This window comes from Salegentibacter sp. UBA1130 (assembly GCF_002311535.1).
Lineage (GTDB): Bacteria > Bacteroidota > Bacteroidia > Flavobacteriales > Flavobacteriaceae > Salegentibacter > Salegentibacter agarivorans.
This window is the reverse complement of sequence record NZ_DCAP01000022.1, coordinates 115,344-173,014: the sequence shown is the minus strand read 5'-3', so window position 1 is coordinate 173,014 and position 57,671 is coordinate 115,344. Positions and strand designations below refer to the sequence as shown.

Below are 57,671 nucleotides of genomic sequence, written 5' to 3'. Positions count from 1 at the left end.
TTCAGGATTCAGCTGAAACATATAAAACCGACGATTTTACCGAAAATGGATTTGTTTTTGCTCCCTTTGAAAATACTAAAAACGCAATTTTAATCCCTTCAGAAAATGCCGAAATAATTACTACAGAATATTCGGCTGAAAGCTCTGAAGAAGTAGAAAAGGAAAATCAGGAATTTCCCCCTGCTTATACCAATTCCAAAGCCAGAATTAAACACGAAGAATTGGTTGAAAACGGAATTGAAGCCATAAAAAAAGGAGAATTGAAAAAGGTGGTTTTGTCACGTAAGGAAGACGTGCAAACCCAACTTAAAGCGATAGAGATTTTTAAGAATTTGCTTAAAAAATATAAAACTGCTTTTGTGTATTTCTGGTTTCATCCTCAAACCGGGATTTGGTTAGGTGCCACGCCAGAAACTCTTTTAAACGTAGAACGTGAAAAATTCAAAACTATGGCTCTGGCCGGAACCCAGGCCTTTGAAGGAACTTCATCTGTAAACTGGGAAGAAAAGGAAATTGAGGAACAACAAATTGTTACCGATTCGATTTTGGAAAATCTGGAAAATAAAGTTTCCGGGAGTATTCATAAATCTGAGCCCTATACTTCCAAAGCTGGGAATTTGCTGCATTTACAGACCGATATTACAGGAATGTTAGATCCTGAAAAATCCAGTCTTAAAAGCTTGATTTTTGCTTTACACCCAACTCCGGCTGTATGCGGACTTCCGAAGAAAAAAGCCCAACAATTTATTTTAGAGCATGAAGCTTATAATCGCGAATTTTATTCAGGTTTTTTGGGAGAATTGAATATGAAAAAGGAGGTAAAGCGAAATAACAATCGTAGAAATCAGGAAAATCAAGCTTATGGAAGCATCCTGAAACAAACTTCCCTTTTTGTGAATTTACGTTGTATGAAATTGGAAGCCGGAAAAGCCAGGTTATTTATTGGTGGTGGGATTACCAAAGATTCCAGTCCTGCAGATGAATGGCAGGAAACCGTAAATAAATCGCATACCATAAAATCTGTACTTGTTAAATAAGGTCAAAACCTGCTCCCAAAATGTTTTTGAAATTGTAATTTTGGGTGAAATTAAATTGCCTGTCGTCATTCTGAACTTGTTTCAGAATCTAGGTTTTTAATTAGCTTAGAACCTGAAACAAGTTCAGGTTGACCTTATATCAAAATTATAGACTTCAAAGGTTTTTAAAACCTGTGAAGTTTGGGATTCAACTCTACAAAATAAACTTTGTGAAATACTCCAAAATACCAGTTGCCAGATCTATTGTAGCCCTTTGTGTGGCTAAAAATATAAATCACGTGGTGATTTCTCCAGGTTCAAGAAATGCGCCTCTAACCATAGGTTTTACGCACCATTCCGACATTAGACCTTACAGCATCGTAGATGAACGCTGTGCGGCTTTTTATGCGTTAGGAATGGCGCAGCAATTACAAAAACCGGTGGCGCTGGTTTGTACCTCTGGCTCTGCATTGTTAAATTATTATCCGGCGATTGCCGAAGCTTTTTATAGTGACATCCCTTTGGTGATTATTTCTGCAGATAGGCCTATTGAACGTATAGATATTGGCGACGGACAAACAATTAGGCAGAAAAATGTATTTGAAAACCATATTTTATATTCGGCTAATTTACATTCAGAATTAGTTTTAGATTCTGAAGCAACCGATAAAAAGCTTCAGCAAAAACAATTTGAATCGCAGAAACATAATGAGCGGGAAGTCAATTTGGCGCTAAATAAAGCGATAGAAGAGAAGGGGCCGGTTCATATAAATGTTCCTTTTTATGAGCCTTTGTACGATTTGGTAGAAAATGTTGAGGTAAATCCTATCCAGATTTTGCCAGAAATTAAAGAACGAACCTATACCGAAAGTCAATTAGGCGGTTATGCCGAACTTTGGAACAAAGCAAAGCGAAAAATGGTGATCGTTGGCGTTGCACAGCCCAATATTGTTGAACAGCAATATTTGGAAAAACTGGCCAAAGACGATTCGGTTATTGTATTGACGGAAACTACCTCCAATTTAAATCATCCCGAATTTTTTACTAGAATTGATACTCTTATTGGTCCTATTGAGAAAGATGAAAACAGGGAAGAATTATTTAAAACGCTTCAGCCGGAAATTTTACTCACTTTTGGCGGAATGATTGTTTCCAAAAAGATCAAAGCATTTTTAAGAAATTACCAGCCCCAGCAACACTGGCATATTGATCCTAAAAAAGCATACAACACTTTTTTCTGTTTAAACAAACATTTTGAAACCACTGTAAATTCATTTTTCACACATTTCTTTCCCCTTACTGAAAAATCCGAAAGTGATTATGGAAAATTCTGGAAAGAGGTAAAAAGCAGGAGACAGGTTCGGCACCAGGAGTATATGAACGAGATTGTGTATTCAGATCTAAAAGCGATGCAGAAAATTATTCCCAGCGTACCAGAGAATTATATTGTACACCTGGGGAATAGTTCAACCATTCGCTATGCACAATTGTTTAAATGGAAAGAAAGCTTGCGTATTTTTTGTAATCGCGGTACTAGCGGGATAGACGGGAGTATTTCTACTGCAGTTGGCGCGGCATGTTTAAAAAGGGAGCCCACGCTAATGATTGTAGGTGATTTAAGTTTTTTCTATGATAGCAATGCACTTTGGAATAATTATATTCCTAAGAATTTCAGGATAATAATTTTAAATAATAACGGTGGTGGTATTTTCAGGATCCTACCTGGAAATAAGCACACCGAGAATTTTGAGACTTATTTTGAAACCACACATCAGCTTCAGGCAAAATCCTTAAGTGAAATGTATGGATTTGAATACTGTTCTGCTAAAACTTCCGAAGAAATAAATGAGCAATTGAAAGGTTTTTTTAGCGATTCGAGTCAACCTAAAATCTTGGAAATTTTTACCCCAAGAAAGATTAACGATGAAGTGCTGCTGGAATACTTCAGTTTTATGAAATCTTAAGAATTTAAATTCGTAAAAAAACACTCATTTAAGTAACTTGGTGGGAAATAATCAAAAAATTCTTAATTATGAGTACAAAAACCGATGAAAAAGTAGGTAAATACATTCAGGATGTAAAAGACAAAACTGGCGAAGAACCCGATGTTGATTTGCTTAGAAAAGTAACCGAATCCTGCGGCCCCAGTATTTTTAGAAGCGACGCGGAAACCGTTTCCAGTTCTTCAGAATCTGAAATGGAAACCGTAAAACGCAACTTCCTAATTAAAAAATTAGGACTTAAAGATGACGAAAAACTGGATGTAGGTTTAAATGCCGTAATGGAAAAATATGGTAAATCTAATAGAAATAAATATCGCGCGGTAGTCTATTATTTACTTACAAAATACTTTAAAAAAGAAAGTGTTTTTAAATAAAATGATGGGTTTAAATATTTTAAAAATCCGTTTTTCGAGGGTGAAAGACGGATTTTCCTGTTTTATAGAAAAGGCGTAAAATATAAAGTATATTTGCACTTCAAAATATAGATTATGCTTAGAATTGGCGAAAATCACACGCTTAATATTGTTAGAGAAACCGAACCCGGACTTTTCTTAACAGATACTGAAGGAAATGAAGTTTTGCTTCCAAATAAATATATCCCCGAAACTTTTGAAATAGGGGATGAAATTGAGGTTTTTATTTACCTGGATCACGAAGAAAGACCGGTTGCAACCACTTTAGAACCCCTGGTAAAACTAGATGAATTTGCATTTCTAAAATGTGTAGAGGTAACCGAATTTGGAGCTTTTCTAGATTGGGGATTGGAGAAACATCTATTTGTTCCGTTTAAAGAGCAGGCTTACCCAATGAAAAAAGGTGGCCGCTATCTTATTTTTTGCTATTTAGACGAAGAAACAGATCGTTTGGTTGCTTCAAGCAAGGTTCATGCTTTTTTAGATAATTCTGAACTTACCATAGAGCCTTTTGAAGAGGTAGATCTTATAATTAGTAATAAAAGTGATTTAGGCTATAATGTAATTATCAATCAGTTGCATTTAGGTTTGATCTATCACGACGATGTTTTTCAGGAAATAAACGTGGGTGATGAAATGCGCGGATTTATCACTAAAACCCGTCCCGATGGGAAAATTGATGTGAGTTTACAAAGGCCCGGTTACCGGAGTATTGAACCAAATGCCGAGCTTATTCTCGATAAATTAAAGAAAACCGAAGGTTATTTGAACCTTACCGATAAATCTTCTCCTGAAGCTATTCACAGTCAGTTAGGCATTAGCAAAAAGAGTTTCAAGCGTGCTGCCGGAAATCTTTATAAGCAAAGAAAAATTGATATTAAAGACGACGGAATTTATCTGAAAGAAGATTAGTAAAAGTAGCGTCCCCGGGGCGAATAATATTGGGAACCGTAATACATTCTTCGCTGGGTTTGCCTGTGAAGTGCATTTTGATAAATTCGCTGGTTCTGATAATAAGGATTAGAGTTTAAAGCATCATTATATACCTCGTCATTATCCCTAAGCCTGTAATTGTTTGAAATTTCGAAAGCTTTCTTCTTTTGATTTGTTGTAGGTAACGGCGAACCGATATCTACAGTGCGTTTTTTCATATTACGTTGGCTTTCAAGAATCCCAACCATATCTACGCTAGCGCGTTTTCCATCATCTACATTTATAAATTCGCCGCTTGGAAGATCAAAATCTCCTTTAAAGAATTGCTGTCCAAAACTAAGGTCGCTCCAGGAAGGCTCTATACTGTAATTGCTAATTTCAAAATCGGCAACATCCCAGTATTCCTGGGCAGAAACCGAAGTTATGCAGAATAAAAACAGACTTAGAAATAGAAAGCGAAATTTCATTTTTAGGGCTTTTGTCTTTAATATAGCAAAAACAATGCAAATCTATTTGCAACGCAAATATATTAAGATAAATTGAAAAGCTTATTTTTGAATAAAATAAAGACCTATGAGTGAAATCAACTGGAAAACTGTAAAAGAATACGAAGATATAACTTATAAAAAATCGGGTGGCGTGGCGCGAATAGCCTTTAACCGACCTGATGTTCGCAATGCTTTCAGGCCAAAAACAACCTCAGAACTTTTAGATGCCTTTCATAATGCACACGAAGATACTGAAATTGGCTGCGTTTTACTTTCGGCCGAAGGTCCTTCTACTAAAGATGGAAAATGGGCGTTTTGTAGCGGTGGAGATCAAAAAGCACGTGGGCACCAGGGTTACGTAGGTGAAGACGGTTATCATAGATTGAATATTTTGGAAGTTCAACGTCTAATACGGTTTATGCCAAAGGCTGTAATTTGTGTAGTTCCTGGCTGGGCAGTAGGAGGTGGGCATAGTTTGCACGTAGTTTGCGATTTAACTCTTGCCAGCAAAGAACACGCTATTTTTAAACAAACCGATGCCGATGTAACGAGTTTTGATGCCGGTTATGGTTCAGCTTATTTGGCAAAAATGGTAGGGCAGAAGAAGGCACGGGAAATCTTTTTCCTCGGAAGAAATTATTCGGCACAGGAAGCTTACGAAATGGGGATGGTGAATGCGGTTATTCCGCACGATGAGTTGGAAGATACTGCTTACGAATGGGCGCAGGAAATTATGGCAAAATCACCAACTTCCATTAAAATGTTGAAATTCGCCATGAATATGACCGATGACGGAATGGTGGGCCAGCAGGTTTTTGCAGGAGAAGTTACCAGACTTGCCTATATGACAGATGAAGCTAAAGAAGGTCGTGATGCTTTTCTGGAAAAAAGAAAACCAAATTTTGACAAAAAATGGATCCCGTAGCCAAGGACTTTAGTAACGAACAAATAGATTTAGCTTCCCTGCCCCAATATGAGCAGGTAGCTTTTTCTTCAGTTTCGTCTAAATATCTTATAAAAATGAATATTCAGACGGGCATTTTTATGCTCGTTCTGACTATTGCACTGGGAGTGTTTTGGTTTTTTCAGCTAAATTATGCTCAGTCGGGGATTATTTTTGGCTTTGTATTAGTCGCTTTTATATTTAGATTTTGGAATAATTATAAATTGCTTCAGAGTTTGGGATATGCGATTAGGGAAAAAGACATTATTTATAAAAGAGGGTTTGTTTTTAGTAAAATCACCGTAATTCCATTTAACCGAGTGCAGCACGCATCGATTTCACGAGGAATTTGGGATAAGCTTTTAGGAATTTCCAGCCTTAATATTTTTACTGCAGGTGGAGGCGCAAGCGATATTTCTATTCCCGGTTTAGAACCCGAAATGGCTGTGCAATTAAAAGAAGCTATTGCGGTTAAGATTTCTAATGATGAATCCTGAAGCCTACAGCAATCCCCAGCGCCAATCTATAGCCGGTATTCTTCTTATTTTTATTTCCAGCATTTATAAATTATTTAGATCTTTCTGGGCGGTGGTCGCGTATTTGTTGGTTAGTGGCCCCAGTAGAACGACTTTAATTTATATTGGTCTTGCATTGCTTTTAATTGGGTTCTTAGCCCTTATCTATAGCTACCTGTACTATCGCAAATTTATTTTTTATATAGATTATAAGCGGGAGGAATTTGTATTAGAAAAAGGGATTTTTTCTACCGAAAATACTGCGATTCCTTTTGATAAAATTCAGCAGGTTTATTTTAAACGTTCTATTCTTCAACGAATAATCAAGGTTTACAGCCTGGTAATAGAAACTGCCGGGAGTAATCTTAAAGAAGTTGAAATAAAAGCTGTTTCTGAAGAGGATGCCAATAAAATTTCAAAAATCTTATTAAAAGCGAAAGCTGAAAAAACCGAGGAGACTTCATTAGAAGAAGAATCTGAAAAAACAGAGGAAAATAAAGAGGTTTTTTGGACTCATAAAGTAGGATTTCTCACGCTCCTTAAAATTGGGATTAGTACTAATTATTTACGCGGGCTTTCGTTAGTGTTTGCCTTTGTAATGACTATTTATAATAGGGTAAATACCTATTTTAAAGATCAGGTAGAAGATGTAGAGGTTTATTTTGATCAGTTTTCCGGGGTTTTACAATCTATCGGTTTTTTAGCGATCCTTTTTGTGTTGCTTTTACTTTTAAGTATTAGTATTACGATTATTGAAGTTTTTATCAAATATTATGGTTTGACTATTCAGCAGAATAGGGATAAAATGGAGGTGGAGATGGGGTTGAAAACCAATACCAAGGTTTCCCTGCAACCGAGACGGCTTCAGTTAATGCGAATTAAAACAAACCCGGTCCAGGAGCGTTTAAATCTTTATGAGGCCCAAATTTCTTTATCAAGTAGTGAAAATGAACTACAGAAGAATAAAATAAAGATTCCGGGTCTTGGAAAAGAAATTGTAGAAAAAATAAAATATTTTTTATATCCAGAATCTTCTAAATCTAGTTTCAGCACAACCTTTAGACCAGATAAATTATTATTATTCAGAAAAATTTCCCTGGCAATGTTACCGGTAGTTCTTTTTCTTGCCTTCTGGTATTTTTTAGACTTTATAAACCTAAAATTAGGTGCTGTTTTAGCAATAGCGGGAGTATATACTATCGCAGCTTTAACTTTACAAATACTCGCTTTTAGAGCCCGTAAACTTATAATCACCGAAGAATTTCTACAGAAGAAAACCGGCTTTTGGAACAAAACCGAAGAAACCCTGGAATTATTTAAGATTCAATCTATAAGTGTAAAGCAGCCTATTTGGTACCGCAGAAAGAACCTGGTAAATGTAGTTTTTCATACCGCAGGTGGTGATCTTAAGTTTTATGCGGTGAATATTGGTATAATTCAATACGTAAATTATGTATTATATAAGGCAGAGGTTAGTTCGAAACACTGGATGTGAGAAGGTAAAAAGTGATAAAAATCCTTTTTTTTATAAAACTTTACGCAACCTTTAGCACATTTTTGCATCTTTTATGAAGACATTCAATAAATACTGTATGAAAATCTCAAATTTTTTCCTTTTTTTCCTAGTGCTTTTTTCTTGTTCTGAGAATGAAAATAATAATAGTGCAATTACTGGTGAGAGCGGGGTTAGTTATAATGAAAGTAAGAAGGTGTGGAGTGAGCTCAAGAATATTAACGGAAATTCTTATAGTTATACAATTAGTTTTATTTCCTGGAGCGGATTTGGTAACCGAACAATCATATCGGTAAAAGATGGTATTATTAGTAAAAGGGAATATCTTTATTATGAACAGACATATAGCGACGAGGGTGAAATGGTAGAAGTGGAAATTAAATCTTATACAGAAACCGGTGAGGAAATTGGTAGTAATTCTGAAGGTTTTGATCCTTTGCTCATAGATGAATTATATCAAACCTGTCTATCTGATTATTTAAATATTAATAAAGCAGATAATGAGATTTATTTTAATACAGATGAAGCCGGAATAATCTCCAATTGTGGTTTTGTTGAAACAGGCTGTGTAGATGATTGTTTTAGGGGCTTTAGAATCAGTGAATTTAATTGGCTGTAAATTTCCAGAACCCCTACTAACTGAAATATCAGAAAATCAAAAATCCCCAATCTAATTTTAGACTGGGGATTCTCATTTAAACAATTAACAAGATTTATCGTATCGCCGGATATTCCTCGGGGTTTACTTCATTAAAAATCGAATAAACCTTTTCAAAAATATCTTCTGCTGAAGGTTTACTAAAATAATCACCATCAGTCCCGTAAGCCGGGCGGTGTTCCTTAGCGGTTAGGGTTTGCGGTTTACTGTCCAGGTATCTCCAGGCGTTTTGTTCATTTAAAACCTTATCTAAAATAAATGCTGAAGCTCCTCCCGGAACATCCTCGTCTATAACTAGAAGTCGGTTGGTTTTTTCTACACTTTTTACAATGTCGTGATCTAAATCAAAAGGTAGTAGAGACTGTGCATCTATTACTTCTGCATTAATTCCATATTCGCTTAATTCTTCAGCAGTTTGGCAAACTATTCTTAAAGTAGAACCATAAGAAATTAAAGTGATATCACTACCTTCTCTTACCGTTTCAACCTTACCAATTGGTGTTCTAAGATCGGGTAAGTTACTCGGTTTTTTCTCTTTTAAACGGTAACCGTTTAAACATTCTACTAATAATGCAGGGGTATCCTGTTCCAGTAAAGTATTATAAAAACCTGCAGCCTTAGTCATATTTCTCGGTACTAAAACATACATACCGCGTACCAGGTTTAAAATTCCACCCATTTGTGAACCACTGTGCCAAATTCCTTCTAAACGGTGACCACGAGTTCTTATAATTAGTGGAGCTTTTTGTTTTCCTTTAGTACGGTATTGTAAGGTTGCCAAATCATCACTCATTCCCTGTAAGGCGTACATCACGTAGTCCAGGTATTGAATTTCGGCAATTGGTCTAAGACCTCTCATTGCCATTCCTATGCCCTGGCCAAGAATAGTGGCTTCGCGAATACCAACATCGGCTACCCGTAGTTTTCCATATTTTTTTTGAAGACCTTCCAGTCCCTGGTTTACATCGCCAATTTCACCCGCATCTTCACCAAAAATTAATGTTTCAGGAATATTACCAAAAATCTGGTCGAAGTTATCTCTTAAAATAATTCTTCCATCAACTTCAGCTGAATCCTCATCATATTCCGGTAAAACTTCAGAAAGAACTCCTTTATTTTCGATATATAAATGACTGTTATAATCATTCGCCATATCTTTCTCAAAATCTGTGAACCAATCCAGTAATTGGGATTTTTCTTCTGAATTTTCTTTTCTAACAGCTCTTAAAGTTTTTCTTGCAACAACTGCAAGAACTTTTTTAAGCGGTTCTTTATTTGAGTTAAGATCTTTTGCCAGTTTAACTACACTCTCTTTTTCTTCGGTATTCTTTGCCAGTTTAGATAGTACCGCGAGTAACTCTTTTTGCTTTTCTTTTGTAGGCTGTAAATAGTTGTTCCAGGCTTTTTTCTTGCCTTCTCTTACTTTGCGCTTAATTTCTTTCTCAATATTTTGCAGCTCTTCATCTGTGCTAATATTGTTTTCAAGAATCCATTCTCTAAACTTTACATTACAGTCGTATTCACGTTCCCAGGAAAGGCGTTGTTCATTTTTGTAACGCTCGTGAGAACCAGAGGTAGAATGCCCTTGCGGCTGTGTAAGTTCTACCACGTGAATAAGTACCGGGCAATGTTCTTTTCTGGCTATTTTTTCGGCTTTTTCGTAGGCTTCAATTAGCGCTACATAATCCCAGCCATTCACTACGATTATTTCGTAGCCTTTTTCATCTTCATTTCTTTGGAAACCTTTTACGATTTCAGATATGTTTTCTTTTGTAGTTTGATGTTTCGCGTGTACCGAAATTCCATATTCGTCGTCCCATACGCTTAAAACCATAGGCACCTGCATAACGCCGGCAGCGTTTAGGGTTTCCCAAAAATGACCTTCACTGGTACTGGCGTTTCCAATAGTACCCCAGGCAATTTCATTTCCATTTTCTGAAAATTTTTCAGATGGAATACCTGCTACGTTTCTATATATTTTAGAAGCCTGTGCGAGTCCCAAAAGTCTTGGCATTTGACCGGCGGTAGGAGAAATATCTGCACTGGAGTTTTTTTGTTCCATCAGGTTTTTCCAGCTACCGTCTTCATTAAGGCTGTGAGTGGTAAAGTGTCCTCCCATTTGTCTTCCGCCAGACATTGGTTCATTCTCCAGGTTAGAATCGGCATACAAACCGGAAAAGAATTGTTCTATGCTAAATTGATTAATGGCCATCATAAAAGTTTGATCACGATAGTAACCAGACCTAAAATCACCATTTTTAAAAGCCTTTGCCATTGCAAGCTGTGGCACTTCTTTTCCATCGCCAAAGATCCCGAATTTAGCCTTTCCGGTAAGCACTTCACGTCTTCCCAGGAGGCTGCATTCCCGGCTGGTAACGGCAATGTTGTAATCTGCCAGCACCTCGGCCTTGAAATCTTCAAATGAAATTGAATCTTTAGTTTTTGTTTCGCTTTGCATGAACGTAATTTATGAATAATAACAAATGTAACGAAAACTTAGATTGTACACAATTCATTAAAATCAAAATATTTTAAGAAAAGTATATTTTAAAGGATTTTTATTGTATTTACTCAAATGAAATATCAGTTTTAATAGTAAATACTGATTAATATGTAATTGAATTGAAGAATGCTAAGAATTACCTAAGCATTTAAATATTTGTTAATACCAGCGACGGGTAAATAACCTAATTAATGTATTTATATCTAAGGAAACAATAAATCTTATTTTCTGATCGTAATTTTCCTGGGCTACTTCCCAGCCTAAATTGGAATAAACAGGAAAGAAAACTTCAAAATAATCGTCTACTAAACTTAAGCGTACCCCAGAGTCGTATAAAAACCGCGCATTTTGGTGCTGATTTTTAACCAAACCTACATCGCCATATATAAAAAACCATTTGTATAGGTTAGTACTGGCATTTAAAGTAGTTAGCCATTGGTTGGCATATTCAGGCTGTAATTGAGATTTGAACCCGCCTTCTGCCACTATAATTTGCTGACTGAATAGACCGGAGCCCTGGCTTCTTCCGTAGTAATTATAATCAAAAAGATAATCTGTAGGGCGATCTAAGGCAAAACTAAAATAATCGGTTTCCATATTATCGCTATACAAAAATGTACCGGTAAATAAGCGAAGATTTATTTGCCGATTATTTCTAAATAGTTTTCGATATTCCAGGCTCATAGAAATTTTACTGAATTTTTCAGCCAGTTGAAAATCAAAAGAAGCACTGTAGTAATCTACTAAATGAGGCTTACTGTACCTGTAATTAATATTAAAAACATTGTAATTGGGTTCGTCTAAAGTTTTATCAGGATCGCTATCCCGCCTTACATTTACATTTCTAATTAGCAGATTTTGACGCTCATTATCCCGTAAATATTTATCTCTAAAAGAAAAACTTAAAAATGGAGTATATTTTTCATAGAAGAGATCGTAGCCATATGAATAGCGCGTGCCTCCAATACCGTAAGAAATTTTGTAGAGTTCCTTATTTTCAAACTGGTGGGTATTGCTAAAAGAGGCCGATCCAACTATGGTTTCACTATTAAAACCATATTTAGGTGAAATATTAAAATTGAAGGTTTTAGAAAGTACTGTTTTATTATACAATTTGGGCCCAATAGAAATACCATCGTAGAGGTTATAATTAAATTCTGGCATAAAAAACAACTGGTTATACCGGGGGTCTTCTATATCCTGAAGTAATCTAAACTGAAGCGGTTTATTAAAGAGTTTAGTCACCGCTTTATAATTATCCCGTTGATTGAATTCCGGAATATTTTGTTCGTAATTTAATGCGAGCCTGTCTACACCCTGCCTTGGGATTTCAACTGTTTTGGTTTTATCTATATTATCTACCCATTTTTTAAAGATTACTTCTCCATCTTTTAAACCATATAAAGAAATAGGAAAATTGGTATTTCTTTTATTTTTAATGGTTACCCGCAGCGAATCTTTTGTTTTATTTAGTCTTTGAATGGTAAAATCTATTTTTTTATTGGAGTCTACATAATCCTGGAAAAACCACGAAATATCTTTTGTTGCATGGCTTTTTAAGCTCTCCTCAAAATCTTTTGCAGTACTGGGACGCATATTATTTTCCTGGTAGAAATCTTTAACAGCTTCTTTTATTTTATCATTTTCCAGGTAATCTTCAAGATATTTTAAGCCCACTCCTGCTTTATAGGCATTAGCAATATTTTTATTGAATTTAACCAGGGAATCCTGCGCGGTTCTAAGCGGTTGGTCTAAATTCATTCTTGCCATATTCATATAAAGAAACTGGTACTGGTCGTTAAATTCCAAGTCTGCTGCGTGAAACCATCGTATACCAATAATATTACTTAGGTTTCCTAAAAGTTTCATATTAGGATAATACTCATTTACATAATCTATCATTAAAGAAACCAGGATGGCATCATGAACCCATTGTTCTTTCCGCGGATTAATGTGCACCGAATTTTTTAGCAAATAATTAGTAATGGTTTTAAACTGCTTAATATCGTATTGAAAACCATCTGGAAAAGGACGAATAAAGCCAGGTAATTGGTTTAAACCATAAATAGGACTTATTAAATAATCGTCCCGTGTTACAAAAATGTTTTGATGAGGATATTCCCCAAGTCTTTTGTTATAGTATTTTAAAATACGATCTAATAAAATTCTTTTTATTTCAGGCTGAAGTTCATCATCATCTACATTTGTAAATATTTCGTGATCTTCGGTTCTAATAGACTCAAAAATGAAAGAGTTGGTTAGGTATAATTTAGTGTCTAATTGATCTTTCCCTGAAAGTTTTACGGTTTTTGAGCCATTACTCGTACTAACACCTTCAAAATCCAGCGCCGAGCCTACATAGTATTTAGGTGGAGTGGTAAGGGTAATTTCAACATCATGCATTGCATTATATTGATCGCCTAAATCTTTATGGCTGTAAACTTCCCAATTTCCGTTTTTGTAAACGCCAGGAGTAATATACCAATACCGGAGTTTATAATTATTATTTGAATCTACCCCGTAACGAGTAAATTTATCTATAGGAATCTTTACCTGGTAATCTAAATTAATGGTGATACTATTACCGGGTAGTAAAGGTTTATAAAGTTTAACTCTAATAAGGTCCTGGGCCAGGTATGGGCGTTCCCAAATTAAGGCTTCATCTTCGGTATTGCTGAGTTTATTAATATAGGTAGTACCTCGCTCTTCATTTTTAGCAAACCTGAAGCGTCTCGCAAATTCTTCGGCAAAACGTTTTGCAAGGGGAGTGTCTTTTGCACTAAAGGCATTTGCCCAATCGTTAAGATAAATTTGGGTAAGAGTATCGTTACTGGAGTTAGTATACACCAATTCCTGCTCTATGGTAAAAGTATGTGTACTATCGTTTAAGTGAGCTTGTAATGAGATGGAGTTTTGTGCAAAACCCCATCCAATTCCCACAAAAAAAAATAAATAAAACAGATAAAATCTCAATGGGAATATATTTAACGTAACACAGAATTCGAGCTAAATATAATCAAAGTTTTTTTCCCTTCTTAAGATTTGATTAAAAGTTAGGGCTAAGATTATATTCCCCGTAGAATTCGTTTAGAATTTCAATAACTTCATCTTCGGTATCTACAACCTGAACAAGATCCATATCTGGAGCGCTAATGTTTTGAAAGGTATCTAAAAGTGTTTTTTGAACCCAGTCTACAAGACCTCCCCAAAAATCCCTTCCTACTAAAATAATAGGGAATTTATCTATTTTATGGGTTTGAATAAGGGTGATGGCTTCAAAAAGTTCGTCTAAAGTTCCAAAACCGCCCGGCATAACTACAAATCCCTGTGAATATTTTACAAACATTACTTTTCTAACAAAAAAGTAATCAAAATCCAGGCTTTTATCATTATCAATATATGGGTTGTCGTGTTGCTCGAAAGGTAAATCTATATTTAATCCTACAGAAGTTCCGCCTCCAAGATGAGCACCTTTATTACCGGCTTCCATAATTCCCGGGCCACCACCTGTAATTACGCCGTAGCCGTTTTCAACGATTTTTTTTGATATTTTTTCAGCTAGTTTATAATACTTTTGATCTGGTTTGGTTCTGGCTGAACCAAAAATTGAAACACAGGGACCAATTTGACTTAGCTTTTCGTAGCCATTTACAAATTCGCCCATTATTTTAAATATGGCCCATGAATCGTTTGTTTTAATTTCGTTCCAGGCTTTATTTTTAAGATTTTTATTCATATTATAATTAATATAGTTAGTGTAATTCTTTTTTAAGGAAACCGGCAGTATAACTCTTTTTTGATTTGGCCACTTCTTCTGGGGTGCCTTTAGCGATAACTTTTCCGCCATTTTTTCCGCCTTCGGGACCAATATCAATTATATAATCGGCCATTTTTATTACATCCATATTATGTTCTATAATAAGTACGGTGTTTCCTTTATTTGTTAATTCGTTTAAAACATCCATTAATACCCGAATATCTTCGAAGTGCAAACCGGTGGTTGGCTCGTCTAAAATATAAAAAGTATTTCCCGTATCACGTTTTGAAAGTTCTGTAGCAAGTTTAATTCGCTGGGCCTCCCCTCCAGATAGCGTGGTACTTTGTTGGCCAAGCGTGATATACCCTAAACCAACATCTTTTATGGTTTTTAATTTTCTATATATTTTGGGAATTGGTTCGAAGAAAGTGGTTGCATCATTGATGGTCATTTCTAAAACATCAGCAATCGACTTTCCCTTGTACCTAATTTCCAGAGTTTCTCGATTGAAGCGTTTTCCCTGGCAGGTTTCACATTCTACGTAAACGTCCGGAAGGAAATTCATTTCAATAACACGTAATCCACCACCTCTACAAGTTTCGCATCTGCCGCCTTTTACGTTAAAGCTAAATCTTCCGGGTTTATAACCACGAATTAGCGACTCGGGGGTTTTTGCAAAAAGACTCCTAATTTCTGAAAATACGCCAGTATACGTAGCTGGGTTAGATCTTGGAGTTCTACCAATTGGTGTCTGGTTAATATCAATTACTTTATCGGCATTATCAAGACCTTTAATGCTTTTATATGGTTTTGGTTCTTTTACGCCATTAAAATAATGGGCATTCATAATAGGATAAAGCGTCTCGTTGATAAGCGTAGATTTTCCACTTCCCGAAACTCCCGTAACCGCAATCATTTGCCCTAAAGGAATTTTAATAGAAACATTTTTAAGGTTGTTTCCGGTTGCTCCTTTTAGTTCTATATGCTTTCCATTTCCCTTTCTTCTTTCTTTAGGAACTGAAATTTCTTTGGTTCCGTTTAGATAGGAAGCAGTAAGCGTATCGTGTTTTAATAATTCTGAAGGCGGGCCTTCACTTATAATTTCACCACCGTGTTTTCCGGCTCTGGGCCCAATATCAATCACATAATCGGCGCGTTCTATCATATCTTTATCGTGTTCTACCACAATCACAGAATTGCCAATATCCCTTAGAGAAATAAGTGAATTAATAAGTTTTTCGTTATCACGCTGATGTAAACCAATACTAGGTTCATCTAAAATATAAAGAACACCTACTAATTGGGAACCAATTTGTGTAGCCAGTCTAATTCTTTGTGCTTCTCCGCCAGAAAGCGATTTAGAACCGCGGTTAAGGGAAAGATAGGTAAGCCCAACGTCTACCAGAAAACCAATTCTCGTTCTAATTTCTTTAATAACTTCAGCAGCAATTTTGTTTTGTTTTTCGCTTAGCTTTTTCTCTAACCCAACAAACCATTTAGCCAAATCTTCAATATCCATTAAAGAAAGTTCGGCTATATTTTTATCGTTAATTCTAAAATAAAGCGATTCTTTTTTGAGTCGGCTGCCTTCACAAACGGGACATTCAACTTTATCCATATATTCTTTGGCCCAGCGTCTTAAAGAAGTAGAATCGTTATTATTAAAAGTAGTTTCAATAAAAGTTGCTACGCCTTCAAAATTAATCTTAAACTCCCGGTTTACACCAAGGCTTTTAGATTCTTTGGTAAAAGTCTCTTTGCCCCCGTAAAGTATAAACTTCATTGCGGCATCTGGTATTTTAGAAACAGGATCTGTAAGTTTAAAGTCCCAGCGCTCAGCAATTAATTCCAGCTGAGAAAAAACCCAGTTCTTTTTTTGCGGACCGTGAGGAGCCAGTGCTCCATTTTTGATCGACTTAGAATTATCTGGAATAATTTTATCAATATTCACCTGGTATAAAGTGCCAATCCCGTTACAGCTTGGGCAGGCACCTTTAGGCGAATTAAAGGAAAAAGTATTGGGCTCAGGATTAGGATAAGAAATTCCCGTTGTGGGGCACATTAAATTCCTGCTAAAATACCGAACATTTTCAGTTTCCTGGTCTAAAATAATTAGCGTATCACTACCATGATACATCGCGGTTTTTATACTTTCGTCCAGGCGCTTTTGTGCATCGGTCTTATCATCAATTTTTAAGCGATCTATTACAATCTCTATATCGTGGGTTTTGTACCGGTCCAGTTTCATTCCTTTTACCAGGTCCCTAACTTCACCATTTACCCTTGCTTTAAGAAATCCCTGCTTGGCTATTTGCTCAAATAATTCACGGTAATGCCCTTTTCTGGATTTCACCACGGGAGCCAAAACACTTACTTTTTTCCCTTTAAAATCTTTTAAAATAAGATCTTTTATTTGGCTATCGGTATAGCTAACCATTTTCTCCCCGGTCTTATAACTATAAGCTTCACCGGCACGCGCGTAGAGTAAGCGTAGGAAATCGTAAATCTCTGTAATAGTCCCAACCGTACTTCGCGGATTTTTACTGGTGGTTTTTTGTTCTATAGCAATAACAGGGGAGAGACCTTCAATTTTATCTACATCGGGACGCTCCAGACCACCCAAAAATTGGCGGGCATAAGCAGAGAAGGTTTCAATATACCGCCGCTGGCCTTCGGCATAAATCGTATCAAAAGCCAGGGAAGACTTCCCGGATCCCGAAAGACCGGTAATCACAACCAGTTTCTCTCTGGGAATATTAACATCTATATTTTTAAGATTATGGACGCGAGCCCCTAATACCTCTATAAATTCTTCGGTTTTAGCCATATTTTTTATCAAGGGGGCAAAGGTACTTAAAGTGTTGCTAACTAAAAAGAAAGGAAGTTTCTGGGAGTGTTAATTATGGTTTAAAGTTTTTTAAAGAGGAATTAGCAATAAAATTTTAGCGTGGTTAAGGTGGTGAAAAAACAAATTTTTAGAAACATAAAATTTATCGGCTATAATGCTCCTTTTATCCTTTGTTTATTCTGTTGATTGTCAGTATAATATTACTTTATTTTTTTGCATAAAATAAGGTTAATCCCCTATATTTGAGATACCAAATCTTCATGAAATTTTTTTTCATCCCCCCAGAAAAGTATTAAACCTACAAGTAGGTAGTTTTTAGCCCCATCAGTTTTGCCCCGTTATTTTTAACCCCCCCCACGTAAGATTTAAAACATCCAGACCCTTCTATTGTTATGTTTTAAATCTATCAATTTAATTTTTTGTGGACCTACTCCACAGTTTTTACTAACTGGCTAAATAGCCGCAAAATTGATGTATTATGATAACAGAAAAAAAGCAGTTGTTGCTTATTACCAACAAACAAAGTATGGTAGACTGTGTTCAGGAGGGTGTTAGTATGCAATTTGAAGTAGCTCACGCAAACTCTTTGCATACTGGCTTTAACATGGCACTTAATTTATTACCCGATATAATCTTATTAGATTATTCTTCCTTTAGATCGGGTAGGAATTTTAAGAATATCGCCAATTTTAAATCAAATCATTTTCTTACTAAAGCCTGGCTGGTTGTTTATGCCGAAGAACGATATAGGGCCGAAGCTGAAAGTAGATTTAGAAAAGTAGTAGATGAGTTTATATACTCTCCTACTATAGAGGCACTTTGCGGGAAGATTGTAAAACTGGTATATAGCAACCGTTCACTTTCCAATTATTGGAAAGACGCTTTTATGGGAATGTTTAATATTATTTCCCAACCGGTAGTGCTACTGGATCAAAATGAAATTGTAGCGATGAACGATGCTTTTAAGCAAAGTTTTGATGTGAAAGAGAAAAAGGGTTTAAAACTTACCGATTTCGTGAAATGCGAAAATGTACAAAAGGTTAAAGATAGTTTAAGAAATTTTGCCCGCGGTAAACATATAAAGGCAGCCACTAAGACTGCCTTACTATTAAGGAATGATAAGGTGAGAAATGCCCGTATTAATTTTTCTAAGTTAAACAGGAATTTTGGGCATCAATTTGTCATGTTTATTGATCTTATGGAAGAAAGCGAAGTGATTAATGACCGAATAGGCACTGCTTCTGAAGAAGTAGAAAATTGCTTCAAACAAAATAGCCAGCTCACCGATTTTAAATTCACTAATAGAGAGAAGGAAATTATTGAATTACTTATTAAAGGCTATAAAACCAAAGATATATCTGAAGCGTTGTTTATCTCCCCAAAAACAATAGAAAAACATCGTTCTAATATTATAAAGAGAACCAACTCTGATACTATCCTGGAGAGCATAATATATGCGATAAATCATAAGCTTATAGATTATCAAAAAGTCTAAAAATTAGACTTTTCGGTAAAATAGGGGAGAAAACCCCTATAGCATGATAGGAAAGAATTAGACTACATTTATCATATGAATTACTAGTCACCCCACTTCACTAGTATTTACCTCAGCCTATTTTTTTTGAGCCCCCCAACAAGTAGTATTGATATATCAAGATGCTCTTTACAGAGTCATATTTATATATATTGTTTTAACCATTCTAAATATTTATTAACCAAAACTTTAGTGTTATGAAAAACCTAAAAAATTACCTTTCAAGCGTCGTTATTATCGCGATGTTATTTGCATCTTGTAGTAAAGATGAACCCACAAACAATGTGGGAACCGATGGAGAAATGGCGAGCATTTCCCTGGGAGCAGTTTTAAACGACCTGGATAGACAGGGATTACTAAAACAGTCTATTCCTGAATGTTCCGATGATGCTCCCATGTATGTAAGAGTTATTCTAACCCATGATTTGGGCGAAGAAGACGTAGTTGTTCCTGTAAATTTTGATGGAACTACTTATTTTACAGATTATGATGAAGATCTGGCAATTCCAATCCCTGCCGGAGAAACTACTACTTCTGTTAGTGTAACAGATTTCTGGGTGTACTCCGAAGAACCGGGTGAAAGTACATTGCCAATTTGGGTTACTCCAAAAGAAGATAGTGAGTATGAAAACTTTGTAAACGATCCGCTTCCAATTAATTTTGAACTTAGAGCCGGCTCAAAGAAATATGTTGATGTAGAAGTTTTATGTTTCGATGATAGAGAAGTAAACTTATACGGATATCAATTCTTTGACCTTGTACCAATTCCGCTAATTAAATTCTGTTTATTTGGAAACTTCTGTCCTTCAGAAGATGGTAGACACTACGTAGCCGGTTATACAGTTAATGTATGGATGGGCTCAGAAGCAGTTGGAGATCCAATTTACACTGAATCTAATACTGTAGATGAAGATGATACTACTGGTGACTATTATTCAGATCCATTATGTTTCTGGTTACCTGATACCGCTGAAACTGATACTTACTATTTTGAAATTACATTAGATAATACCGATGAGTATAGTTCAGACGATGCAGGAGAAGTAATTCTTGCTGGTCCTATCACTGATGAAGAAATTAGAATGTTTTATAGTGAAGACGACGATTCAACAATGGATTATTACCACTTTAATTATGGATGTGGTGGCGATAACCCTCCACCATTTGATGACCCAAGAACAGAAGCTAAACGTTACAAAGCCTGTTTAAAGAATTTAGGTGATTCAAATGCTGTAGGATTTGCATACCTGAAGTTACAGGGGAATCAATTAACTGCTACTACAGCAGCTACTGAACTTATTCCAGGAGATGTACCACAACATATCCATGAAAATGCAAGTTGTGATGCTTTTGGTTCGCCAATTTGGGATCTTGATTATACAGGAGATGTATGGCCTGTAGCTGACGGAGCTGGAAACTTATTCTACACCAGGACTTTTACTTTAACTCCTGCTCAGGTAGCAGCTGCTAATCTAGCTAATAGAACAGCCGTGTTACATGAGTCTGATATGACACCACTAGCTTGTGGAGAATTTGAAGAGTACTAAAACTCTTATAAGGTGTCCCAGTTTTTGGGACACCTTTTTAATTCCTTTTAAAACATAGAAACAATGAAGAATTTAAAATTAATGCTGGCCATTTTCGTGGCTACGGGGATGTTATTTTCGTCCTGTAGTAAAGAAGAGACCAATGAGCCCTCTGTAAACGAGGAAATGGGTAGTATCTCTATAGGTGCTATTTTGAATGATCTTGTGAATGATAATCGTCAGGCTATTTCAGATGAAATCCCGGAATGTTCTGATGATACACCAATGTATGCCTGGATAGTACTTACCCACGAATTGGGAACTGAAGATGTAGTTGTACCTATTCTCTTTGATGGTGATACTTATTTTACTGATTACGAAGAAGATCTGGAAATTCCAATTCCGGCTAACGAAACTACAACCGCAGTAAGTCTTACCACTTTTATGGTGTATGCTGAAGAACCAGGAGAAGGTGTTTCACCTATATGGGTAGCACCAACTGACGAAGGTGAATATAAGAACTTTGTGAATGATGCTTTACCTATCAATTTTGATTTAAGAGCAGGATCTAAAAAATATTTGGATGTTGAAGTCTTATGTTTTGACGATAGAGATGTAAATCTATATGGATACCAATTCTTTGATCTTATTCCAATAGAGTTATACGAGTTCTGTGTATTTGCTAACTACTGTACCGATAATGGTAAACATTATACTGCAAATTATAATGTTGATATAGATTATATAAGAGAAGGAGAGGATGATATTAACTTATATACCAATAGATCTCCTGAGACCGGAAATACCGAAGATGATAATTCGGGTGACTGGTATGCTGAACCACTATGTTTAGCAATTCCGGCTCCTATGTATGACGAGTTAGACACTGAGGCATACTTAAGAGTAACCGTTACTTTGGCCAGTTGGGCTGATAATTACGGAACACCTGGTGCTGAAGAGCCTGAAATTATCTATTTAAGCTGGAACGATGTACAATCATATTTTGGTGATAATGACACTATAGATTATGAACATATTTTCTTTAACTGTGGAGATGACCCTATACTTGATTGTCCAATAACTGAAGAGGATACCGATGGTGACTGTGTACCTAATGAAGACGATTTATGCGAAGGCTACGATGATGATGAAGACATGGATGAAGACGGTATTCCAGATGGGTGTGATCAATGTCCAGAAGAAGCCGGTGATCCATTAGACGGTGGTTGCCCTATAGATGATTGTGCTGGAGATGCTGATAGTGATGGATTAAATGATTGTGAAGATGAATGTCCTTACCAGGCAGGTCCAGAGTCTAATAATGGATGTCCTGAAGAAGGTGGGGATACCTGCGAAACCGCTTATATGGAAGGAGATACTGCTCTTAATACCTTAGCAAATGCTAATCGATGGGGTTGGGCAGAACACTACCAAACAGGTATAGATGGAAGTAGTAATACTTTCGATATTTGGGCAGGTGCTGCACAGAATAATACTTCTAAAGGCGAACATATAGCTACAGCTGAGATTTCTGTAAATGGTGAGGATATTACTTTGGAAATCACACCGGAACCCGGAGTAAGCTTAAGTGAGCTTCATATTAATTTAAGTGAAGTTGCACCATCAGGAAATGATGTTTTTGCACCCGGACAGTATAATCTTAATGATGAAGTTGATGCAAATACTCTTATCTATACCTGGACAAGAGACTATAGTAATGACTTCTATATTATTGTTCATGCCGTAGCTTGCTATTAAAATGAAAAGCTAACTACCAGGAGGGTATGAAACCTTCCGGTAGTTTATTAACCATTCTAAATATTTAATCCAAAAACTTTAATTATGATACTTCTAAGAAAATATCTGGCCATTGTGGCCGTTTTTTCCCTCTTTTTTACCTCGTGTACAAAAGATGAGGAAGGAACCTTAATCAACGATCCAGGTTCAGAGAGTTTTGCTGAATTAAGTCTGGGGGCAAACCTTAATGACTTTGTAAACCGTGCAGCGGTCAAGCAAAGTATTCCCGACTGTTCATCTGACGCTCCAGCCTATGCGCATATAGAATTAACACATAATGCAGGTACAGACCTGGAAGGTGTTATTAATGTAAATGTTCCTATTTTAAGCGAAGATGGAAGCTTTTTCACTGATTATGACGAAGATTTAAAAATTCCTGTAGCAAATGCTGATGATAAAACAGCTACGGTTTCAGTCACTACCTTCCTGGTATATGATGGTGATCCAGATGATGCAGGATCTACCGTCATTTGGGCTGCACCGGCAACTACCAGTGAATATGGAGCTTTTGTGAATCAGGGTCTTCCATATAACTTTCCAATAAGAGCAGGTTCAAAAAAATATGTGGATATTGAAGTGCTGTGTTTTGATGACCGTGAGGTAAATTTATATGGTTATCAATTCTTTGATCTGGTACCTGAGGTACTTCACGAAGTGTGTATTTTTGCAAACTATTGTGATGATGATGGAAGACACTATACTGCCAATTACAGCCTTGAGGTTATATATACCGGTGGAGACGAAAATAGAACTTTGTATACAAGCATGGATCTACCAGAAGATAGCTATGGATTTGATGAAGATACCGGTGATTATTATGCTGATCCTTTCTGCTTCGCAGTTCCAGCGCCTATGTTTGATGAAACCAGTACTACAGAATATATAAGAATAATTGCAACTTTATCAAATTGGGAAGGAAATTATCCAACTCCTGCTGAGGAAGAAATTGTTCTTAATCTTACCTGGTCACAAATAATGGAGAGTGTTCGTGAAGATGGTACTATTGATTATTTCCATATCCTATTCTGCGACGATGATGATCCAGGAAACGGGAATGGAGAAGAGTGTGATCCTCAAGATCCTGCTGCTGATTGTGATAACGATACAATACCTAACGGACAGGATAATTGCCCAGCTACTCCCAATACAGATCAAGCCGATCTGGATGAAGATGGAATAGGAGACGTTTGTGACTCAGACATTGATGGAGATGATATCTTAAATGAAAATGAGAATCCTGGGTGTGTAAGAGATCCCGATCCAACATGTGGTGATTCAGTTGCAGAGTGTCCTACTTTACCATCAGCTGGCGACTGTGAAAGAGTTTACGTAGCCGGAACTGATGTAACTGATCTTACCGAGTGGATAGCAATAACAGATTCAGAACCATTACCAATTTTCATAGGTAATAATACAACCGTAGCATTAGGCTTGATTTCTTTTGATGCTGACGGAGATATGTTACTTATAAATACAAATACCAGTTTTTATCTGAAAGATTATAGGTTGGAAATTGTAGATGAATTGGGTGACGCAATTACATGTGTATACGAAGATGATCTAACGGCACCAGAGGATACCAATGAAGCTGATGTGGATGTAGAAGTTGCAGGAGATTTCTCTGGAACTGTCTATGTTCGTTTTTCTGCTAACGTTTGTTCAAGATCTGATACCTAGAATAAAATTACCCAGTAAATTTATAACCGGGGGGTGACTAATTCACTGGGTTTTTGTAATCCTCACTCTTGAAGATTACAAAAGAGGCTGTGCGAAATTTTCGCACAGCTTTTTTGTTAAAAAAATTAACAGAGTGAAAATAAGTCTGTATGTTGGCCAAAAGTTTCTGAGAATTTGCAGTTCAATTTTAATTAAAAACTGGCTGAAATAATAGCAAAAAGAGTCCTTTAGGAAGAGGTGAAAAAGTATTTTTATTAAGTTTTATAGATTCCCAAATTGTTTTAAAACTGAAAAATCTTCATCCTTGTAGGAATCTGATTATTAAAATTTTAGAGTTGTAAAAGCCGGTTTTTTTTTGGAATGACCTTTGTAAATCCAGAATGAAATTTATATTAATTAAATCATAAAAAAAAGTAAACCCTACTTATGAAAAAAAGCAAATTTTTGTTACTACCTGTTCTAGCGATTCTGGCATGTAGTAAAGATCCAATTTCAGAAAATCAAGAAGCAGAAACGCAACTCAAACCAGAAGAAATCTCAGATCAACAATCAGAAATGGCCTTTCCTAACGATCTGGGCCCTGTTTCCCAAATTTATTATGCCGGTCAAAAAATGCCCGTAGAAGTTCATGGTGATGATTATGTTTACCAGGGTGATATTTTGATTCCTAAAGGTCAATCAAGCAAATCCCCACAATCTATTGTTTATAAAAACAAAGAGGCTATTCCGCAGGAAAAGAGTACAGGGCGTACTTCGGGAATGTGGCCAGATAATACCGTTTATTATTCTATAAATTCCAGCCTACCCGATAAAAACAGGGTTCACGATGCAATACGTCACTGGGAGAATAATACCCCGTTAAAGTTTGTTGAAAGGTCAGGACAATCTAACTACATATACTTTACTACCGGCTCCGGCTGTTCTTCTTATGTAGGGATGATTGGCGGTAGACAGAATATAACGCTATCTGATTACTGTAGCACCGGGAATACCATTCACGAAATTGGTCATGCCGTAGGACTTTGGCACGAACAAAGCCGTGTAGATAGGAATAATTATATTACGGTACACCTGGATAATGTGAGAAGCGGTACAGAGCATAATTTTCATACTTACGAAGCCAGTGGTCTTGATGGTGATGAATATACCACAAGCCTGGATTTTGAGTCTATAATGATGTATGGCGCTTATTCTTTTTCTAAGAATGGGGAGCCCACTATAACCAGAACAAATGGTAACACCTACCAGGTGCAACGTTCCGCACTTTCTTCAGGAGATATATCTGGCATTAAAAGTATGTATACAGATGATGGGTCAGAACCCAAATATGTAAATGGAGAATATTATACTCTTAACGGATTAACGGTACTCAGAAATTATGATAGATGGTATTATAATTCTAAATGGGGCTGGAAAGAAGTAGAGATTAAATATGGTTACTGGTTTTTTGTATAATTAAAAGGAAAACAGGTATCTATAAAAACCCGGGGGAAAACCTCCGGGTTTTTTATTTCTATAATTTTCTGGCCTGCAAACTGTAGATCTAATTTCCACACCCTTTGTGGTTAAATTCCACAATTATTAGAATCTATATAAATCAAATTGGAAGCCTACGAATTTTTTTAATTTTATTTTTATAAATTAAGTCGTGCATTACTTCCTGTTGTTTAAAATGTTCGATGAGCATTTTAAGAATATTTAATGTTTTGATTTTCTGCGTTTCCGGGAAGAAAATAAATAATTTAAGTTTATCGAGATTAATGGTATTTCATCTGGGTTCTCTTTTAGATTTTGCAAAAAAGATAGTTGATCTTTTCAGTTTTTTATATCTCTGTAAGAAAAAGACTAATAATTACAGGAATTGAATTTGGTTAATCTTACAGGGTTTTCCCCATACACTAGTTGCATTCCTCATCATAAATTAGTGTTAAGATTTAAAGGCAATATCCTACCAGCCTGAAAATTCCCCCCACTCAATTTACCCCTACACTGTGTATTGAAATACACCTGATTTAGTTCAGGTTAAATAATTAAACTATTTAGGCAATGAAAAAAATTATACGTTTTAGCCTGGGAATAATTCTAATATTGTTTTGTGTTGTTTCCTGTACAAAGGAAGAAGTAGGTAAGGAATTAGAAGAGTCTCATGCTGTAGGAAAACTTTCTTTTGGAAGTGTACTAAGCGACCTGGCCAACCGTAACCAGTTAAATAAACAAACTTCCTCTGATTCTTATGATATTCCACAATGTTCAAATGAGAATCCTCTGTTTGTTAGAGTTGCTATTAAGGTAAAGGATGAAAGTGGTAATTGGGTTTGGTATAAAAATTCTCACCAGGATAAGATTGAAATTCAAGTTAATCCAAACGGAACCGATTTGGATAATGATGGGAATTTGGATGCGTGGTTTACCCAGGAGTCAGCAGATCTGGAACTTGAAGAAGGAGAGTATAGCATAGAATATTTTGCGGTAGCCACTGCAGCCGGCAATGATGAGGCTGACATTATTTATATGGCTCCCAGGATTCCTAATGGAGATTTAGATTATACCCAAAGTATTCAATATCACAATTTCGTAGATAATCCATTACCAATACAAGTTAAGATACGTCCCGGGGTAAAATATTACCAACCGGTAGAAGTATTATGTTATGAAGAGCACTATGCTTTTGCCTTTGGTTATCTATTCTTCGATTTTAATACAACTAATTTAATTTACCTATGTACCTACGGCAATGTATGTGATGAAGATCAAAGACATATGCCTGCGCAATTTAAAATGAAAGTATGGAAAGACTCTAATGAGGCTGACTTGCTTGTTGTGGCCCAAAATGAAAGAAAGACCTTTAGTGATGAAAACGGCACCCATTATTATGCTGATGCACTCTGTTTTCCACTTCCCGAAATAGAAGAATATTATGCAAAAATATGGCTCGTGGAGGGCGAAACGGAAACTCTAATAAGAGAAGGAAGTTTTGATGCTGAAGATCTTGCTAACGTATACCAGGAAGAACAGCAGCATTATTACTACCATTTTAGAGAAGCTTGTTGCGATGAAGCAGGTAATTTCGATTTATTAAATGATTTAACCGAAAACGAAGGAGAATGTGAAGAAGAACCCCAGGATCCGGAAGAACCGGAAGACTGCGTACCTTGTGATAACAATGAGGGTGGGAAAATAAAGGAGCTAACGGTTAAATATTTAGGTGACGATGCAATTAATTTGGTGGTAACTCATAACGGTCCAGACTCTCCTTACGTAATATTTAACGGAGTTGTAAATAACAATGAAGAAATACTGTTGCCAGGGGAGGCAACAAATGGAGGACATCCTATTCCTTCAGTATGGACAGAATTGGAATTTACAATTTCAGAAACATCATATAATCTACATACAAGTTGCTCAGAGCCATTTTATCCGGGCCAAATTTTCGGAAATAATCTTTTTATGGTGGTGTCGGCAACCAACGTAGATAATCAATCAATATGCGAAATAGAATAAATTTAAATATTAAACTCATAGGCCTGTCATTGGGTGGTTCTTTTTACAGGCTTATTAATCAAACCTTTTATTAATTAATCTAAATTTTTTATTATGAAAAACTTTAAAATTTATTTGGCTTACGTCGCTCTTTTAGCGATGGTAATGACTTCCTGTAGTAAGGAAGACAATCCAGACAGTCCGGATGGGCCTGCTGGTGATGAAATGGCAACTTTAGGCTTTACCGCTCTATTGGAGGATTTTGACAGGGCGATGATGAATAAACAACAGGACCCTGATTTAGGATCCGTTAACAATGGTTTACCAGTTTGTTCTGACGATCCTGCTCCAGATAAGGTAAGAGTAATGCTAGAACGAGATGTTGATGGCACTTGGGAAGGAGTCAAAGATCCATCTGATGGTGATTTTGAAATTGAGGTACCGGTAAAATATGATCCTAACAGCGGAACCTGGATTACTGATGAAGGAGATAATGATGAGCTAGAACTAGAAGAAGGAAATTATCGTATAACTTATTTTGCAGTTTTAGAAGGTGAAACAATAATTTACATAGCCCCTAGGGATAGTGATCATGCGGATTATGGTCCAGCAGAATATGGAAATTTTGTAAGTGATCCTTTGCCTAGTGATTCATTTTTATTACAAAAGGGTGTGAAAAAGTATATTGATGTAGAAGTTCTGTGCTATGATGACCATTATGTTTACCGGTATGGTTACCTATTCTTTGATTTTGAGGAAGTAGATATTCTCTATTTATGTCTTTTTGGAAATGTATGTGATGAAGATACTGGAAGACATACTCCTGCAAAATTCAGGTTTGATGTTTGGAATTACAGTGGAGATGGATTAAATCCTAAGGGATCAATACTTTACAGTGATACAAACGAGTGGGGTACCTATGAAGAAACCAATGGTGATGCCTATGCTACACCTCTTTGTGTTCAATTACCTGATCGTCCAGGAGTAGAAGACCAATATTATGGTGAGCTATGGTTGGTAGATGAAAGTGGTGCTATCATTAATGTAGAAGATGGACCAATTAGACTTGGAGTATTTGATGAAGAGGATGTAACTAATCAGACTTGGGCAGGATACGAAGTTGATGAAGATGGTGATTCAACTAGTAACTACTACCACTTTAGAGAAGGAGCTTGTATGAGTCAAGACGATTCTGATCCTTGTTTATTTAAAGATATAGCTTATTATGAAAATGATTTTAATGACGGTGAAACATTTATAAGTAATGGAGTAGTAACTGGTACAGAATACGACTTTAGTTCTACTGCCGGTTGGACTCCAGGGGGTACTGATTCTAGTGCACCGCTATGGGCAGAGGGAACATATACCTTTACCAGTAATCCAAACGATGTTCATAACCATTGGATTGACTTCGAAAATGGAAATGATTTCTTTATTTTAAATGGTGATACTCAAGCGGGGGTAGAAGCATATTTCTCTATTACTCAAGACGATGTTTGTCCTGGAGCGGATTACTTCGTAGCTTTCGATATTCTGAATGTGTATAACGGATCTAATTCACCGGATAATGATATCCGATTAATAGCAGAAGTTGATGGAACTCCATTAGATGATAGCGACCAAATTATCGTTGTCCCTTATAATAATGCAAATTGGACAAGGGTAGCGCTTAGAGTTAAAGCAAATAGCTCGGGAGCATTAGACATCAGATTTGTAGATGATAACACTGTAGCTTCTGGAAATGATTTTGCAATAGATAACGTGGTTATCTCGAATGATCCAAGTATTACTTCTCCGAATGATATTGAGGTAGTACAAGATTAGAAAACTAATATTTAATTTTTTTGGAAGAGCCCAATTTGGGCTCTTCTTTTTTATGCCTTAATTTCAGATTTCACATAGGTTCTTAAATCTTCAAAAAACATCCTAAATTCATTCTCAAATTCTTTGTAAAACTCTCTTAGTTCTTCTACTGCAAGGTGCATTTTGGCGCGATATTTTATTCTTCGGTTCATTTGAAAAAGAATTTTTTCTATTCCATCTATTTCTCGGTAGTTGTAAAGCCAGTTATCGGCAACCATATAGGGAAGAAAATTTTGAACCGGCTTTGGTAAGACTTCAAAATTTTCCTCTAAAAGTTTATAAAAATCTTCGGTATACTCTTTTAACGGGATTTCACAATATTCTTTCCAGTTTGCAGCCAGAAAATGATCATATAATATATCTACAATAACCCGGCTGTAATGGCCGTATCGATCAAATAAACGCTCTACACTTTTACTTACAATAGGATGGGTATCTGTAAAAGTATCAATAGCACGGTGGAGTATTATTCCTTTTTGAATTTCCGGCGGAAAATCTAAATACTGTTTTCCTTTCACCGAATCTGCAATAAAATTACCGATTTTTAGTTGTGAATTATCGCCTGAAAGATATATGTGTGCTAAGAAATTCATCTTTGAAAGTTACGTAAATCCCGTAGTTTCCTGTTTAATTTTTGTTAAGTTTTGGCGCTACCTGTCTGCGGCTTGTATATTTGTTAAAATTTTACTCGATAATAGAGATTTATATATCTATAAATAACACTTTGAGCTCGCCCCTGGCTGGTTCACTATTAAAAAACATTTAATATAAAATAAACTTATGAGTTTAATAAAATCAATTTCAGGAATACGTGGTACAATAGGCGGAAGAACCGGAGATAATCTAACTCCTATAGATACCGTAAAATTCGCCGCTGCTTACGGAACCTGGCTAAAGAATGATTCAGAAAATAAAAAGTTAAAAGTAGTTGTAGGTCGGGACGCCAGGATCTCAGGGAAAATGGTGCAGGAATTAACAATGAATACTCTTACCGGTTTAGGAATAGACGTGATAGATATAGACCTTTCAACCACGCCAACCGTAGAAATAGCCGTGCCTTTAGAAAATGCAGACGGAGGAATTATCTTAACAGCAAGCCATAATCCCAAACAATGGAACGCCCTTAAATTATTAAATAGTAAAGGAGAATTTTTGGATGGGGTAGAGGGTGCTAAAATTCTGGAATATGCCGAGCAGGATAATTTTAATTTTTCTGAAGTTGATGGTCTTGGTTCCATCACCCGGAAAGATAATTATATGGATATCCATATAGAAGAGGTGTTGAAACTTAAACTTGTAGATGCCGAAAAAATTAAAAAAGCCGGTTTTAAAGTGGTAGTTGATGGGGTGAATTCTAGTGGAGGAATTGTTATCCCACAAATTTTAAAGAAAATGGGTGTTGAGGTAGTAGAACTTTATTGTGAGCCAAACGGACATTTTCCGCATAATCCAGAGCCTTTAAAAGAACACCTTACCGATATTTGTGAATTGGTAAAAAAAGAAAAAGCCGATTTTGGAATTGTAGTAGATCCAGATGTAGACAGGCTTGCTTTTATTGATGAAAATGGCGAAATGTTTGGCGAAGAGTATACGTTGGTAGCTTGTGCCGATTATGTTTTATCCAAAACTCCTGGAAATACCGTAAGTAATTTATCATCGTCCCGGGCACTTAGCGATGTGACTAAAAAACACGGTGGGGAATATAAAGCCAGTGCCGTAGGAGAAGTGAACGTTGTTAAACTAATGAAAGATTCTAATGCTATAATTGGCGGGGAAGGAAACGGTGGAATTATCTATCCTGAATCTCATTACGGCCGTGATAGCCTTGTTGGAGTTGGATTGTTTTTAACCCATTTAGCCGAAAAAAATATAAGTGTTTCTGAATTGCGAAAAGAATATACCGCTTATTTTATGAGCAAAAATAAAATTCAGTTGACACCAGAAATTGATGTGGACAGTATTTTAAAGACTATGGAAGAAAAGTATAAAAATGAAGAAGTTTCAACCGTAGACGGAGTAAAAATAGATTTCCCAGAAAACTGGGTGCATTTAAGAAAATCGAATACCGAGCCAATTATAAGAATTTATACCGAAGCAAAATCTCAGGCGAAAGCTGATGCACTAGCTGAGGATATGATTAAAGAAATCGAGAAAATTATAGCTTAGCGAACAACAGCATTTTCGGGAATTTCTTTTCCCACATGTTTCCAGCGCTTGTGCGTCCAGAGATAGAATTCTGGTTTTTCCCGAATTTGTTTTTCCAAATGCTGAATGTAATCTAAGGTTATTTGATTATTTTTTGTTTCAGCAGGATTATCAGAAATATTAATTAAAGAGGCCTTATAATGGCCTCTTTTTACTTTTTCTACATGGAGATATAGTACCACCATATCAAATTCTGTAGCTATTCTTTCAGAACCTGTATAAAAAGGAACTTTTTTCCCCATAAAATCTGTCCAGAATTTATAACTAGATGTTCTGGGAGATTGATCGGCTATCATAGCATAAGCCCCCCGAATACCTTCTTTTTGATTATTGGCTATTCGCAAACTTGCTTTAGAATTTTGTATTAGTTCGGCGCCAAACCGTCTTCTTATATCATTAATTAGTTTGTCAAAACCGGGATTTCTAATTTTTTTATAAATGCCAAATGCGCTGTGTTTAAGATCGTGCAGTTGTAGTGCAAAAAGCCACTCAAAACTGGCATAGTGTCCACACATAAGCATAATACTTTTGTCTAATTTTTCTATTCGCCTAAGCTCTTCAAGATTGGTGTAAACAAATCGTTTTTTTAATTCCTCTTCAGAGATAGAAATACTTTTTATCATTTCCAGAAACATATCACACATATGTGAATAGAATTTCTTTCTTATTTTAATAATTTCTTCAGTAGATTTTTCAGGAAAAACAAGTTTTAAATTATTGGTTACTGTTTTTTTACGGTATCCTATCAGGTAATAAACAATAAAGTAAACTACATCTGAAACCAGGTAGAAAAGAGGAAAAGGAAGAATAGAAATTAGCCAAAGTAGCGGGTAAGCCAACCAAAAAACTACAGCCTGCATAAAATAATTTTCAGCAAATATATGGTATATTTGGCACTAAACTAAAGCTACTATGGGAGAATTAAACCTGGTTACCCTTTTAATAATTGGTGTAAATGTGTTGGTTTCATTCAAAGGATTTAAAGACGATTCTTTTTTTCAGAAATATAAATTTAATATTGCCGATATTAATCGCGGCGCCAAATACCAAATTCTTACTTCAGGTTTTTTGCATGTAAATACTACGCACCTTTTGGTGAATATGCTAACCTTGTATTTTTTCGCCAATTCGGTTATTTTTTTTCTGGGAACAGTAGGTTTTATAATTGTTTATCTTGCCAGTTTGGTTTTAGGGAATTTACTTTCATATTACTTTCATAAAAAAGATATGCATTATACGGCTGTTGGCGCAAGTGGCGCGGTGATGGGCGTCTTGTATTCAGCCATTCTCTTAAGGCCAGATATGATGTTGGGCTTATTTTTTATTATTCCCATCCCGGCATATATTTTTGGAATAGGCTATTTGTTTTATACCATTTACGGGATGAAACGCCAGGTTGGTAATATTGGTCACGATGCCCATTTTGGCGGTGCGGTAGGCGGATATTTATTAACTCTTTTGCTAGCCAGTTGGGTTTTTGAAGAACATTTACTAATGGTATTATTGCTTGCGCTTCCCATTGTTTTTTTATTTGTGATGCAAAAAATGGGAAAAATCTAATTTGGTACTCTTATTGTATTAGCCCTTTCAACTAATAATAAATCACCTATGAAAAAAATAATCTTACTTATGGCCGTAATTACCGGCTTTGGAATGCAAGCTCAAAATGATACAAATCCAGGAATTCACGTTACCGGAGAAGGAGTTGTAAAAGTAGCACCCGATAAAGTCACGATAAAATCCCAAATTGAACACGAAGGCCAAAGTGCTACTTCAGTAAAATTTCAAAATGATGAGGTGGTGAATAAAGTGATTAAGTACCTAAAATCTGAAGGAATTGCCGAAAAAAATATCAATACTAATTATATTAATTTAAATAAGCGCTATAATTACAATGATAAAACCTATACGTATGTAGCTAATCAGGCAATTTCAATTACTTTGGAAGATATTGGCAAATATGAATCTATAATGAAAGGTTTGCTTGAAAATGGCCTTAACGGAATTAATGGAATTGAATTTGAATCTTCAGAGATTGAAAAACATAAGGCTGAAGCCAGAAGAAAAGCGGTGTTAAATGCTAAGGAGAAAGCTGAAGCACTTGCAAAACCTTTGGGTCAAACCGTAGGAAAAGCTTATAAGATTAGTGAGGGGAGTAGTAATAATTACCAGCCGGTTTATGGTGCTATGAGAATAAAAGGTTCTGCAGATGAAGCTTCTAACCAGGAAACGATGGCTCCCGGCGAAATGGAAATAAGCATAGATGTTAATGTTTCTTTTCAGTTACTTATGGAATAGAATCTCAACAGCTGTCACATAAAAAAAGCGCCACTACGGCGCTTTTTTTATGTGTTGAAAACTGAAATACTATCCTTTGTTAAGTAACTCTCCAATTTTATTATCTAAATCGTCACCTCTAAGGTCACGGGCAACAATAGTACCTTCTTCATCTAAAACAAAAGCTGCCGGAATTGCTTTAATCCCATAAAGTTGAGCAACAGGATCCTGCCAGAACTGAAGATTGGAAACCTGGTGCCATGGCAGTCCATCTTCTTCAATAGCTTTTATCCATCGATCTTTTTGGCCAGGCCGATCTAAAGAAACACCAATAACGCTAAGGCCATCGTCTTTATATTTATTATAAGTTCTTACAAGGTTAGGATTTTCTACACGGCAGGGTTTACACCAGGCCGCCCAAAAATCTATTACCGTTACTTTTCCCATCGCGTCTTTTAAAGAAAGTTCGTCACCATCTGGAGTTGGAGCTGTGAAATTAGGAGCTTTGCTACCAACCGCAACTTTACTTTCTTTTTCAAGATTTTGACCAATTTGTTTCCCAATGGCAGTATTTTGAATTTCTTCAGAAAGGCCATCAAACATTTCTTTTATTTCGTTTGTTGGGTAAGATTTCATTCTAAGCATATCGCTAATCACCATTATTGAAACAAATGAATCTGGGTTTTCCTGAACCACCTTTTTCTTATAAACCTTATCGTTATCTATAATTTCAGTTTCAGTTTCCTGTAAGGTTGCAAGTTTAGTACTGTCTTGCTCCTGGAAAGCCGTTCGCATGGCGTTACGACCTTTAGTTACTTTTTCGTTTATATTCTTAAGATGCCCTAAATATTCATACAATAAACGGTTTTCTTTTCCGCCATTTACTTCAGAAGCTCTTATGCTATCTTTATAAACTTTGAAGTTTATTTTTTCATTTTCAGCAATAAATATCACATTGCCCTGTAAACCTTCAAATTCAAGAAAGCTTAAATTTGGAGTTTCTGGATCTTCAAGATCTAATTCAAATTCGCCATTTTCCAGAGAGGTAGAATCAATTCTTTTGGGACGATTGGTGTTTTCGTCAATTTCAGAAACATAAATCATCTTTCCGTTTTCCATTTCGGGAGCGCTTCCAGAAATAAAATATCCTTTATCTTCCTGGCAAGAGGCAAATACGGTTGCAACCGCCAGCATTACTATAATTTTACGCATAAAAATTGGTTTATCTTAAAGCAAAAATAAGCATCTGTCATGGCAATACCTTCCAAATTTTATAAAAAATTGTTAATTTAAACTCTGTAAATTTGTAAGCCTTGCGGAATATGTAATTTTAACAGATATTACTTATTTATGAAAGAACAGAAACAAAATTTACCTTTTGAGATTCAAATTAGTTTTCATAAAGTTGTTGAGCAGTATAAAAAACAGCTCGAGTTTGAAGAAAATGAGATTTCCCGAAATTATATAAAAAGTATTCTGGAGCATGTAGAAGCATTTCCTTCTTTAACTGAAGGAATTAAAGATTTTGAAGAATTAAAAAATTATAAGGAGCCGGTAAGGGTTTTACTGGACGATCTTTTTCCCAATGTACTTACCAATAATGAAATTAAGGCAGCTTCCATACCTTTTCAAAATTTCCTATTTAACAGGTCTAAGCGTTTAAAAAAAATTATGGAGGCTACTCCAGATGATTTTGAACTCGAAATTAGAAATCTTGATAATAAAACAGTGTATGTGCAGGAATGCATTAATATTTTAAACGATTATTACGGTTATAAAATAGATTATTCCCGACCCCTATATTTTGATATACCTGATGAACAGGGTATAGTAAGACGGTATCGCATTGCTTTAAACGGAGATTTCATTGATATCTACCCCAAAGAAAATGCAAAGAAAATTACAGATGAAGATGTAGATGAACTGCTGCAAAATGTTGAAGATATAGATTTATGGCGTAAAAAATTTCCACCTAATAGTTGGGTGTTTAAGGGTTTTACTATCGTAAATCTTACCGATGTAACGATGGATGATGCAATATCGGAATTAAAAACTGCTTTGCTTTTCGAAAAATCTTCAGAAAAAGATGAACTTCAGAAATTAGAAGAGATTTTTAGGTCTATCTATAAAATCCCTGATCTTCGGGTAGGTTTTACCGTTTATAATCCGCAGGACGAAATGTTCGAAAAGATGGAATATAAAGAAGCCAACAGTTATATTTTAAATGATGAATTGGTAAGTGAGTGTAAGAAAGGCGTTTGCGAAGAAGGTTTCAATAATATTTTTAAAAATCACAGTTTTTTTAGCATTGCCAACGTAGATGAATATGCCAAAAAAACAAAAAATAATATCCTTTCCAGAAGATTAAAAGAAGGCGACGTAAAAAGTTGTATTCTGGCCCCGGTAGTTAAAAATAATCGTTTGCTAGGAATCCTGGAGTTGGTGGCGAAGAAAAAGAACCAGCTTAATAGTATTAATACCATTAAATTAGATGAAATTCTCCCTTATATAGCTACGGCGGTAGATAGAAATCGTAGCGATTTTGAAAATAGGGTAAAAGCTGTAATCCAAAGTGAATGTACTTCTATACACCCAAGTGTGCTTTGGGTTTTTGAAAAAGAAGCCAAAAAATTTATTAGAGATTATGATGATGATGGATTGGCTTCCTTTAAAGACATTGTTTTTAAAGATATTTATCCATTATACGGTCAAATAGACGTGGTGGCTTCTTCTGATGCGCGAAATGATGCCATTCAAAAAGATTTGCTTCATCAATTAAAAATTATTGAGTCTATAATAGATAAAGCTTACAAAATAGAGGAACTTCCTATATATGAACAGGTTAAATTTAGAATTTCTGACTTTATGGATGAGCTGGAAAGTAGCCTGAATGCTTCCAGTGAACAAAAGGTGTTTAATTTGCTTCAGAAGGAAGTAAATCCTATTATGAGCCATTTAAGTAAGCAATCTTCTGAATTGAAAAAAGCGGTTGAAGAATATCAAAATCAACTTAATCCTGAAACAGGAATAATTTATGATCATCGAAAAAATTACGATGAAACCGTGCAGCAAATTAATCGCACCATGTCACGATTTTTAGACAGAAAACAAATTGCTGCGCAAAAGATTTATCCGCATTATTTTGAACGTTATAAAACCGATGGAGTAGACCACAATATTTATATTGGCGCTTCTATGGTAAAAGAAAGGCCTTTTAATAAGGTGTATTTATATAATCTTAGACTGTGGCAATTGAGCACTATGTGCGAAATGGAAAACCGATTTTACCAGCTGCAACAAACCACGCCAATTAAGCTTGATGCCGCTTCATTAATCCTGGTTTATAATTCTACCATGTCTATTAGGTATAGGATGGATGAAAAGAAATTTGATGTAGATGGCACCTACAATGCGCGCTATGAAATTATTAAAAAAAGAATAGATAAATCTTTTATAAAAGGAACCGAAGAGCGCATTACCCAAAAAGGAAAGATTGCAATTGTATATAGCCAGCGAGGCGATGAAAAGGAATATTTAAGGTATATAAAATACTTGCAAACCAAGAATTATTTGGGTGAAGACCTGGAATTACTTGAGCTTGAAGATGTACAGGGAGTAGTGGGGCTCAAAGCTATTAGGATAAATGTTTTATATACCCCAGATAGCAATGAACCCGATAGAACGATTACTTATGAAAATTTAATGGAAGAATTACATTAGGTAAAAAGCGCCCACAAAAGCGATTACCGAAACGATAATCCCTATCATAAATACAGTATAAGTTATTCTTAGAATTTTATACTTTCTATGTAAGACTTTACCCAGTAGGTGCAGGTCTAACATTAAAGATTCGTAGACATAATCTTTATCTTTAATAATTTCCTTCATACCCCATTTAAACTGCTCAAATGGCATTTTATGGCTATTTCCAAAGAAAAGAAGGTTTACTTCCCTGTTTTTAACCTGTTCTTTGGTGAATTCTCCACTGGTTACCTGAGGCCGGGTAGATAATACCGAAAGTATTATTGATGCCACACTAAACAAAATAAGGATTAAGGTTGGAATAAGTAGGTGTTTATTACTGGCCGCGTCTAATTTGGGAATCATATTAGCAAGCGCCAGGGAAATAATTATCGCATTTACCGAAAGTAAGATGTTGGCTTTAGTATCGGCAATATCACTCAATTTTATGTGGTTTCTAAGCGTTACCCTAAAAAGTGTTTGGATACTTCTTTCAGGATTATCATTTTTATAACGCGCCTTCATACGCGCTTTAGCTTCTTCTTTCTTTAATTTCTTTTCTTGCTTATTCTTATCGGCAATGAGCTCCAGCAAGTTTTCTTCCTTTTTTGGGCCCCATTCTTCGATAGCATAATCGGTATAGAATTGATGCTTTTCAGTGAACATTCGTATGTTCTCCTGGATCCACTCACCGGTAGTAAAATTCTTAATATTATGAAGTTCTAATTCCTGCCTTAGAAGTTCGCTGGTTTCTTCAAAATATTCTTTAGCAAAATGAGAAGAATCTGCATCCTTTATAATTTTCTCCGGAAGGCTTTCCGGTTTAGAGTCAAATTTTGTGGCATTTATATAATTTAGAACATCTTCAATGAGCTCTGGTGTAGCATTGTTCTGTTTTAAAAAATCTTCGGCAATTTTTATACTTTCATCTTCGTGACCCTTAAAAGTGCGAGTGTAACCAGTGTCATGGAGCCAGGCTGCAAGCAACAGCGCCTCTTCTTGTTTAACATTAATTTCAGAATTGGCAATTAATTCTTTAGTACTTTTAACCACCCGTTCTGTATGCTTGTAATTATGGTATATGTACGTGTTCGGTAATTTTTCTTTGAAAAGATTTAAAACAAAATCATCTGCTTTCTCAATGAGATTATTCATATATTTTAGCTTGTTTTTGTTTCGCCAAAGTACAAAAAATGTTCAATATCATTTATGAAAAAAACTAACATCTTTATGTCACTAACTGCCCTGTTAGTGATTTTTTCGTGTGTTTCATCAGATCCTAAATACCGCGAAGGAGAACCTACTTCCAATTTTGGATATCCTCAAGATAAAGAAATTGAAAAGTCTTTTTATTTATTAGGAGACGGTGGTTACTCGCCAATTGGTGGAAGCTCTAAAGGTCTTATTGCTTTTAAAAGCTATCTGGATTCTGTAAAACAATCAGATAATTATACCATTTTCCTGGGAGATAATATTTATCCTGACGGAATGCCTGAAGAAGGCCACCCCGATAGGGAAGCTGCAGAGTATAGAATAGATGCGCAGTTGGATGCCATTGAAGATTATGATGGGAATGTACTTTTTATTCCCGGTAACCACGATTGGTATAATGAACGGATTGATGGGCTGGAAAGGGAAGAGGAGTATTTGAAAGAGAAGTTTGGAGAAGACCTAATATGGAGCCCAAAAGCAGGTTGCGGCCTGGAAATTATGGATATTGGGGACGAAATTACCCTAATAGTTATAGATTCTCAATGGTATCTTGAAGACTGGGATAAAAGCCCAACGATAAATGACGATTGTGCCGAAATCAAAACCCGCGAGGCACTATTTCTTGAAATAGAAACAGAATTCAAAAAAAGCCAGAATAAGAATATTATTGTAGCGCTTCACCATCCTTTATTCACCAATGGAATTCACGGGGGGCAGTATAATTTTAATCGGCACATTTATCCTTCACAAAAGAAAATTCCTATACCAATTTTAGGTTCTTTGGCTACTTTAATTAGAACCACCGGTGGTGTTTCAATCCAGGATGCTCAAAACGAACGTTATAAATCTTTAGTTAAACGCCTGGAAACACTGGGCCAAAAGTCTGACAGGTTAATATTTGTAAGTGGCCATGAACACTCTTTACAGTATATAGAACATGGAAAGATTAAACAAATTGTTTCGGGTTCTACTTCAAAAGCAACTTACGCAACTTTAAGTAACGATGGGGTTTTTGCTTATCCTGAGCAGGGTTTTGCAGTTTATGACGTGTTTAAGGACGGATCAACCTGGGTTAGTTTTTATGGAAATGAAGAGAATAAACCAAAACTGTTATTTCAGAAAGAAATATTTGAAGCACCTCAAGAGTTTGATATTTCTGAATTTCCGAAAGAATTTGATGAAACAGTAACCACCTCGGTTTATCCTGAGAATGAAACCGATAAAGGCTCTGTTCACAGAACGGTTTGGGGAGAGCGATATCGCGAACTCTACGGTACAGATATTACTTTAGAAGTCGCAGATTTGGAAACCCTTTACGGAGGTTTAACGCCTATGAGAGCCGGTGGTGGTCACCAAACTATTTCTATTAGAATGAAAGATAGTCTGGATAGGGAATATAACTTTAGAAGAATAAAAAAGAAGGCCGTTCAGTTCTTACAAACGGTTGCCTTTAAAAATACGCCTATTGAGACCCAGTTAGAAAATACAGTAGCCGAAGATATTATCTCAGATTTTTATACCGCGGCGCATCCATATGCATTTTTGGCTATTCCTACTATGGCTGATGCTATTGGCGTGTATCATACCAATCCCGAAATATATTATTTACCAAAACAACCCAAATTAGGGAAATACAACGAAGAACACGGCGATGCAATTTATATGATAGAGGAGCGCCCCGAAGATCATTGGTTGGGTGCAGAGAGTTTTGGATCTCCAAATCACGATATTCAAAGTACTGCCGGGATGTTTGATCGTTTGCGTAGAGACGAAAAATATTCGTTAGATGAACCTGCATATGTAAAAGCCCGCATATTTGATATGCTTATTGGCGATTGGGACAGGCACCAGGATCAATGGCGCTGGGCAGAAATTGAAGATGAAGAAGGTAACCGTATATTCAAGCCAATTCCCAGAGATAGAGACCAGGTATTTTCTAATTTTGATGGTGCTTTTTTTGGCACGTTAAGAGCTTTAACCGGCTTTGCTTCGCAATTTGCGGTTTACGGTGAAGATATTAATAATGTAGAATGGTTTAATGTTTCTGCTACAGGTTTAGACCGTTCGCTGCTTCAAAATGTAGGAAAAGAAACCTGGAGAGAGCAAGCTGAATATATTCAGGAAAATATGACCGATGCGGTTATTGAAGAAGCTTTTGCAAAACTTCCGCCTGAAACTTACGATGATACTACCAAAGAACTAATCAAAAAGGTAAAAGCAAGACGGGATAATATTGTAGATATTGCGATGCGTTATTACGACCACTTTGCCGATTTGGCGATTGTTACGGGCACAGATAAAGACGATTTTGTTGATGTTACCCGAATGAAGGATGGAAAAACCCGTATTAAGATTAGTAGAAATAAAGGTGGCGAAAGAGCTGATGTTTTGAGTGATAAAGTTTATGATAAAAAAGATACTGACGAGATTTGGTTATACGCCCTGGATGATGATGATAAAATTCAGGTAGATGGCGAAGGTGATAACTATATTTTCTTAAGGATTATTGGCGGCCAGAATAATGATATTTATACTATAAATAATAACAACCGACTTAAAATTTACGATCATAAATCTAAACCAAATACCATTGAAGAAGGCGGTGGCGCAAAGTTTAGGTTTACCGATGATTATGAAATAAATACTTACGACAAGGATAAAAAGAATTTTACCACGGGAGCTATTTTACCCGGTTTTGGATTTAACCCCGATGATGGTTTTAAAATTGGACTTGAAGTTGTAAATACTATTAATGCTTTTAAACGAAACCCATTTACCGCCCAACATACCTTTGGCGGTGGTTATTATTTTGCAACCCAAGGTTTTGATCTTTATTATGAAGGTGAATTTGCTCATATTCTTGGAAATTATAATCTAATAGTTGGTGCCAATTATACGAGTCCCAATTTTGCCAGGAACTTTTTTGGTTTCGGAAATCAAACGCCGAATTTTGATGATGAATTAGATTTTGACTACAACCGTGTAAAAATAAGTCGATTTGGGGTAAAGGCAGGGTTTGAAAATAAAACACCTTTTGGTAGCTTATTTAGATATATGGCCACTTTTGAAGGAAATAAAGTTGAAGATACAGAAGGAAGATTTATTACTGAAGATTTTGAAACCGATGATCCAGAGTTCTTCGACAGAAAATATTTTGCGGGATTAGATGCTTTATATCGTTACGAAAGTTATGATAATAACCTAAACCCGAGTAGAGGGATGAAATTTGAACTTAATTTGGGTGGTCAAATGAATACTGCAGATCCCGATCAGGTTTATGGATATTTTAAACCTTACTGGGGTTTTTATAACGCGCTTACCACAAACCGCAAACTGGTTTTAAAAACAAGAGTTCAGGCGCATTTAAATATGGGTGACGATTATGAATTCTATCAGGCAGCGCATTTAGGTGGTGAGAGTGGATTAAGAGGATATAGATTACAACGTTTTGCCGGGAAAAGTGCTTTTGCAACCGGTGCAGACCTTAGATATGGTTTTGATCAATTTACCACCAGGTTTTTACCTTTACAAATTGGAGTTTTTGGAGGCTATGATTTAGGTAGGGTTTGGGCCGATTTTGAAGACAGTAACCAATGGCACGACAGTTATGGAGTTGGTTTCTGGGTAAATAGCGCTGAAGCCGTTAACGGAACATTTAGCCTCTTTAGAAGTGACGATGGCTACCGATTTGCTTTCGGCTTTGGATTCCAGTTTTAATTCTTGAAATTAAAAATTGAAAGTTAAAATTTGCAAAACTAATGAGTATTAAAAGGAAATTATATGCTGGTAAACAGTATATAAAAGCTTATAATAAAAAAAAGATTTTCTGCATAGGCGCAAATAAAACCGGCACAACTTCTCTAAAATCAGCAATGAAGGAGTTAGGTTATAGTGTGGGAAACCAATCAAGAGCAGAAAGCCTATTACCAGCCTGGGCCCAGCGTAATTTTCATAAAATAGTCAAGTATTGTTATTCAGCCCAGTTTTTTCAAGATATTCCATTTAGTTTACCTTATACATACGTGGCTTTAGATCAAGCCTTCCCCAGAAGCAAATATATTCTAACAATAAGAGATAATACCGAGCAATGGTACAACTCCATAACCAAATCCCACGCAAATCTTTGGGGGAGAAACGGAAATTTACCTACAGAGAGGGATCTTAAATTAGCTAAATACAATTATAAAGGAGGTGTCTGGCGTTCTTTTAATCTTATTTTTAATACACCTAAATCAAATCTTTATAGTAGAGAGGATTTTTTTAAATTTTATGAAAACCATAATAAAGAAGTTATAGAATATTTTCGGCATAGACCAAATGATCTCTTGATTTTAAATGTTGCTGAAAAGGGGGCATACAGAAGGCTATGCAATTTCTTGGAAATTGAGAAGCTTGAGTCAACAGAATTTCCATGGAAGAACAAAACCAAGAGTATCTAATTGAATAATAATTTAAGTCGAAATCGAATGGATTTTATATAAGTTCTACTTTACTTTAATCGTTTTTAGACTCAATTAAATAAAATAACTTCCAATCTTAATCCGGTTTCTTCATATTTAAAGTATTAGAGAAATCGATAGTTCTAATAGGGAATGGAATATTGATACCATTCTTGTCAAAAGTTTTCTTAATTTCAATAATAGCAATGTCTCGGGCAACTAAAATGTCCCGGTTTTTCTTAACATCAGTCCAAAAGCGAACTACAAAGTTAATGGAGCTATCTCCAAATTCAGTGAACATAAATTCTACCTGCTCATTTCCACGAGAAGGGAAATGTTTAGAGATCGTTTCAATCGTCATTTCTTTTACTTTTTCCAGGTTAGAAGAGTAGCCTACGCCGCAATTTAGCATTACGCGAGAGCGGTTGGTCCTAGAGAAATTTTTAAAAGGTTCTTCCACAATTTTAGAATTGGGAATAACTACGTAATTGTTATCGGCTTGTTTTACAACTATATTTCTAAGGTTTATTTCGGTTACTTCCCCGGCATAATTATTAGTTTCTATCCAATCGCCAATTTGAAGTTCGGGTAAAAAACTTAAAATAATTCCCGAAAATGTATTGTTTAAGGTTCCCTGTAGCGCTAAACCTATAGCTAAACCAACAACCCCTGCACCGGCTAGCACCGAAGTAAGCACTTTATTAAGGTCTAAAATGCCAAGGGCAATAAAAAAACCGATAAGGATCACAATTGCCTTGCTCACCTTAACGGTTATTTGTCTTATAGAATCTTGTTTAACCCGTTTTCCCAGTAGTTTACTTAATAACTGGCCGGTATATTTAGCCAGGAAAATAAATATTATAAAAACCAGGATTGCAAGTAAGAAGTTGGGTAGATTAAAAATTAAGGCATCAAGCCAACTTACTAACTTTGCGGTGATCCCTTCTAGGGATTCTCTAAGGTTAAATTCGTCTTCCAATCTTTAATTATTTGCTGGACTTATGAGAGTCTGTAGTTTTCATTTTCCAGGCATCTAACATCCAGCTTGTTTTTTCCAACTCTCTAATGTAAGCACCAATTAAATCTATAGTACCTTCATCACCTGCTTTATCTGCAGTTTCTACAACAGAGCGCATTTGCTTAAGTAAAGTCCCGTGATCTTTAAGCAGGGTCTCGATCATTTCATAATCGGTTAAATCTGCTTTTGATTCTTTTAGGTTAGATGCTTCAAGATAATCGGTTAAATTACTGATTGGTGTATATCTTAAAGTAAGAATACGTTCAGCAATTTCATCTACTTTCAATTTTGCATCATCGTATAATTCTTCAAATTTCTCGTGTAAATCGAAAAAGTTTTTCCCAATTACATTCCAGTGAAAATTGCGAAGTTTTTGATAGTATAAATGATAATCTGCAAGAAGAACATTTAATTCCTCTACAGTTTTACTTGTTTTTTCTTTATCGAGTCCTAAATAGCTCATAGTTTTAATTTATGGTTTTTAAAAATTCAATACAAAAATATAATAGTTTGATGGATCAGCCAATAAAAAAGACTGATTTAATAGAAGTTTAACGAGGCTTAATTAATAGGGCGGTTATCTTTTAAATCAAGCTTTGCGATCATTTCTTTAGAAACCTGGCCGCTGGAAATTCCATAGCCGTCAACTAAAACTCCTTTGTAACCTTTAGAGGTAGTTATGGCATAAAGAATAGCATTATCATCAGGATTACTCATTCCTTCAAAACGTAGTACTTTATCTACGTCAAAATCTTCTACTCCAAAAGTTTCGTCTTTAGATTTAAGCTCTATTTCTTCATCAAGAAGGTTGAAATCGTGTTCGTAACCTTCTTCTAATTTTAATTTGTTTATCGCCTGGGAAAGCGTTCCGTAATCTTTCATCTTAAGTTGTTTGATTGATTAATAATGTTAAATTACATTTACAGCCCCTCATATGCAAATTAAAAATGCTGTTTAGGATAAGTTTAACTCCTTATGAAGCCTTATTTTTAAAGGCTTCAGCGCGAATATTTATTTTCGGTGTCAGAGATTTACCAGCTATCAATTATCTTCTTCATTTTTATTATTTCCGAAGTTGAAAAACCCTAAAGGAAACACCAATAGAAGAAAAAAATACCACCCGGTGAGCAGGCCTACAATGGTGATAATAGCCTCAATTATGTAAAGCCAGTAAGATTTACGGAATTTCATAAATAAAAATTTAAATTAAGAACAAATGTATAAATAGGAAGCGATTTTGAATCTGGTTACTAAGATTTCTATCTACATTTATAATATTTTTAAAAACCTTTTTATCTTTCAAAAAAACTTTTGTGAAGTAGGGGTTTCTTAACTCACGAATTTATTGGATATTTGCAAATTAGCGATTTCGCTAAAATAAAATAAAGGAAAAGCGTTCCGTTATTAAGAATTCAGCAAAATGAAAAATAAAATCACTTTAAAGGAACTGGCAAAATTACTTAATGTTTCAGTTTCTACGGTTTCTAAAGCTTTGCACGATAGCCCTGAAATTAGCCCTAAAACAGCAGAACGTGTTAAGGAACTTGCTAAACTTCATAATTATCGCCCCAATCCTGTGGCGGTAAATTTAAAAAGCAGTAAAAGCGGAACTATAGGAGTGATTATTCCCAATATTTCAAATACTTTTTTTGCCAATGTACTATTAGGTATTGAGGCCAGGGCCCAGAAAAGTGGATTACAGGTGATTACCTATATCTCTAATGAAAAGCTGGAAAGGGAACAGCAGATTGCAGAGATGCTAACCTCGGGATTTGTAGATGGGGTGCTTATAGCAATTTCAGAAGAAACACAACGTAAAAAGGAGTACGATCATCTTTTTAATCTTGTAGATTATGATATTCCGGTTGTTTTATACGATAGGATTAACCTGGATCTACAGGTCGATAAAATTGGTATAGACGATGAATATAGTTTGGAAGAAGCAACGCGTATGCTCCAAGCTCGGGGAATTAAAAAAATAGGAATTGCTACTTCAATACATCATTTAGGTGTGGGGAAACTAAGAATTACCGGATACCGAAATGCTCTTAAAAACCAGGATGATTTTTATATTGCGAATTCTTCAAAACCTGATTCTTTAAGGGAAAAAACACAGAAACTTCTGGTTGAAGATAAGGTAGAAGCAATTTTATGTACAGATTTTGTGAGTACTATGATGGTCTATAGATTGGCTTATGAGAATAAAATTAGTATCCCAAAAGATTTAAAAGTAATTGGATTTTTAAATGCTGATGTAGCGCGTTTTTTAACACCCTCTATAAGTTATGTAGAGCAATTTCCGGAAGAAATAGGAGAGCAAGCGGTAGATTTATTAGTGAATAGGATTGAAAATCGTATTGCCGGGAAACAACCAATAAATAAAACCATTAATACTAAATTAATTCATTTAGAATCTACAGATTTTTAGGCTTTTTTCGATAATAATTGATTCCAACCTTCGAAGTTTTATTGTCAAAAACAGGTTGAAAGACAGTTTTAAAAGTGCTTAGAAAAACTATATTTGAGGAAAAATCTATATTTTTTTAAATGAAATCTTTGAAAAGAAATATTCTTATTACCGGTGGTGCCGGTTTTATAGGCTCTCATGTAGTTCGTCTTTTTGTAAATAAATATCCTAATTATCAGATATTTAATTTAGATGCCTTAACCTATGCCGGCAATCTCGAAAATATTAAAGATATTGAGAGTGCCGAAAATTATCATTTTCTAAAAGCTGATATTACTGATGCTGATAAAGTAAAATCGCTTTTTAAGGAATATAAATTTGATAGTGTAATTCATCTTGCAGCAGAATCTCACGTAGACCGGTCAATTTCCAATCCGAAAATATTCGTTGAAACCAATGTTACCGGCACTCTAAATTTAATGGAAGCCGCCTTAGGGATCTGGAAAGAAAACCTGGAAGATAAATTATTTTATCATATTAGTACCGATGAAGTTTACGGCACTCTTGGAGAAACGGGCTTATTTACTGAAACCACTTCTTATGCCCCAAACTCCCCTTATTCTGCTTCCAAAGCAGCCTCAGACCATTTTGTAAAAGCCTATGGAGAGACTTATAATTTACCCTATGTAATTTCCAATTGCTCCAATAATTATGGGCCAAATCAATTTCCAGAGAAACTTATCCCATTATTCATCAATAATATTATTGAGAATAAGTCATTACCGGTTTACGGAGACGGAAAGTACACGCGAGATTGGTTGTATGTTATAGATCACGCCAGGGCTATTGATTTATTATTTCACGAAGGAAAAAATAAAGAAACCTACAATATCGGCGGATTTAACGAATGGCAGAATATTGATCTAATAAAGTTGCTATGTGAAATCATGGATGAAAAACTGAATAGAAGTAAAGGCGCATCTGAAGCCTTAATTACTTTTATCAAAGATCGTCCCGGCCACGATAAACGTTATGCAATTGATGCCAGTAAAATTAATAAGGAACTGGGGTGGAAGCCTTCAGTTACTTTTGAGGAAGGGTTAATGAAAACAGTAGATTGGTATTTAAATAATCCCAAATGGATAGAAGCCGTTGTTTCGGGAAGTTATAAGGAGTATTATAAAGAGCAGTATTTATGAAAGGAATTATTCTAGCCGGGGGAACCGGTTCACGCTTATATCCACTTACCAAAAGTGTTTCAAAACAATTGCTGGCGGTTTATGATAAACCAATGATTTATTATCCGTTGTCTGTTTTAATGCTGGCGGGTATAAAGGAAATTCTTATTATTTCAACTCCTGAAGATCTTCCTAACTTTCAAAAACTGCTGGGAGATGGAGAAACCTGGGGGCTTGATTTGTCTTACGAGGAACAACCAGAGCCAAATGGTTTAGCTGAAGCTTTTATTATTGGAGAGAATTTTATAGGAAGTGAGGACGTATGCCTTGTTTTAGGAGATAACATTTTTTACGGGCAGGGATTTAGCGGTTTACTGGAGAATGCGGTTAGAAACTGTAAAGAATCCGGCCAGGCTACTGTATTTGGATACTATGTAAATGATCCGATGCGGTATGGAGTAGTAGATTTTGATGAGACAGGGAATGCACTAAGCATCGAAGAAAAACCGGAAAAACCCAAAAGTCATTTTGCGGTAACCGGACTCTATTTTTATCCTAATTCAGTTATTGAAATCGCCAAAAAATGTGAGCCAAGCGAGAGGGGAGAATTGGAAATAACGAGTATCAACCAGGCTTATTTAGATCAAAAAGAATTAAAAGTAGAAATTATGGGCCGTGGTTACGCCTGGTTGGATACCGGCACCCATGATTCTATGTTAGAAGCTTCTAATTTTGTACAAACCATCGAAAAAAGACAGGGTTTAAAAATTGCCTGTCCTGAGGAAATTGCTTTCAGAAAAAAGTATATAGATAAAGCTCAATTACAAAAACTGGCGGTGGAGCTTGAGAAAAGTGAATACGGGAAATATTTATTGAATTTGGTAAGATGAGCTAGTATATACCATATTGGATTACCATGCATTAGTGATTTTATCAGTAAGGAAACCTTTAAAATCTTCATTCAGTCTAACGGAAGTCTATTGATTATGCCTTTTTCAATTAAGATATTCTGATTTTTACCTAGTTAAATCTTTTATTCTATTGTATTTTACAAAGAAAATAAGCCTTGAATTAGAATTTTAAAAATTTCAATATTTAAAACCCTATTAATTCGATAGACTTATGGGAAATATTATATTTGCGAAGTAATTACAGTATTGCCAATTAGTAAATGTATGAATAGCGAAGTTCAAAATAATGTTTCACAGGATTTCCTTGTGGCAATAAAAGCCGCTGTAAAAGCGGGCTTAGAAATAATGAAAGTTTACGAAAATGGTGATTTTCATGTGGAGCTTAAAGATGATGATTCACCAGTAACACTCGCTGATAAATCGGCTAATGATATAATAAATAATTATTTACAACCTACCGGGATACCTATAATCAGTGAAGAAAATGAAGAAATTGCTTTTTCTCAAAGAAAAAAATGGAATAAATGCTGGATAGTAGATCCATTAGACGGTACCAAAGAATTTATAAAAAAGAGCGGTGAATTTACAGTGAATATTGCCCTTGTTGAGAATAGCCTGCCGATTTTTGGGGTGATCTATATCCCGGTAAGTAAAGAGCTTTATTATGGGGATGTTAAGGAAGGTAAGTCTTTTAAGATTCTGATTAATAATGAAAGCGCAATTGAAGGTTTGATAAATAAGGCGCAGGAAATCTTTCCTGGTTTTGTTGAAAAAACTATTAATGTGGCAGGGAGTAGATCTCATATTAATAAAGAGACGCTTAGTTTCATTGAATCGATCAAAGAAAAATATGAGCAGCAGGTTAATGTGATTCCGAAAGGAAGTTCCCTTAAATTTTGCCTGATGGCCGAAGGACTTATAGATATTTATCCAAGGTTAGGACCAACTATGGAATGGGATACGGCCGCCGGTCACGCTATTTGCAAAGCTGTTGGGTTAAAAGTAATCGATAAACAAACGGGGAAAGAAATGGTTTATAATAGAAAAGTATTGTTAAATAATTCCTTTGTAGTTTCAAATCTAGCCTAAGAAATTTAATTAAACAATGCAGGTTCTTTGGAAATTATAATGGAAATGCGTTTATGTTATCTTCACAAAATATTTAGTGTAAAATCAGCGGCGAAATCTGATGGTTTTTTCTGTTGAAAATTAGAAAAGATAATATGAGTAATATCCAAACATTTAATTTTTCCCTGGGTAGAAAAGAGCGTAATAAACTAAATAACCATACTTCGTTTGTAGTTTGGTTTACTGGCTTATCGGGTTCGGGAAAATCCACCCTTGCAAATATGGTAGAGAAACTACTTTTTGAACAGGAAATAAGAACCTTTGTGTTAGATGGCGATAGTCTAAGGAACGGACTTAACAAAGATCTGGATTTTAGTTCTAAAGAGCGTGAAGAAAATCTTAGGGTGGCAGCTGAAGTAGCCAAGATTTTGGTTAATTCCGGCTCTGTGGTGCTGGCTTCCTTTATTAGTCCGAAACAAACTAATAGGGATATGGTGAAAGAGATTATTGGAAAGGATGATTTTATAGAGGTTTTTGTAAATACAAGTTTAGAAACTTGTGAAAAGCGAGATGTAAAGGGATTGTATAAAAAGGCAAGAGCGGGAGAAATTAAAAATTTCACAGGTATTGATTCTCCTTATGAAATGCCTTTAAATCCTGATATTGAAATAAATACTGAAAGGGAAAATCTGGAAGAAGCAGCTCAAAGAATTTTGAAACTGCTTCAAAAGAAACTTGAATTAAAGTAAAATGAGCAAATATTATTTAAATTATTTAGACGAGTTAGAGTCAGAAGCCATCTATATATTAAGAGAGGTTTGGGCACAGTTTGAGAATCCTGTAATCTTATTTTCAGGAGGAAAAGATTCAATTTTGGTGACCCACTTAGCAAAAAAGGCTTTTTATCCCAGTAAAATTCCATTTGCTTTAATGCATGTAGATACGGGACATAATTTCCCTGAAACTATAAAATTCAGAAACAATTTAGTTGAAAAACTTGGCGTAAAGTTAATTATAGGTTCTGTTCAGGATTCTATAGACCAGGGTAGAGTAGCCGAGGAGAAGGGTAAAAATGCTACCCGAAACTCTCTTCAAATAACCACTTTGCTTGATACTATTGAAGGAAATAAAGTCGACTGTGCTATTGGCGGAGGAAGAAGGGATGAAGAAAAAGCACGGGCCAAAGAACGTTTCTTTAGTCATCGTGACGATTTTGGACAATGGGATCCTAAAAACCAGCGACCTGAACTTTGGAACTTGCTAAATGGAAAGCATTTTGAAGGAGAGCATTTTAGGGCATTTCCAATAAGTAATTGGACTGAAATGGATGTTTGGAACTATATTAAAAGAGAGAATATTAGTATTCCTTCTTTGTATTTTGCTCACGAACGGGAAGTTGTTTTCAGAAGTAACTCCTGGATTCCTGTTTCAGAATATTTAAAGCTGGAAGAAGGAGAAAAAGTAGAGAAAAAGAAAATCAGGTTTAGAACCCTGGGAGATATTACTATTACTGGTGGAATAGAATCTGATGCCGACACCCTTGAAAAAATAGCACTTGAAGTTTCAGCAATGCGCAAAACGGAGCGTGGCGATCGTTCAGATGACAAACGTTCTGAAACTGCAATGGAGGATAGAAAAAAACAAGGATATTTTTAAATAGACCGTTGCGCTTAAAGAGAAAAGAATAAAGATCGCTTCGTTGTAAGACAAAGAAAATGAAACATGGAAATAAATAACAATCAACTTTTAAGATTTACAACTGCCGGTAGTGTAGATGATGGAAAAAGTACTTTAATAGGTAGACTTTTATATGATTCCAAGTCGATCTTTGAAGATCAACTTGATTCAATAACGGCGACAAGCGCAAAAAAAGGACACGATGGTATTGATATGGCGCTGTTTACAGACGGCCTAAGAGACGAAAGGGAACAGGGCATAACCATAGATGTAGCCTACCGTTATTTCACCACACCCAAGCGCAAATTTATTATTGCGGATACTCCCGGGCATATTCAGTATACAAGAAATATGGTTACTGGTGCATCTACGGCTAATGCCGCGGTTATTTTAATAGATGCCCGCCACGGAGTAATAGAACAAACCAAGCGACATTCATTTATCGCCTCCTTATTGAATATTCCGCATCTTATTGTATGCATCAATAAAATGGACCTGGTAGATTATTCAGAAGAGGTATATAATAAAATTATAGGACAGTTTGAAGAATTTTCTTCCAAACTTTTGATGAAAGATGTTCGTTTTATTCCTATTAGTGCCCTATTGGGAGATAATGTGGTAAACCGCTCAAAAAATATGGACTGGTACCAGGAAGGTACTTTGCTAAGCACGCTGGAAAACCTTCATATAAGCAGTGATATAAATAAAATAGACGCTCGTTTTGCTGTACAAACTGTTTTAAGACCTCAAAATGAAGAATTCCGGGATTACCGCGGGTATGCCGGGCGAATCGCTAGCGGAATTTACCGGGTAGGAGATGAAGTGGCCGTATTGCCTTCAGGTTTTCAATCAAAAATCAAATCTATTAATGCCGGGGAGCATGAAGTTCAGGAGGCTTATGCACCCATGAGTATTTCAATGACCCTGGAAGATGATATAGATGTAAGCAGAGGAAATATGATTGTACGGAAAAACAATCAGCCCGAAATGGAACAGGAATTTGATGTCATGCTATGCTGGTTGAATAATGAGCCTGCTAAACCCAGGGCGAAATATACAATAGTGCACACCTCTCACGAAGAGCGTGCACTAATCAAAGTGGTGGTATATAAAATGGACATCAATACTTTTGAAAGGGATAAGACCGATCAGGACCTGGCTATGAACGATATTGCCAGAGTTAAAATAAGGACCACGAGACGGATGATGTTAGATACTTATCGTGAAAACCGAAATACAGGAAGTATTATTTTAATAGATGAAAACACTAATGAAACCGTTGCGGCTGGCATGGTTGTTTAAAGTTTCCGTAAACAGTTCACTCTTATATTTTTTAAAAAATTTCACTAGTACTTTGATTTACTGAAAGTTGAAGGGCCGTGAATCATCAATCTTTTCTTATAAATTGCGAAGAGTGCAGTCTGAACTGACGATTTTTATGCAATTGATAAAAAAAACAGGAGTCTTCGATAATATACTTCTGAAAATTGAAAAAAATATGCTGGAGCTGCCAACCTTAAAAAGATTCAGGTTGCTAATATTAACAACATTTTTAACGTTTTTAAAGCTTTAAGGTTTCTTTAGCAATAGCCTCATAAAGAAATTCTATCTTTGCGGCCGATAAAAAGGTAATTTAATTTTTCAAATGACTGAATTTCAGCAAAGATTAGAAGATAAAAAAATATTAGTGACTGGTGGGGCGGGTTTTATAGGTTCAAACCTATGTGAAACCCTGATAAATTTAAATGCTAAAGTTGTTTGCCTGGATAATTTTGCTACCGGTCACAGGCATAATCTTGATGCCTTCGAAAATCACAAGAATTTTCAATTAATTGAAGGGGATATTCGTAACCTGGAAACTTGTCATAAGGCGTGTGAAAATGTAGATTATGTATTACACGAAGCAGCCTTAGGTTCTGTACCGCGGTCTTTGGCCGATCCTATTATCAGTAATGAAGTTAATATTTCCGGATTTTTAAATATGCTGGTGGCTGCTAGAGATGCCGGTGTAAAAAGATTTGTTTATGCTGCAAGTTCTTCTACGTATGGAGATTCAGAAAAACTACCTAAAGTAGAAGACGAAATTGGAAAACCACTTTCTCCTTATGCAATTACCAAATATGTAAATGAGCTCTATGCGGATATATTTCAGGATGCCTATAAATTAGATACTATAGGATTAAGGTATTTTAATGTTTTCGGAAGGAAACAGGATCCAAACGGAGCTTATGCCGCTGTTATTCCAAAATTCGTAATGCAGTTTATGAAACGTGAAAGTCCGGTGATTAATGGGGACGGCACATACTCGCGAGATTTTACATATATCGATAATGTAATTCAGATGAATTTAAGGGCGCTGACATCTAAAAACGAAGATGCGGTGAATCAAATATATAACACAGCAGTGGGGGATAGAACTAACTTAGTAGAATTAACCCACTTATTAAAAAAACACCTATCTAAATTTGATCCTGAAATAGCAAAGGTGGAGGTGAAACACGGTCCTAATAGAGCGGGGGATATTCCACATTCTTTAGCTTCGGTAGAAAAAGCAAAAGAATTATTGGGATATGATCCAAGTCATCGAATTGATGAAGGTTTAAGAGAAGCAGTATCCTGGTATTGGGAGAATCTTTAATATTGAATTTGCCTATTGTACATTATGGTGAAGGATTTTGAAATATTAGATTGGGACTCTGAGTTTTTTGGATTTAAGGTTGCTAGAATAAGCTCAAATATTTCTCAAAAATATTATAAAGAATTAATATCAGAGCTTTACCATTTTAATGTGGAATTGATCTATTTTAATTCACCTTTTGATCCTTCCGAATCAGAATTTTATTCTATTCTTAAAATTGATGAGGTTGTAGAACTTTCAAAAGAATTGAAATTGAAAAAAAACTTTCATCCGAAGGTGAAATTTTTCAATCAGTCTAGGGCAACTATAGAGATGAGGAATTTAGTGAAGCGTATAGCACGACGAAGTAGGTTTTATTTTGATGATAATATCACAACGGCTAAAGTTTATGAGCTATATGATATTTGGTTAGATAAATCAGTCAATGGTATTGGCGCTGATACTGTGTTAGTTTACGAAGAGAATAATAAAATTAAAGGTTTCGCTACTGTGAAGATTAATGAAAATAATGGAACAGGTGTAATACCTCTTATGGGGGTGGAGTCTAAAAGTGAAGGTAAGGGGATATCTTTTATGTTAATGGAAGCTATTGAATCTTATTTGCTGGAAAAGAAGTGTTCAATTTTAAAGAGTAGTACCCAGGCTAAAAATTTAAAAGCTTTAAAAGTTTATGAGCGTTTTGGTATTAAATGTGAAAGAGGTTCCGTTATTAATCATTTATGGAGAAAACCTGCTAATCTAATATGATGATACCTTTTAATTTACCGTATATTACTGGAAATGAAATCTCCTATATATCTGATGCCATAGCTTCGGGTTCTCATGCCGGCAACTATCATTTCAATAATCGGGTAAAGGATCTTATTTTTCAAAAATATGGATTAAGAGGCGTTTTTCTAACACCTTCTTGTACAGCGGCTTTAGAAATGGGTGCTTTAATTGCAAATATCCAACCAGGTGACGAAGTGATAATGCCTTCGTTTACATTTAGTTCGACGGCTAATGCGATGGTTATTTTTGGAGCTAAACCGGTATTTTGTGAAGTTAGGGCTTCCGACATGAATATTGATGTTGCTCGAATTGAAAAGTTGATTACTCCCAGGACCAAAATGATAATCCCTATTGATTATGCTGGCGTTCCTTGTGATATTGATGAAATAATGATAATCGCAGAAAAATATAATTTAACAGTAATGCAGGATTGTGCCCAATCCTATGGTTCATTATATAAAGGACATATAAGCGGGAAGAGGGCTCATATAGCTTGTTACAGTTTTCATGATACAAAGAATTTCAGTTGTGGGGAAGGTGGTGCTATAGTGGTGAATAAGCCAGAATGGCGTGAACGCGCAGAATATATGGCCGAAAAAGGTACAGATCGTTCTAAGGTTGTTAATGGACTTCAAAGTAAATATTCGTGGATAGAAAAAGGATCAAGTTATCTTTTATCTGATATTTTAGCTGCAATGCTATTAGCTCAATTAGAACAGGAAGAAGAGATTAAACAGAAGCGAAAAAAAATATACGATATTTATCAGGAGAGATTAAAAAAGTATGAGGAAAAGGGTTTCTTTTTACTTCAACACCTTGAAGATTATAAAGAAACTAATTACCACTGTTTCTGGTTGATTTTTAATTCAAATCAAAAAAGGAAAGTATTTATAGATAGGATGGGAAAAGAGGGAATTGCTGCTTATACCAGTTATATTCCACTCCATTCATCTAAAATGGGTTTAAAGATGGGATATACAGAAAATGATTTGCCATTCACCGAAGATTTAGCTAGCCGTTTAGTTCGCTTGCCTCTTTACCCCAACTTAACTCAAGTAGAAGTTGATTTTATAGTCACAACCGCCGAGAAAATTTTAAAAGATTACATTAACAAAGAAGAACTGCATAAATAAAATAATTTAGTATTTATAACACTGAAGAATGGACAATAAAAAGATAGCTGTAATAGGTTTAGGATACGTAGGACTGCCATTGGCAAGATTATTTGCTACTAAATATCCGGTAGTTGGTTTTGATATCAATAAAGCCAGAGTTGAAGAGCTAATGACTGGTCATGATTCTACCCTTGAGGTGGAAGACGATGTGCTTCAGTCTGCATTGGTTAAAAAGGAAGATTTAGAAAAGGAAAATGGTTTGTATTGTTCGGCAGAACTTGAAGATATAGCAGATTGTAGTTACTATATAATTACCGTTCCTACTCCAGTAGATAAAAATAACAGACCAGATCTTACTCCGCTATATAAAAGTAGCGAAGCCGTCGCTAAGGTCCTTAAAAAGGGAGATGTTGTTATTTACGAATCTACAGTTTATCCTGGGGTTACTGAAGACGAATGCGTACCTGTGCTGGAAAAACATAGCGGACTTACCTTTAACGAAGATTTCTTTGTAGGGTATTCGCCGGAAAGAATCAATCCGGGTGATAAGGAGCATACTGTAGATAAGATTTTAAAAGTTACCGCTGGTTCAACTCCAGAGATTGGAAAAAAGGTTAATGAACTTTATGCTGATGTAATCACTGCTGGAACACATTTAGCACCTACTATCAAAGTTGCTGAAGCTGCTAAAGTAATTGAGAACTCACAAAGGGATATCAATATCGCTTTTGTTAACGAACTGGCGAAGATATTCAATATGATGGGGATAGATACCCAGGATGTTTTAGAAGCTGCAGGAACAAAATGGAATTTTCTTCCATTTAAACCCGGTCTTGTTGGTGGACATTGTATCGGGGTAGATCCTTACTATCTTGCTCAAAAAGCACAGGAAATTGGTTATCATCCTGAAATTATTCTTGCCGGTAGGAGGATGAACGATTCTATGGGACAATATGTCGCTTCAGAAGTAGTTAAATTGATGTTGCAAAATGATCAGAAGGTGAAGGGAGCAAATATCCTTGTCTTGGGAATCACCTTTAAAGAGAATTGCCCTGATGTAAGGAATACTAAGGTTGTAGATGTAATTAAAAATCTCAATGAGTATGGTACGAATGTTACTATTTACGATCCGCTTGCTAACCCGGAAGAAGTAAAACATGAGTACCGACTTAAAACTGTAAAAGAGCTTCCAAAAGAAAAATATGATGCCGTTGTTTTGGCGGTGGCTCATAAAGAATTTTTGGAAATGGACCTTGACCAATTAAAGAATGGAAATACTGTTGTTTATGATGTAAAGGGCGTACTTGGGGATAGGTGTGATAAGAAACTTTAAAAAACTATAGTTTAATCGAATTATAGCCTGAGACAATGTTATGGCCACTAGTATAATGTATAGATAATCTTGTAAAGGAGGGTGTCAAAGTCAATTTAATATGAAGATAAAAAATATTTGCTGTATAGGTGCAGGTTATGTAGGAGGGCCAACAATGGCGGTGATCGCTCAGAAATGTCCTGAAATAAATGTAACTGTAGTCGATATTAACGAA

At 35.6% G+C, this 57,671-nt stretch carries 46 protein-coding genes (2 of these 46 cut by a window edge); 33 read left to right on the top strand and 13 right to left on the bottom strand.

Annotated elements, in window-relative coordinates:
* The 4 genes from B4F31_RS09120 to B4F31_RS09105 form a co-directional block, all read left to right on the top strand.
* Positions 1-1,037 carry the 3' portion of a chorismate-binding protein gene (locus B4F31_RS09120; protein WP_286761159.1) on the top strand. The gene continues 109 nt to the left of window position 1, outside the view, so 1,037 of the gene's 1,146 nt are visible here — the last part of the coding sequence; the start codon falls outside the window, past its left edge; the stop codon is at positions 1,035-1,037.
* A gap of 209 nt (positions 1,038-1,246) precedes the next feature.
* On the top strand, positions 1,247-2,980 hold the full coding sequence (gene menD, locus B4F31_RS09115) for a 2-succinyl-5-enolpyruvyl-6-hydroxy-3-cyclohexene-1-carboxylic-acid synthase (RefSeq protein ID WP_093302463.1): 1,734 nt from the start codon (positions 1,247-1,249) through the stop codon (positions 2,978-2,980).
* 68 nt (positions 2,981-3,048) lie between these two features.
* A complete protein-coding gene (locus B4F31_RS09110; protein WP_093302217.1) occupies positions 3,049-3,393 on the top strand; it encodes a DUF2853 family protein in 345 nt (114 codons plus the stop codon).
* A 114-nt stretch (positions 3,394-3,507) separates the two neighbouring features.
* Positions 3,508-4,344 (top strand): CvfB family protein, encoded by an 837-nt coding sequence (locus B4F31_RS09105; RefSeq protein WP_286761158.1) that lies wholly within the window; start codon positions 3,508-3,510, stop codon positions 4,342-4,344.
* Here B4F31_RS09105 and B4F31_RS09100 read toward each other — a convergent pair.
* Positions 4,341-4,832 (bottom strand): hypothetical protein, encoded by a 492-nt coding sequence (locus B4F31_RS09100; protein WP_093302222.1) that lies wholly within the window; start codon positions 4,830-4,832, stop codon positions 4,341-4,343. The genes B4F31_RS09105 and B4F31_RS09100 overlap by 4 nt on opposite strands.
* Positions 4,833-4,938: 106 nt before the next feature.
* Between B4F31_RS09100 and B4F31_RS09095 the strand changes: the two genes are divergently transcribed.
* The 4 genes from B4F31_RS09095 (at position 4,939) to B4F31_RS09080 (ending at position 8,443) form a co-directional block, all read left to right on the top strand.
* A complete protein-coding gene (locus B4F31_RS09095; protein WP_093302224.1) occupies positions 4,939-5,778 on the top strand; it encodes a 1,4-dihydroxy-2-naphthoyl-CoA synthase in 840 nt (279 codons plus the stop codon).
* Positions 5,766-6,293 carry a PH domain-containing protein gene (locus B4F31_RS09090; RefSeq protein ID WP_075326473.1) on the top strand — a complete coding sequence of 176 codons (528 nt, stop codon included), beginning with the start codon at positions 5,766-5,768 and terminating at the stop codon, positions 6,291-6,293. Before B4F31_RS09095 ends, B4F31_RS09090 begins: the two co-directional genes overlap by 13 nt.
* On the top strand, positions 6,280-7,806 hold the full coding sequence (locus B4F31_RS09085; RefSeq protein ID WP_286761157.1) for a PH domain-containing protein: 1,527 nt from the start codon (positions 6,280-6,282) through the stop codon (positions 7,804-7,806). Before B4F31_RS09090 ends, B4F31_RS09085 begins: the two co-directional genes overlap by 14 nt.
* 97 nt (positions 7,807-7,903) lie before the next feature.
* A complete protein-coding gene (locus tag B4F31_RS09080) occupies positions 7,904-8,443 on the top strand; it encodes a hypothetical protein (protein ID WP_075326477.1) in 540 nt (179 codons plus the stop codon).
* Between the two features lie 94 nt (positions 8,444-8,537).
* Here B4F31_RS09080 and B4F31_RS09075 read toward each other — a convergent pair whose 3' ends face one another.
* The 4 genes from B4F31_RS09075 to uvrA form a co-directional block, all read right to left on the bottom strand.
* Positions 8,538-10,940, bottom strand: a complete 2,403-nt coding sequence (locus B4F31_RS09075; RefSeq protein ID WP_286761156.1) for an alpha-ketoacid dehydrogenase subunit alpha/beta — start codon at positions 10,938-10,940, stop codon at positions 8,538-8,540.
* Positions 10,941-11,144: 204 nt separating this feature from the next.
* Positions 11,145-13,958 (bottom strand): metalloprotease, encoded by a 2,814-nt coding sequence (locus B4F31_RS09070; RefSeq protein ID WP_286761155.1) that lies wholly within the window; start codon positions 13,956-13,958, stop codon positions 11,145-11,147.
* Positions 13,959-14,031: 73 nt separating this feature from the next.
* A complete protein-coding gene (locus B4F31_RS09065) occupies positions 14,032-14,721 on the bottom strand; it encodes a TIGR00730 family Rossman fold protein (RefSeq protein WP_075326482.1) in 690 nt (229 codons plus the stop codon).
* A 16-nt stretch (positions 14,722-14,737) separates the two neighbouring features.
* On the bottom strand, positions 14,738-17,569 hold the full coding sequence (uvrA, locus tag B4F31_RS09060; protein WP_075326483.1) for an excinuclease ABC subunit UvrA: 2,832 nt from the start codon (positions 17,567-17,569) through the stop codon (positions 14,738-14,740).
* A 499-nt stretch (positions 17,570-18,068) separates the two neighbouring features.
* Here uvrA and B4F31_RS09055 point away from each other — a divergent pair, with 499 nt between their 5' ends.
* The 7 genes from B4F31_RS09055 (at position 18,069) to B4F31_RS09025 (ending at position 29,428) form a co-directional block, all read left to right on the top strand.
* Positions 18,069-19,085, top strand: a complete 1,017-nt coding sequence (locus B4F31_RS09055; RefSeq protein ID WP_075326485.1) for a helix-turn-helix transcriptional regulator — start codon at positions 18,069-18,071, stop codon at positions 19,083-19,085.
* Positions 19,086-19,321: 236 nt separating this feature from the next.
* A complete protein-coding gene (locus tag B4F31_RS09050) occupies positions 19,322-20,671 on the top strand; it encodes a hypothetical protein (protein ID WP_143083607.1) in 1,350 nt (449 codons plus the stop codon).
* A gap of 63 nt (positions 20,672-20,734) precedes the next feature.
* A complete protein-coding gene (locus B4F31_RS09045) occupies positions 20,735-22,408 on the top strand; it encodes a hypothetical protein (protein WP_286761154.1) in 1,674 nt (557 codons plus the stop codon).
* Positions 22,409-22,492: 84 nt separating this feature from the next.
* Positions 22,493-24,124, top strand: coding sequence for a thrombospondin type 3 repeat-containing protein (locus B4F31_RS09040; protein WP_286761153.1), 1,632 nt, complete (start codon positions 22,493-22,495; stop codon positions 24,122-24,124).
* 426 nt (positions 24,125-24,550) lie between these two features.
* Positions 24,551-25,579, top strand: coding sequence for a M12 family metallopeptidase (locus B4F31_RS09035; protein WP_286761152.1), 1,029 nt, complete (start codon positions 24,551-24,553; stop codon positions 25,577-25,579).
* Between the two features lie 591 nt (positions 25,580-26,170).
* Entirely contained in the window at positions 26,171-27,625 is a 1,455-nt protein-coding gene (locus B4F31_RS09030; protein WP_093302237.1) for a hypothetical protein, read from the top strand.
* A 93-nt stretch (positions 27,626-27,718) separates the two neighbouring features.
* A complete protein-coding gene (locus B4F31_RS09025; protein ID WP_286761151.1) occupies positions 27,719-29,428 on the top strand; it encodes a hypothetical protein in 1,710 nt (569 codons plus the stop codon).
* Positions 29,429-29,478: 50 nt separating this feature from the next.
* Here the strand turns inward: B4F31_RS09025 and B4F31_RS09020 are convergent, their stop codons facing one another.
* Positions 29,479-30,060 carry an acyl carrier protein phosphodiesterase gene (locus B4F31_RS09020; RefSeq protein WP_286761150.1) on the bottom strand — a complete coding sequence of 194 codons (582 nt, stop codon included), beginning with the start codon at positions 30,058-30,060 and terminating at the stop codon, positions 29,479-29,481.
* Between the two features lie 187 nt (positions 30,061-30,247).
* Here B4F31_RS09020 and glmM point away from each other — a divergent pair, with 187 nt between their 5' ends.
* Complete coding sequence (gene glmM, locus B4F31_RS09015; RefSeq protein ID WP_286761149.1) at positions 30,248-31,633, top strand: phosphoglucosamine mutase; 1,386 nt, start codon at positions 30,248-30,250, stop codon at positions 31,631-31,633.
* Here glmM and B4F31_RS09010 read toward each other — a convergent pair.
* A complete protein-coding gene (locus B4F31_RS09010) occupies positions 31,630-32,532 on the bottom strand; it encodes a lysophospholipid acyltransferase family protein (RefSeq protein ID WP_286761148.1) in 903 nt (300 codons plus the stop codon). The two genes, glmM and B4F31_RS09010, sit on opposite strands and share 4 nt — an antisense overlap.
* Before the next feature lie 52 nt (positions 32,533-32,584).
* Between B4F31_RS09010 and B4F31_RS09005 the strand changes: the two genes are divergently transcribed.
* Both B4F31_RS09005 and B4F31_RS09000 read left to right on the top strand, forming a co-directional pair.
* Positions 32,585-33,232 (top strand): rhomboid family intramembrane serine protease, encoded by a 648-nt coding sequence (locus B4F31_RS09005; protein WP_286761147.1) that lies wholly within the window; start codon positions 32,585-32,587, stop codon positions 33,230-33,232.
* Positions 33,233-33,280: 48 nt separating this feature from the next.
* Positions 33,281-33,970: an SIMPL domain-containing protein gene (locus B4F31_RS09000; RefSeq protein WP_286761146.1), complete on the top strand. Its 690-nt coding sequence runs from the start codon at positions 33,281-33,283 to the stop codon at positions 33,968-33,970.
* A gap of 69 nt (positions 33,971-34,039) precedes the next feature.
* Here B4F31_RS09000 and B4F31_RS08995 read toward each other — a convergent pair whose 3' ends face one another.
* Positions 34,040-35,161: a TlpA disulfide reductase family protein gene (locus B4F31_RS08995; RefSeq protein WP_286761145.1), complete on the bottom strand. Its 1,122-nt coding sequence runs from the start codon at positions 35,159-35,161 to the stop codon at positions 34,040-34,042.
* A 138-nt stretch (positions 35,162-35,299) separates the two neighbouring features.
* Here B4F31_RS08995 and B4F31_RS08990 point away from each other — a divergent pair, with 138 nt between their 5' ends.
* A complete protein-coding gene (locus B4F31_RS08990) occupies positions 35,300-37,669 on the top strand; it encodes a GAF domain-containing protein (RefSeq protein WP_286761144.1) in 2,370 nt (789 codons plus the stop codon).
* On the opposite strand, the gene B4F31_RS08985 is transcribed toward B4F31_RS08990, so the two are convergent.
* A complete protein-coding gene (locus tag B4F31_RS08985; RefSeq protein WP_093302254.1) occupies positions 37,661-38,845 on the bottom strand; it encodes a Pycsar system effector family protein in 1,185 nt (394 codons plus the stop codon). The genes B4F31_RS08990 and B4F31_RS08985 overlap by 9 nt on opposite strands.
* A gap of 54 nt (positions 38,846-38,899) precedes the next feature.
* On the opposite strand from B4F31_RS08985, the gene B4F31_RS08980 reads away from it, so the two are divergent.
* Positions 38,900-42,619 carry a metallophosphoesterase gene (locus B4F31_RS08980; protein ID WP_286761143.1) on the top strand — a complete coding sequence of 1,240 codons (3,720 nt, stop codon included), beginning with the start codon at positions 38,900-38,902 and terminating at the stop codon, positions 42,617-42,619.
* A 41-nt stretch (positions 42,620-42,660) separates the two neighbouring features.
* Positions 42,661-43,341 carry a sulfotransferase gene (locus B4F31_RS08975; RefSeq protein WP_075326518.1) on the top strand — a complete coding sequence of 227 codons (681 nt, stop codon included), beginning with the start codon at positions 42,661-42,663 and terminating at the stop codon, positions 43,339-43,341.
* A gap of 97 nt (positions 43,342-43,438) precedes the next feature.
* Here the strand turns inward: B4F31_RS08975 and B4F31_RS08970 are convergent, their stop codons facing one another.
* The 4 genes from B4F31_RS08970 to B4F31_RS08955 form a co-directional block, all read right to left on the bottom strand.
* Positions 43,439-44,320 (bottom strand): mechanosensitive ion channel family protein, encoded by an 882-nt coding sequence (locus B4F31_RS08970; RefSeq protein ID WP_286761142.1) that lies wholly within the window; start codon positions 44,318-44,320, stop codon positions 43,439-43,441.
* Positions 44,321-44,327: 7 nt separating this feature from the next.
* Entirely contained in the window at positions 44,328-44,822 is a 495-nt protein-coding gene (locus tag B4F31_RS08965) for a Dps family protein (RefSeq protein WP_075326522.1), read from the bottom strand.
* A 98-nt stretch (positions 44,823-44,920) separates the two neighbouring features.
* The gene (locus B4F31_RS08960) at positions 44,921-45,241 is read right to left on the bottom strand and encodes a phosphoribosylpyrophosphate synthetase (RefSeq protein WP_075326524.1); all 321 of its coding nucleotides are present in this window, start codon (positions 45,239-45,241) and stop codon (positions 44,921-44,923) included.
* A 159-nt stretch (positions 45,242-45,400) separates the two neighbouring features.
* Positions 45,401-45,550 (bottom strand): hypothetical protein, encoded by a 150-nt coding sequence (locus tag B4F31_RS08955; RefSeq protein ID WP_286761141.1) that lies wholly within the window; start codon positions 45,548-45,550, stop codon positions 45,401-45,403.
* A 229-nt stretch (positions 45,551-45,779) separates the two neighbouring features.
* Between B4F31_RS08955 and B4F31_RS08950 the strand changes: the two genes are divergently transcribed.
* The 12 genes from B4F31_RS08950 to B4F31_RS08895 form a co-directional block, all read left to right on the top strand.
* Positions 45,780-46,787: a LacI family DNA-binding transcriptional regulator gene (locus B4F31_RS08950; RefSeq protein ID WP_093302262.1), complete on the top strand. Its 1,008-nt coding sequence runs from the start codon at positions 45,780-45,782 to the stop codon at positions 46,785-46,787.
* A 119-nt stretch (positions 46,788-46,906) separates the two neighbouring features.
* The gene (gene rfbB / locus B4F31_RS08945) at positions 46,907-47,965 is read left to right on the top strand and encodes a dTDP-glucose 4,6-dehydratase (protein WP_286761140.1); all 1,059 of its coding nucleotides are present in this window, start codon (positions 46,907-46,909) and stop codon (positions 47,963-47,965) included.
* On the top strand, positions 47,962-48,834 hold the full coding sequence (gene rfbA / locus B4F31_RS08940) for a glucose-1-phosphate thymidylyltransferase RfbA (protein ID WP_286761139.1): 873 nt from the start codon (positions 47,962-47,964) through the stop codon (positions 48,832-48,834). The genes rfbB and rfbA overlap by 4 nt, the downstream gene beginning before the upstream one ends.
* Before the next feature lie 285 nt (positions 48,835-49,119).
* Positions 49,120-49,944 (top strand): 3'(2'),5'-bisphosphate nucleotidase CysQ, encoded by an 825-nt coding sequence (gene cysQ, locus B4F31_RS08935; RefSeq protein ID WP_286761138.1) that lies wholly within the window; start codon positions 49,120-49,122, stop codon positions 49,942-49,944.
* A 134-nt stretch (positions 49,945-50,078) separates the two neighbouring features.
* A complete protein-coding gene (gene cysC, locus B4F31_RS08930; protein ID WP_286761137.1) occupies positions 50,079-50,672 on the top strand; it encodes an adenylyl-sulfate kinase in 594 nt (197 codons plus the stop codon).
* 1 nt (position 50,673) lies between these two features.
* The gene (cysD, locus tag B4F31_RS08925; RefSeq protein WP_286761136.1) at positions 50,674-51,579 is read left to right on the top strand and encodes a sulfate adenylyltransferase subunit CysD; all 906 of its coding nucleotides are present in this window, start codon (positions 50,674-50,676) and stop codon (positions 51,577-51,579) included.
* 66 nt (positions 51,580-51,645) lie between these two features.
* The gene (locus B4F31_RS08920; RefSeq protein WP_075326536.1) at positions 51,646-52,902 is read left to right on the top strand and encodes a sulfate adenylyltransferase subunit 1; all 1,257 of its coding nucleotides are present in this window, start codon (positions 51,646-51,648) and stop codon (positions 52,900-52,902) included.
* Between the two features lie 343 nt (positions 52,903-53,245).
* Entirely contained in the window at positions 53,246-54,238 is a 993-nt protein-coding gene (locus B4F31_RS08915; protein ID WP_075326538.1) for an SDR family oxidoreductase, read from the top strand.
* A gap of 24 nt (positions 54,239-54,262) precedes the next feature.
* Positions 54,263-54,985: a GNAT family N-acetyltransferase gene (locus B4F31_RS08910; RefSeq protein ID WP_075326540.1), complete on the top strand. Its 723-nt coding sequence runs from the start codon at positions 54,263-54,265 to the stop codon at positions 54,983-54,985.
* Positions 54,982-56,142, top strand: coding sequence for a dTDP-4-amino-4,6-dideoxygalactose transaminase (gene rffA, locus B4F31_RS08905; RefSeq protein WP_075326542.1), 1,161 nt, complete (start codon positions 54,982-54,984; stop codon positions 56,140-56,142). Before B4F31_RS08910 ends, rffA begins: the two co-directional genes overlap by 4 nt.
* A gap of 28 nt (positions 56,143-56,170) precedes the next feature.
* On the top strand, positions 56,171-57,457 hold the full coding sequence (locus tag B4F31_RS08900; protein WP_075326544.1) for a nucleotide sugar dehydrogenase: 1,287 nt from the start codon (positions 56,171-56,173) through the stop codon (positions 57,455-57,457).
* Between the two features lie 100 nt (positions 57,458-57,557).
* Positions 57,558-57,671: the 5' portion of a UDP-glucose 6-dehydrogenase gene (locus B4F31_RS08895; RefSeq protein ID WP_286761135.1), read on the top strand. It continues 1,281 nt past the right edge of the window; the window shows 114 of its 1,395 coding nt (coding positions 1-114); its start codon is at positions 57,558-57,560; the stop codon falls past the right edge of the window.

Coding starts and splice junctions, on each gene's coding strand:
- B4F31_RS09110 (WP_093302217.1), top strand. CDS start 3,049: ATGAGTACAAAAACCGATGAAAAAGTAGGTAAATACATTCAGGATGTA.
- B4F31_RS09105 (WP_286761158.1), top strand. CDS start 3,508: ATGCTTAGAATTGGCGAAAATCACACGCTTAATATTGTTAGAGAAACC.
- B4F31_RS09100 (WP_093302222.1), bottom strand. CDS start 4,832: ATGAAATTTCGCTTTCTATTTCTAAGTCTGTTTTTATTCTGCATAACT.
- B4F31_RS09095 (WP_093302224.1), top strand. CDS start 4,939: ATGAGTGAAATCAACTGGAAAACTGTAAAAGAATACGAAGATATAACT.
- B4F31_RS09090 (WP_075326473.1), top strand. CDS start 5,766: ATGGATCCCGTAGCCAAGGACTTTAGTAACGAACAAATAGATTTAGCT.
- B4F31_RS09085 (WP_286761157.1), top strand. CDS start 6,280: ATGATGAATCCTGAAGCCTACAGCAATCCCCAGCGCCAATCTATAGCC.
- B4F31_RS09080 (WP_075326477.1), top strand. CDS start 7,904: ATGAAAATCTCAAATTTTTTCCTTTTTTTCCTAGTGCTTTTTTCTTGT.
- B4F31_RS09075 (WP_286761156.1), bottom strand. CDS start 10,940: ATGCAAAGCGAAACAAAAACTAAAGATTCAATTTCATTTGAAGATTTC.
- B4F31_RS09065 (WP_075326482.1), bottom strand. CDS start 14,721: ATGAATAAAAATCTTAAAAATAAAGCCTGGAACGAAATTAAAACAAAC.
- uvrA (WP_075326483.1), bottom strand. CDS start 17,569: ATGGCTAAAACCGAAGAATTTATAGAGGTATTAGGGGCTCGCGTCCAT.
- B4F31_RS09055 (WP_075326485.1), top strand. CDS start 18,069: ATGATAACAGAAAAAAAGCAGTTGTTGCTTATTACCAACAAACAAAGT.
- B4F31_RS09050 (WP_143083607.1), top strand. CDS start 19,322: ATGAAAAACCTAAAAAATTACCTTTCAAGCGTCGTTATTATCGCGATG.
- B4F31_RS09045 (WP_286761154.1), top strand. CDS start 20,735: ATGAAGAATTTAAAATTAATGCTGGCCATTTTCGTGGCTACGGGGATG.
- B4F31_RS09040 (WP_286761153.1), top strand. CDS start 22,493: ATGATACTTCTAAGAAAATATCTGGCCATTGTGGCCGTTTTTTCCCTC.
- B4F31_RS09035 (WP_286761152.1), top strand. CDS start 24,551: ATGAAAAAAAGCAAATTTTTGTTACTACCTGTTCTAGCGATTCTGGCA.
- B4F31_RS09030 (WP_093302237.1), top strand. CDS start 26,171: ATGAAAAAAATTATACGTTTTAGCCTGGGAATAATTCTAATATTGTTT.
- B4F31_RS09025 (WP_286761151.1), top strand. CDS start 27,719: ATGAAAAACTTTAAAATTTATTTGGCTTACGTCGCTCTTTTAGCGATG.
- B4F31_RS09020 (WP_286761150.1), bottom strand. CDS start 30,060: ATGAATTTCTTAGCACACATATATCTTTCAGGCGATAATTCACAACTA.
- glmM (WP_286761149.1), top strand. CDS start 30,248: ATGAGTTTAATAAAATCAATTTCAGGAATACGTGGTACAATAGGCGGA.
- B4F31_RS09010 (WP_286761148.1), bottom strand. CDS start 32,532: ATGCAGGCTGTAGTTTTTTGGTTGGCTTACCCGCTACTTTGGCTAATT.
- B4F31_RS09005 (WP_286761147.1), top strand. CDS start 32,585: ATGGGAGAATTAAACCTGGTTACCCTTTTAATAATTGGTGTAAATGTG.
- B4F31_RS09000 (WP_286761146.1), top strand. CDS start 33,281: ATGAAAAAAATAATCTTACTTATGGCCGTAATTACCGGCTTTGGAATG.
- B4F31_RS08995 (WP_286761145.1), bottom strand. CDS start 35,161: ATGCGTAAAATTATAGTAATGCTGGCGGTTGCAACCGTATTTGCCTCT.
- B4F31_RS08990 (WP_286761144.1), top strand. CDS start 35,300: ATGAAAGAACAGAAACAAAATTTACCTTTTGAGATTCAAATTAGTTTT.
- B4F31_RS08985 (WP_093302254.1), bottom strand. CDS start 38,845: ATGAATAATCTCATTGAGAAAGCAGATGATTTTGTTTTAAATCTTTTC.
- B4F31_RS08980 (WP_286761143.1), top strand. CDS start 38,900: ATGAAAAAAACTAACATCTTTATGTCACTAACTGCCCTGTTAGTGATT.
- B4F31_RS08975 (WP_075326518.1), top strand. CDS start 42,661: ATGAGTATTAAAAGGAAATTATATGCTGGTAAACAGTATATAAAAGCT.
- B4F31_RS08965 (WP_075326522.1), bottom strand. CDS start 44,822: ATGAGCTATTTAGGACTCGATAAAGAAAAAACAAGTAAAACTGTAGAG.
- B4F31_RS08960 (WP_075326524.1), bottom strand. CDS start 45,241: ATGAAAGATTACGGAACGCTTTCCCAGGCGATAAACAAATTAAAATTA.
- B4F31_RS08955 (WP_286761141.1), bottom strand. CDS start 45,550: ATGAAATTCCGTAAATCTTACTGGCTTTACATAATTGAGGCTATTATC.
- B4F31_RS08950 (WP_093302262.1), top strand. CDS start 45,780: ATGAAAAATAAAATCACTTTAAAGGAACTGGCAAAATTACTTAATGTT.
- rfbB (WP_286761140.1), top strand. CDS start 46,907: ATGAAATCTTTGAAAAGAAATATTCTTATTACCGGTGGTGCCGGTTTT.
- rfbA (WP_286761139.1), top strand. CDS start 47,962: ATGAAAGGAATTATTCTAGCCGGGGGAACCGGTTCACGCTTATATCCA.
- cysQ (WP_286761138.1), top strand. CDS start 49,120: ATGAATAGCGAAGTTCAAAATAATGTTTCACAGGATTTCCTTGTGGCA.
- cysC (WP_286761137.1), top strand. CDS start 50,079: ATGAGTAATATCCAAACATTTAATTTTTCCCTGGGTAGAAAAGAGCGT.
- cysD (WP_286761136.1), top strand. CDS start 50,674: ATGAGCAAATATTATTTAAATTATTTAGACGAGTTAGAGTCAGAAGCC.
- B4F31_RS08920 (WP_075326536.1), top strand. CDS start 51,646: ATGGAAATAAATAACAATCAACTTTTAAGATTTACAACTGCCGGTAGT.
- B4F31_RS08915 (WP_075326538.1), top strand. CDS start 53,246: ATGACTGAATTTCAGCAAAGATTAGAAGATAAAAAAATATTAGTGACT.
- B4F31_RS08910 (WP_075326540.1), top strand. CDS start 54,263: ATGGTGAAGGATTTTGAAATATTAGATTGGGACTCTGAGTTTTTTGGA.
- rffA (WP_075326542.1), top strand. CDS start 54,982: ATGATGATACCTTTTAATTTACCGTATATTACTGGAAATGAAATCTCC.
- B4F31_RS08900 (WP_075326544.1), top strand. CDS start 56,171: ATGGACAATAAAAAGATAGCTGTAATAGGTTTAGGATACGTAGGACTG.